This window comes from Tellurirhabdus bombi, assembly GCF_021484805.1.
Classification (GTDB): domain Bacteria; phylum Bacteroidota; class Bacteroidia; order Cytophagales; family Spirosomataceae; genus Tellurirhabdus; species Tellurirhabdus bombi.
This window is the reverse complement of record NZ_CP090557.1, coordinates 3,574,704-3,632,374: the sequence shown is the minus strand read 5'-3', so window position 1 is coordinate 3,632,374 and position 57,671 is coordinate 3,574,704. Positions and strand designations below refer to the sequence as shown.

The window sequence follows — 57,671 nt, the reverse complement described above, 5'->3', positions numbered from 1 at the left end:
CGCGGTTCTGCCAAGGAATATGCGCAAAATAACGGTCAAGCCAATCGAACTTATCGACAAAGGAATTACGAAACTCCATAGCTGCAGTGGTTACAAATAGGTCATACTTTTCAGCTAACTGCTGAGTGACTTCCTGAGCCTCTTCCATAACGGGAATGTCGGCAAAAAAGCCGGGTTCATACACATAATCACTCAGTTGGCGATAGACTTTTTCTTCCAGTAACTCATGGAATGACTCATCTCTAAATTGCTGAGGGAGCGCGCTGGGATCAAAGTCGCGGCAATAAATTGTGATAAACTGGCCGGTGGTGTCGGCCAGTACATCATCCATGTCGATAGCAATGCGAGGTTTCATGCGGTAATAAAGAAAAAGCCCCGTCGAAGGACAGGGCGTATGATTAAATTAGGCTTCGTTCGGGGTCAAATGCCTCGAGGTAATCCGAAACACGTTTGACAAACTGGCCACCCAGGGAGCCATCGACCACACGGTGGTCATAACTGTGGGAAATAAACATTTTCTGACGAATGCCGATCAGGTCGCCCTGGGGCGTTTCAATCACGGCAGGTTTCTTCTGAATGGCCCCAAAAGCCATGATGGCCACCTGGGGCTGAAGAATGATAGGCGTACCCATGATGTTGCCGAAAGTGCCGATATTTGAAATCGTGTACGTACCGTTAGCCAAGTCATCGGCAGTCAATTTGTTTTCCCGGGCGCGGCGGGTCAGATCACCAACCTTTTTTGCTAAACCAACCAGGTTATATTGATCAGCATCGTGAATGACAGGTACGATCAGATTGCCACTCGGTAAAGCAACAGCCATACCAACGTTGATGGACTTCTTGACGAGGATCTTATCGCCATCGACCGAAACGTTAATCATTGGAAAGTCGCGAATGGCTTTAACAACGGCCTCAATCAGAATCGGTGTGAACGTTATGTTTTCGCCGTACTGCTGCTGAAAAGACTTTTTCACCCGCTCACGCCATTGGGCAACAAGAGTCATATCGGTCTCGACAAACGAGGTGACGTGGGGAGCCACCCGCTTCGAGTCAACCATTCGTTCTGCAATCATCTTCCGCATGCGATCCATCTGAATGATATCCGGTGATGAAGTCTGGGCGGGCGTCTGTTGCTCTTTTACATCTGACTGGCGAGGAGCGGGAGCAGGGGTTTTGGGTACAACTTGTTCCTGTTTTTCAGGAACGGGTTGCGACTGCCGTTGCTCCACATAGGCTAGTAAATCATTTTTAGTCAGGCGGTTTTCGGCCCCGCTACCGGGGATTTTAGCCAATTCCTCCCCCGGAATTCCTTCGGTCTTGGCAATACTCAGAACCAGCGGCGAGTAGAAACGACCCGAAGCCGGGGTGGTTTCGGCATCCGTACGTATATCCGGGTTCCGCGATGAAAGCACCTCTATATCAGTCTCTAGTTTCGCCGCCGCGCTGGCTACGTCCTGCTCTACCGTTTCTCCGGCTGGGTCGGGCGTGGCCTCGGATGCAGACGCACTTTCTTCGGCACCTACTTCAATGCGGGCAATCGGAGCGCCGACAGCCACTACATCGCCATCCTTAACCAACAATTCTTTTAAAACTCCGGAATGCGAGGAAGGAACCTCCGTGTCTACCTTATCCGTAGCTACTTCCAGGATAGAGTCATCGGCCTCAATACGGTCTCCAGGTTTTTTAATCCACTGAATCACCGTACATTCCATAATACTTTCGCCCATTTTGGGCATCACCATATCAATCAGTCCCATAGTTTAAATCTCGTTCAAGAGGACCTGCCGAAGCAGATTTAATGCATGAACTGCTGTCATTTGAATATTTTGTTCACGATAAGGTCCTAGTTTCAGTAAACGGGTAACCGTCCGTTCCTCGGTTGAGCAGGCAATCCAGATGGTGCCAACTGGTTTGTCGGCTGTTCCGCCTGTAGGTCCGGCAATGCCACTGGTGGAAAGACTTACCTGAGTGCCCAAGACTTTCCGAACGCCTTCGGCCATTTCCTGAACGGTTTGTTCGCTAACGGCCCCGTATTGCTCCAGCGTAACCGGGCTCACTCCCAATTGATTTACTTTGACCACATTGCTGTAACTCACTACACTGCCCCAAAAATAGGCCGATGAGCCGGGAATGCGCGTAATTTGACTGGCTATAAAACCACCCGTGCAGCTCTCTGCCGTTGTCAACGTCCAGTTCTTTTCCTGAAGCAAGCGGCCTACTACCGTTTCCAGATCATCATCGTCAAAGCCATATACAAAGCGTTGAATGAGCGGTAACAAGCGTCTTTCTTGTTCGGCAACTTCTGCTTTCAACACATCCATATCCTGTCCAATGGCCGTTAGGCGCAAGCGAACCTGGCCAAATTTAGGTAGATAGGCCAGCCGGATATGCGAAGGAAGGGCATCTTCCCACTCCGCTATTGTCTCCGCCAGAAATGACTCACCAATGCCAACGGTCAAAATCATGCGGTGGAAAATGGGCAGCGAGTCGAAATGCTTCTGCAAGTTCGGGATAACCCGGTATTGCATGAGGTTTTTCATTTCAAAGGGCACACCGGGCAAAGACACATAAATGGTGTTGTTTTCGGAAAACCACATTCCGGGTGCCGTTCCCCAATCGTTAGGAAGATAGGTAGCGTTTAGAGGAAGCGCAGCCTGCTGGCGGTTAATTTCGGTAATGGCCCGTCCCCGCCGCGTAAAGAAATCCGTTACAAATTCCAGCGCTGTTGCATTGATTTCCAGGCTTGTATTGAAGAACCGGCACAGCATCTGTTTGGTTATATCATCTTTCGTTGGTCCCAGGCCACCCGTCAAAATGACAATGTCTGCCCGTTCGGTAGCTTCTTGTAAAATGGTTAGAATAGCGTCCTGGTTATCGCCAACAGAGGATTTTCGAATGGTTTTAATGCCGATTTTGTTCAATTCAGCACTAATCCACTGGGTGTTTGTATCGGTGATTTGTCCGTACAGAATCTCATCACCAATGGTTATTATTTCAGTCAGAATCGATCTCATAAAAATAAATAAGCCGTTTTTAGGTTTGTCGGCTTAACTTTTTCGTCCTATCGGCGTCTAATAAGTAACAACCGCCGAACTTTGGGCGTAGTTACAAACGGAGGACTCGGGTCAAAAGTACAGAAAAAAACGATTTTGCCCGTGCCACTCCATCACAGTTCATTTTACAACGATCTCTTCATGAAAAAAATCGGAATTATTTTTAGTTTTCTGATAAGCGTTAGCTTGACTGGGCATGCACAAACAGATTCTACCCAGCCTGAAAAGAAAAGCAAATTTGGTAGCTTTCTGGAAAAAGTAGCTCCTGTTGTTACCGGAGCCTTATCTAACGATGATATTGCCAGTGGCTTGAAAGAAGCATTACGAATCGGAATCAGCAAGGGTTCGGACCAAGCGTCGGAAAAGGACGGATATTTTAAAAATGCCGCCATCAAGTTGCTGATGCCGCCCGAAGCGCAAAAAGTGGAAGCTGCCTTGCGGAAAGTTGGACTCGGGAAACAGGTCGATCAATTTATCTTATCGTTGAATCGTTCGGCGGAAGATGCGGCTAAAAAAGCAAAACCCATCTTTTTGAATGCCCTGACTTCAATAACCATTCAGGATGCGGTTGGTATTTTGCGGGGCCAGGATGATGCCGCTACGCAATACCTGAAACGAACGACGACCAGCCAGTTAATGCAGGCATTTACCCCGGTAATTGATAGCACTTTGAAAAAAAATAACACAACCCGCTATTATTCAGACCTGGTCAATACGTACAATAAGTTGCCTCTGGTTACCAAAAAAGCAAATCCAGACCTGACAAATTACGCAGCGACTAAGGCGGTAGATGGATTGTTTACCTTGATTGCTAACGAAGAAAAGAATATCCGGGAAAATCCAGCTGCCCGCGTAAACGATCTGCTGCGTAAGGTATTTAGCAAGCAGTAAAAGAGAGAAAGTAAATTTCTCAGAAGTCGATTGCGGCATTTTTGTTAACTAGCGATGTCCCGCTTGTGAAAAAGCCGTAATTTAGGGCTTTAAAACCCCGCCGATGGGTTGGCGGGGTTTCTTCGTTTATTAAATTTTTGCAGCATGAAAAAGTCAGATATTCATTTTACCGTAGAGTTAGATAATCAGAATATCCCGGAAAAAATTTACTGGAACGCAACGGATAATCCAAACGAAGGGTTGAGCGATACCAAAGCCATTGCCGTAGCGATTTGGGATCATTACCACCGGAATACACTCCGTCTGAACCTGTGGACGAAAGACATGGAAGTGACCGACATGAAGCGGTTCTGCATTGAAGTAATTGGTAGTCTGGCTGATATGATGACCACGGCTACGGGCGATGAGCAGATGGCCAACGAAATCGACAACATTTGCCGGATTATGAGCAAGCGGGTAGAAGAAGAATACAAATCCCAGCAACAGCAACCAAACGGACACTAGTTTTTAGAGACGGTTAGCCTTTTTAGAATTACTGAATGAAGAAATTACTTGCAATTCTGGCTCTTAGCTGGCTAGTAGTGACCACAGCGTTTGCCCAGACGAAAGGCAAGGGCGGTGTACAGTTCAAACAAATTCCGGTAGCGGCCGCTCTTGATGCTGCTCGTAAAGCGAAGAAGCCTCTGTTTGTCGAAATATATTCGCCTACCTGCCACGTTTGCCAGGGTTTTGTACCTACGTTTGCCGAGAGCCGGGTTGGCAGGTATTACAACGAAAAATTTGTTTCGGCCAAGTTCGATGTAGCTTCCAAGGAGGTAGTCAATTTTCTAAGAAAGAAAAAGATCTTCGTGCCGTCACTGCCTTTGTTCCTGTATTTCAGTCCGCAGGGCGAGCTGATTCATATGGCCATCAGCAATAATTCGGCGGATGAAGTTATCCGGCACGGGCAGAATGCCATGTCGCCAAAGGGGCGGGCGGTTGCTTATCAGCAACGCTACGAAAGCGGCGACCGCTCGACAAACTTTTTGATTGACTACGCCATGTTTGCGCGGGTGACATCTGACACAGTTACGAATTTCCGGCTGATGAATGACTACGCCCGCCAGGTGCCGGCCAATACGTACGCCAATGAAACCAACTGGCTGGTGTTGCAAAAGCTGATGCTCGACGTTGATAATCCGCTGGCGCAATACTTTATTACTCACTTGGATCAGTACAAAAAGTATGGTGCGGATCGGGCGAAAGAAGTGGCCGAGAATATCATATTGTCGTCTTTGTACAGCAGCCGGGGCAATCAGTTTCCAGTCGCCAAGATCATCAAGATTCGCGAGCAACTCATCCAGATTGGAAATACTCCGCAACTGGCTTCCAATCGGACGTTGTTAATGGAAGTAAATGCGCATTTCCACGCCGGAGATGCCGCTAAAGCAGCCCAGCGAATGGATACTCACGCGGCGCAGTACAATTTTTCGGTGCCGGAATACTTGTATATTGTTCGTTTGTTTAACGCGAAAAGTCCCGATGCCAGTGATGGGCCAACGGTTGTGCGCTGGATTAACAAAGTCTTACCGCAGGCACAAAACTCGAAAGATCAGGCTGATTTGTATTTTGAGCTGGCGGAAGTTTACCGTCGTGGTGGCAAGAAAGGGGAAGGATTGAAAGCGGCGCAGAAATCGCTGGAGCTGGCTAAAGCAGCTAACCTGGATACGAAGCGGAATGCAGACCAGGTCGCTAAGTTAAGATAAACTAAAACGACAGTTCGGATGGTAATCGAAAGGCTTTATCGGGCCAGGCGATTGCCATCCGATTTTGTTTTTAAAAAAGAACTTTTCGGGAAAAGGGCGGTTGGTTTAGTAAAAAAGCGGCATTTTCGTCTCCCAACGCCACGGCTCGTTTTAAATCGTTTTCGGCTTGAGGAAGCTGCTGAAGTTGAATCCGGGCCAAAGCTCGCCAACGAAACGCATCTGGCGATTGCCCGCGCTGGTGCCACACGCCTTTATCAAATTCCCGGAAAGCATCCTGATTCATTTCCAGCTTATAGAAAGCAATGCCCTTATCCACATAAGCGTCAGCAATCGTATTGTCGAGACTGAGCGCATGGGTTAGGTCATAAATAGCCGAATAATAATTGGCGTGTTTCAGGTTGCATCTACCCCGATAAGCGTAGGCCACCGCTGATTTCGGATGCTGCACAACGGCCTGATCAAAATAAAGCAAAGCCTCCGAGAACTGATGCTTCTGAATAAGTTGAATTCCCTGATTAAAGCGTTGACGATCTTTATCGGTCTGCGTATCGTGATCAATAACGAAATAGCGAATAACCAGATAAGGAATGACTAATAGGAGCAATAACGCTACTTCCATTTTACAAAGTCAGTTACAGCAGATAACGAAATAATCAAAATTGGGTAGGTAAACCAGTTTTCACTGATTTTCCAAACCTGCCTGAATGGCTTTTGGCAAGCTTCTTTTGACAAGGTCGTACGAATGGTCAATCCAATCTTGTAACTCGGCTAGCCGAAAAGTACCGTTGATTAATACGGTATTCCAATGTTTTTTATTCATGTGATAACCCGGTCGTACAGCATCGTATTGCTCACGAAGTTCGACGGCTCGTTCTGGATCACATTTTAAATTAACAGATAGCGGATTATCATTTAGGCTGGTAAGGGCAAAAATCTTTCCCCCAACCTTGAAAACCAGCGTTTCATCGCCAAAAGGAAGCGATTCCGAAGCGCCTGGTTTACTCAAACAATACTCCCGAAGCGATTCAATGTTCATCGCATTATTGCTCTGACAATCATCACAGTAATACAAATTAGAAACATGATAATGGAAATTCGGTTGATTCCATGCATCATGCGGAGGTTTACGTTGGTTGGTGCGGCGGGATCAGGCTTGCGAAAAACGCGGAAAAAGTACTGAAATACTTCGCCAATCTTAAAATAGTCTACAAAACGAGCCATTATAAAATTACCGGATCGCCGGCGCGAGTTAAATAATGATTGAAATACTACTATATAACCTTATTGGGCTACTTCTTCGTTCAATACCGTTTCAGGTTCTAGCCAACGGCCATCTTCCCGAATAAGTTCGATCAACTCATCTACAGCCCGTCCAGCCGGAACCGATTTTTTGATAACCTGCTGGCCTCGATACAACGCAATTTTGTCTTTGCCAATGCCTACATAGCCGTAATCGGCATCCGCCATTTCTCCCGGACCGTTTACAATACACCCCATGATGCCAATTTTGACGCCTTTGAGGTGATCGGTCCGCTTGCGAATCGTGGCCGTTGTCTCCTGTAAATCAAACAAGGTGCGTCCGCAGGAAGGACAGGAAATGTATTCTGTTTTGGACATCCGGGTCCGGGCCGCCTGCAAAATGCCGAAAGCCAGGGAGTTGTAACGGCCAGCGGTTGCTAACTGTTCGTCATGGGCAAGCTCCGGTAACTGATCCGTAGATAACCAGACACCATCGCCCAAACCATCAATCAATAAGCCTCCCAAATCCGTCGCGGCGTAAAGTTGCAGCGAATCTCCCTGTGTATGCGGAAAGCTACGCAGCGAGACAACCGGGCAGGTAATCTGCTGATTGATCAACTCGACGTATAGACGACGCATATCAGCCAGGGCGTGCTCATTGTCCGTTGCGGCAATCAAAACTACCTGTTGCGTTTGCTTCAGTACCGTCGCTAGCTCTGGCGTCCAGTCGGATAGGGTCAGTTTAACAAAATTAAGGGTAGGGTGAAGCGCAGCCGTTTGCTGATGCGCAGCCAGAAAAGACGCGGGCGTCCATAACGGAAACTTATGAACCTGATCGGCTGCCGATTGCCAGAGGGCATAATCCTGAATTTCTTTCAACCCGTTGGGCAACATGAATGGGACTGGCCGGGAACCCGTATAGACATAATCGGCTCCCAGATCATTCATGCGCCATTTGTCGGGTACAGGCAGGTAAAAATGACCAATGGGACGCAATTGCTCGTGGTCAGCTACCGCAATTTGGGAATAATCAGCGATAACTCGGGGCACATTTAATCCACCAAAGTTGGCCACTTCGTGTGTTTTACGACGCGTATACTGAAAGGGATCAATTGGATAAGTTTCAACCGACGGGATTGGCTGAGATTTTTCGGCACGGTGGGTATAGCGTTGAATCAAGGCGCTGGCTACGGGTGCTTCGAATTCAGGGTCTTCAGTAAGGGAAACACGCACTGTATCGCCCAAGCCATCTTCCAGCAGCGTGCCTATGCCGACTGCCGATTTAATCCGACCGTCTTCGGCTTCGCCCGCTTCCGTAACGCCCAGGTGCAAGGGATACGGCTTTAAGCCTTCTTCGTTCAGCCGCTGGGCCAGTAAACGATAAGCTTCTACCATAACCTGCGTATTGCTGGATTTCATGGAAAGGACGATGTTGTAATAATTCTCGTCCTCACAGATACGCAAAAATTCCAGCGCCGATTCGACCATCCCGGCGGGTGTATCCCCGTAGCGACTCAAAATGCGATCCGACAAAGAACCGTGGTTGGTACCAATGCGCATGGCCGTACCGTATTCTTTACAAATCCGAATCAGGGGTAAAAACTTATCGCGAATGCGTTCCAGTTCCGCCGCGTAGGACGCATCGGTATAATCAATGTGTTCAAAGCGCTTGCGGTCGGCGTAGTTGCCGGGGTTGATCCGCACTTTTTCTACGATGCGGGCGGCCAGCTCAGCAGCATTGGGCGTAAAGTGAATATCGGCCACTAGAGGCGTTGTGTAGCCCCGCAGCCGTAATTCCTTCCGAATATTATCCAGGTTTTGCGCCTCTTTAACGCTGGGAGCGGTAATCCGAACGTATTCACAACCGGTTTCGATCATGCGAATGCACTGTTCCACAGAACCCAGTGTATCCATGGTATCCACTGTTGTCATTGACTGCACACGTATGGGGTAATCAGAGCCAAGTGGAACGTCGCCCACTTGGACGGTGATTGTTTTACGGCGTGAATACTCGGTCAATGAATTGCAGTACAGGAGTTGCTTGTTGATCGCGTCCGTGTGCGGTAAGAGGACTTGCATGGCTGCTTTGTTTCGTCGAAATCTTTCTGCAAAGGTAACGAAATAAACGGCCAAGACGTTTCAAAAAGGGGGTGAAGTTAGCCTCTACACTAACTTTAGCGCACCGGCATAGGCTCGGCCAGCGTTCCCGGATCGATGTTGACAATGTAGGCTTTCCCACCCACGCGTTCAATCGCCTCGGCAACCGTGGCCGCATGGCCGGGGGCATACGCAAACATGCAACCGCCACCGCCTGAGCCATTTATTTTAGCGCCCAACGCCCCAGCAGCTAGGGCTGCTTCTACCATGTTGTCGATTTTCGGAGTTGATACCTGAAGCTGGTCGCGAAGAACAGCCTGGTGCCGATTTAAGAGATTACCCAAACGAATGTGATCCAGATCAGCAGCCTCCAGCACCTGGCGCGCTTCGCGGAGAATATCCCGGTTTGACACGGTGGCCCTGATCAACATTTTTTCGTCCTCGGAGAGCATGGAGTCAAAGTCGTCAAGCTCAAAGGTGTCAGTAGTGGCTAATTCAAACGTGGGGTTGGCCTCCTGAAGCTTTTTAACCAATGCATTCACTTCATTACGAAGTCGGGACAAAATGGTTAAGGTGTCTTTGGGTTCACCGGAATCGCCCAAGACAAAGGAACCTAACTTAGGGTGTAGTTCTTCAATGTAAAGTTGCGGCTGCGATTCGAGGTAAATCACATTGCCGATTGCCGTTGTATAGTGATCCATCATACCGCCCGGCTCACCAAACTCAAGCACTTCGGCTTCGTAGGCCAGTTCACCCAGTCGGCGGCGGCTCAGAAGGCGGGGCCGGTCGCTGGTTTCGACCAGAAAATGCAACCAGGAAACAACCAGCGCCGAAGAGCTGGATGTTCCTGAGTTGAGTGGAATCGTACCGTGAACTTCACAGTCAACGCCGTGCGAGAACGTGAACCCATGTTTCATCAGCACGTTATAAGCACTGCGGAAATAATCGCGCTGGTGCGTGTAAGCCAGCGGTTCGCCCGTCAGGCTAAACTCCTCGCGGCTATTGATGTCGGGTAAGTTAATAATGACGTTGGCGTCCTTTCGCTGGCTTCCGGTGATGGTGACCCGACGGGATATGGCCGCCGCTATAACGGGTAAGCCTAGATAGTCCTGATGTTCGCCGAACAAGCAAATCCGGCCGGGGGTAGAAGCAGTTAAGGAATCCATACGTGAGTTAATTGGGTATTCGTGTTTAACTCAACCGTTACCAACTTGTTTTTTTATACCCGATAAAGGCGTAATAAAGAATATAAGCCAGAAGCGGTAACAAAAGCGCATAAGCTAACTGTGGACTAACGGTATCGGTTAAATAACCGTGCAGAAGCGGTAAAAGAGCACCTCCCGAAATCCCCATAATTAACAAAGCAGATCCGATTTTGGTAAACCGTCCCAGACGGTTGAGTGCCAGAGGCCAGAGGGCGGGCCAGATGGGAGCAATGGCAAAACCCAGTAAGGCAATGCATAAAACCGACGTAAAGCCACTGGTCACCAGAGAACCCACCGTCAAAAGAACGCCTAAGATCGTGCCAAAGCGTAAGGCGGTGTGTTGAGAGACGTAGCGGGGAATAAGCAAAATTCCCAGAATGTAGCCGCCTAACATTCCATACAGTGTATAAGTGGTGAAGTATTTCGCCTCGTCATTAGTAAAGCCGATGGCCGTACCGTAATTGATAATGGTGTCGCCCGAAATCACTTCTACGCCAACATAACAGAAGATAGCCAGTACACCCAGTACCAGATTTGGGAATTGTCCCACGCTGGTATGCGTAGTTGGCACAGTAGCTGCCGTCGGTTCATCGTCTTGTTCCTCCGAAACTTCGGGAAGGGTTGAAAAGCGAATCAGCAAGGCCAAAACAATGAGAACTCCGGTCATGATCAGGTAAGGAACGACCACTTTATCGAGGCTGCTGGTGCCTACAGATGAATCGGAGCCGGAGAGAAAGAGCGTTCCGAATATCAACTGGCTGCAAATCCCGGCCAGTTTGTTGGCTACCCCCATGAAGCTGATGCGTTGGGCGGCACTCTCGCGGGGACCAAGGATGGTTACGTAAGGGTTAGAAGCCGTTTGCAGCACGGTCAGGCCAATGCCGATCAGAAAAAGGCCCGCCAGAAAGAAAGGATACGAAACAGCCTTGGCAGCGGGTACGAAAATCAAGGTTCCGACAGCCATTACGAGTAGCCCCGCCGACATGCCGTTTTTAAAACCCGTCTTTTTCAAGACCTGAGACGATGGAATCGCCATCAGGGTGTAGGAAATAAAAAAAGCAAAGGCAACCAGGTTGGACGAAAAGGTGCTTAGCTGAAAAGCCTGCTTGAAAAACGCAATCAGAACGCTGTTTAGCCAGGTAACAAAACCGAAAATGAAAAATAAGGCACCAACAATCAGAAGTGGACCAAGATAGGAGCGGGTCTTGGGTTGAGAAGCAGTAGGCGTCATGGGCTTGGTTAAAGTAAACATCAAAAGGAACAATGAATATAAGGCTGTTCAACCAGACATGCACTCATTATTACTTTATCATTATTAAATTTTTTTAAAAACTATTGCATAACGCAAAGATAGCGTTGTTTTAGGGAATAAAGTTTTGAATTGTAGTTTGTTTACTTTCGAAGCTGGGTGTTTTTTTCAAATCCGGCGAATGTTCTTCCAAAATCTTCTTTTTTGCGGCTTACAAGGGCGTAGAGGCACAAATGAACCAAAATAAAGGGGGAGGTGTTAACCCTGCGTAACAGCAATTGCTTTCCTAAAAGCGCAGTGGCTAATCCCTACCGCTTGACGGCTCAAGCTGTGTTGCAGACAACCTTTCTGACGACAGTTGAGTTGGTAGTAATAAATCCCTGATAAGAAACCTTTGAGTTTCTGCGTAGAGCATGAGTACGAAAAAACAGGTGGCAGTGTTTCGAAAAGAACACTTTAACGCGGCGCATCGATTGCACAATCCCGAATGGACGGAGGAGGTAAATCAGCGCGTTTTTGGCAAGTGCAACAATCCGCACTACCACGGTCATAATTACGAACTGATCGTGCAGGTGACGGGCGAAGTTGACAGCAAGACAGGTTATGTATACGACATGAAGCTGCTGAGCGACCTCATCAAAGAGCAGGTCACGGATCGGTTTGATCATAGAAACTTAAACCTGGATACGGAAGAGTTCAAAAACATCAATCCAACTGCCGAGAATATCGCCATTGTTATCTACGACAAACTACGCCCGCACATTAACGAATCCCTTGATTTAAAAATTCGCTTATATGAAACCGAACGGAACTTCGTCGAATATCCCGCCTAACGAAAACCGGTATTATTCTGCACCGCTTAACGATGAGGCTCCCGTGGACGAATTAGGGGATGAACACATTGGTACTTCGCTGGAAACGCCTTTGCGGGAGGATGCTTTTTCGTTGTCGGATGGGCACAAAATTGAGTTGATTGAAGAGCATTTTCGCGAAATCATGAACATCCTTGGGCTTGACCTGACCGACGATAGTTTGCAGGGAACGCCTTTGCGGGTGGCGAAAATGTACGTACAGGAAACCTTTAAAGGGTTGAATCCGGCGAACAAGCCCAAGGCAACCTTGTTTGAAAACCGGTATAAGTACAACGAAATGCTGGTTGAGAAAGACATCACGGTGCACTCAACCTGCGAACACCACTTTGTCCCGATTGTTGGAAAGGCACACGTGGCGTATATGTCCAGCGGTAAAGTTATTGGTTTGTCAAAATTGAATCGGATCGTTCAATATTACTCGAAGCGTCCACAAGTACAGGAACGGCTGACGGTACAGATTGCCAACGAGTTAAGAGAGGTACTAAAAACAGAAGACGTAGCCGTTGTGATCGATGCGCGCCATTTGTGCGTGTCAACACGCGGAGTGAACGACATCGCCAGCTCAACCGTGACGGTCTATTACGGAGGTAAATTCAAGGAAGAAGCGACTCGTAGCGAGTTTTTAAAACATATTACGACGCCTTGCCCAACTTTATAGGTAGACAATAGATTATAGGTTAAAGGCTAGTTGAATTACTGGCTTATTCAACCTATAATCTATTGATTTTATGTCATCTTTCACCGGAAAAACAATCCTTATCGTTGGTGCCAGTTCGGGCATTGGACACGCATTGGCCCAGCTTTTACAGGAACAGGGGGCAACCTTGATAACGGCCGGGCGGCGGCAGCCGGAAGGCATCCAATCTACCCATATCGAATGGGATGTAACCCAACCTTTAGGAGACGCTTTTGCGCAACTCCCGGAAGAACTTCACGGGTTGGTTTATTGTCCTGGTACCATCAATCTAAAACCCTTTCAGCGTCTTCAACCAGATGACTACCAGGCTGATTTTCAGACCAATGTCATGGGCGCTATCGAAACAATAAAGGGGTCCTTCACCGCTTTGAAAAAGTCGAAGATGGCCAGCGTGGTGCTATTTAGTACTGTAGCGGCTAAAGTTGGCATTGGCTTGCATACGTCAGTTTCGGTAGCAAAATCAGCCGTAGAAGGGTTGGCCAAATCGTTAGCGGCAGAGTTTGCCACGTACGGCATTCGGGTTAATGCCATTGCACCTTCCCTGACGGATACGCCTTTGGCTGAAGAATTGCTGGAAGGCGACCGCCGGGAAGCGGCCAACAAACGGCACCCCCTCGGTCGGGTGGGGAAGCCAGAAGACATTGCTGCCATGGCCGCATTTATTTTGTCGGATCAGGCAAGCTGGATTACAGGGCAGGTAATTGGTGTGGACGGAGGAATGGGAAGTTTGAAATAATAGCGCGTTGCGTGAAGAGTTAGCGGCTTACTAACTCTTCACGTAAAAGCCTTAAACGGTTGCTCCGACGCGCTCAAGCAGCGCTTTGGTTTTGCGAATACCTTCGTAGGCATCCAAAGTAGAACCTTCGTATTCGATTCCGACGATCCCTTTGAAACCGCTGTCTTTGACAATTTTCATCATTCGGTTGTAGTCGATATCCGTGCTGTTCCCGGCGGCATCAAAGTCGTGGGCTTTGGCGCTAACGCCCTTGGCGTAAGGCATCATTTCGGTTACGCCCTGGTAACGGTCATATTCTTCCTGGCACTTGCCGCCCCATTCGCTGCCGTCGCTTCGTTTAATGCAGAAGTTACCGAAATCGGGTAAAGTGCCCACGTTTTTCATGCCTACTTGTTTCATGACATTCGCTAGCCACTGGCCATCCGACGAGTAACCTCCGTGATTTTCAACAATGATGTTGATGCCTACAGGTTTCGCAAATTCGCCGAGTTTGCTTAGCCCCTCCACGGCGGCTTTGGCGACTTCTTCCCGCGTTCCCCGGCCAAAAGAGTTTACCCGGATGGTTTTGCAACCCAGGTATTTAGCGCATTCTACCCATTTTTTGTGATTCTCAACGGCCTCATTGCGTTTTGCTGCGTCTGTTTCGGCCAAACCACCTTCGTTATCAATCATGATGAGGTGGTTGCGAACGCCATTGTCCTTACAGCGTTTGAGAAGCTCATTCAGGTAGGCCGTATCTTTGGCTTTATCCTGAAAGAATTGGTTGACGTATTCAACAATGTCAATTCCAAAATCTTTTTTTGCAACAACCGGAAAATCGAGATTGGTTAACTTCTTATTTCTCAGTTCTTTATTAAGCGACCACTCGGCTAAGGAAATCTCAAAGAACATTTTCTTAACCGGCGCATTTGCCAGACCAGGAAGGGCCACGGATGCCGCTGTAAGCGCACCAACATGTTTTAAAAAAGACCGACGACTATACATAGGTTTTAGGAAAGGAGATATCCTGTAAAACGATGATTATAGCCTAAAAATAATTTTTAACGGGAGAATTAACTAAACGAATCAAGTAGCAGCAAAGAAAAATGCAAAGTTTCCGCAAGCTGCTGACACTTTGATGCGGTCAAAGTCAACGGAAAAATTAAGAAGATACTAAGTGAAGGTAAAAGAAGTATAAAAACAAGTAGAATGACTTTGCAAGCAACTACCTGAATACTATTAAATGTATAGGCACCAATTAATAAATAGGTATTCAACTAAATTGAAAAACTACTTAGAAGCTGGCAATTGCTTTGTATTTACGCTTTGAAGCATCCTTTTTTTCTAATGCAAGGCCAGTTTCCGAGTCAGAAACAGTGGGTTGAGTATCCTTTGTTTCGTGCGTGGCCGGTGTTATTTGGGTTGCCGCTGAAGAAGTGCTGTTCGATAAATACGAAAAAGAGCCAACCAGCATAAGCAGATTAACGGGTAAAACAAGAAGCAAAAGGCGCGGTTGCTGCCTGAATTGTTTACGGCTTAGCATCAACCCTAGGATGATTGCATTCAAAAGTAAGCCTACGATATATAGAGAATTTGCCATGAATAGGTAGTACTTGTGTACTATTAATACGCTAATGTAGAAAGAAAGTTTTAAAACGCGCAGAAATAATTTCATAAAATATTTTATCGCCACAAAAGGTTATAATAATCCCGAGGAAATTCGTAAAAAAAGAGAGATTCGTGAAAAAAGGACGGCGAAAGTCTACCCATTAGGGAGCTTTAGGCTAGTGCGGTGTAAAGCTAAGTAAACTGATTCTTAGGGAATTTTACCTTTTTTGTAAGGAGCTACAGGAAAAGTCACCACCAGCTTCTGTTAGTACATTTCCAGCTCCATAATTTGAATGAATACCCAAAGCTACGGGATAGATGGCTTGGCTTAAATTCTGATGATCCTCGTATTTTTGCCCTTTATAGGAAAATCGGTTACTATTCTCTAAAAAATATGCTGAATCAAATCAGTATTAACGAGTATTCGAGTACGCCCAAATACTGGCAGATTTATAACTTTATTATTGAGGGAATTGAGCATAAAGACATTCTTCCTGGTGATAAGCTGCCATCAATCCACGAAGTTTCCGCCGAGTTGAACGTAGCGAAGCGTACTGTTGAAAAAGCGTACAGGCTGTTGAAGGACCAGGAAATTATCACGGCTACTCAAGGTAAAGGATACTACATCAACTATACGCAGTTAGGCCACAACCACAAGGTTCTGCTACTTTTTAATAAGTTAAGTGCGCACAAAAAAATAATTTACGACTCCTTTGTGGAGCATTTGGGGCCAGAGGTTCCCCTGGATTTTTTTGTATACAATAATGATTTTCGGCTTTTTAAGGATATTTTCTTGAAACATGCGCGTGGCTATACGCATTATGTAATCATTTCGCATTTCTTCGAGCGTGGCGATCAGGCTAATGAACTGATAAACAGTTTACCCAAGCACAAACTGGTTGTTCTGGACAAGTTTATTGACGGTCTGAAAGGAAACTACTCCGCGATCTACCAGAATTTTGAAAAGGATTTGATTACGGCACTGGCTGAAGCACTGCCGTTGCTTCGGAAGTATACGACCCTGAATATTCTTTTCCCCAACTATAGCTACCACCCGAAAGCAATCTTAAATGGCTTTTACAAGTTTTGCTACGAGCATAACTTTGATTATAAGGTAATTAGCGATATTCGGCAGGCTGCCATTCAGCCGGGAAATGTCTACATAAATTTGATTGAGGAGGATCTCGTCGCGCTCATCAAAAAAATTAAAGATACGTCTTATCTGGTCGGGCAGGAAGTGGGTATCCTGTCGTACAACGAAACTCCGCTGAAAGAACTTCTGCTGGATGGGATAACGGTAATGTCAACGGACTTTGCCGAAATGGGCCGAACCGCCGCGCAGTTGGTTTTGGGTAAAACCTGCCAGCACATTGAGAATCCATTTCACCTTATCATTCGAAAATCTTTGTAATGCCCTGACGATTAGTTTACTGTGCAATGGGTCCGTTTGAGGTATACTGCTTTAGTTGAATGCAATTTTCGGGTAAATCGTTCGTGTTCCAATGATGATGGATGGCCAGGGCGGCTCCCAGCGCGGTGGCCTGGGCAACCGAAGCCGCAAAAACTTCCGTTTCGGGAAATGCCTGGGCCAGGAGCGCCATGTAAATTGGATTTTTACTGAAGCCTCCGTCTACAAAAATGCGTTTAACGGGCGAATTTTCCAGAACAAGGTCCGTCGAAATTAGCTGCTGAGAAACCAGATCCAGCATAAGCTGGTGGTACGCTTCCTCATACGTTGCAAAAACGGTTAGATCGCGGTACCCAAACAAGGATTCCTGCAAAGGCGGCGCTTTCACCTTTTCGAAGTGATTGCCTGCATCGGGGCGCGACCGCCGGAGGTAATCAATAAGCGCGGGATCATAAGCTACTTGCTTGTAGTAATCCACTGGAACTTGGAAATGAGCAGCTAGCCGCTTCGCCTGCTGTTCGTGTTCATACCCCGCAAACAGCCGGGAAGCTTTTACAGGGCGGCCTTGATAATGAAGGTAACACAGGCAATCATACTGCAATTCCTCTGCCGTTAAGGGGCTGGTATTAAATGGGTTCAGGCTAATGGACCAGGTGCCCGTTGAAATGAGGACGAATGGCTCCTGGAACGAAATCAGGTATGGAATCAGGGCTGCCGAACTGTCGTGCATGCCCACGCCCACCTTCATCGGATGATCGAAGAAGGTGGCTTTTAACACCCGATCAGACGTAAAGATCGGGCCAAAGAGCTGGTCAAAGCCTTCGGCCCGAACCCAATCGTGATACTGATTTTTGGTATAATCCCACAACATGGTGTGGCAACCAATGCTGGTAACATCGGAGACAACCTGCCGCGTCACCAGGTAACTTAAATACTGGGGCAAGTGCAGAGAATACCAGATGCGCCGAAACAACTTGGGTTTGTCGTATTTCAGCCGGTAAAACATAAGTCCCGAATTCAAACTTCCCAGAGCTGGCGAAGCCGTTTCGAGCGCAATTTTCTCCTGTTCGCCGTATGTTTGATAAAACTGTTGCTGCAAGTGAGCGGGAAAAGGTTTCAGGTAATTATACAAAAAACCAATTGTCCGGCTTTCCTCGTCCAGGTGAATAAGGCTGGCCCCGTACGCCGAAAAATTCAGCGCCTGAACGGCAAATTGCGAAAGCTGCAACACCTCCTGTAGCGAGGAGGTTACCCAGCCGGCCAACTTAACGATGTCTTCGCAGGGATCACCATCGTCATCCGTGATTTCGGTAAACGACTCTGAGTTCTCCCAAACGATTTCATAGCTTTCGTTGAACAGAAACAGTTTTTTGTTGGTCTTGCCAACATCGAAAATGGCAATAACAGGAATTGCGCTCATTTTATAGACCAGTGGCAACCGTTTTCAGGCCGCGCTCGCTAATTAATTGCTGACGAATGTTAAGACTCCGGAACAGAGCCAGAGGTTGTAAAGCGCCACCTGCCCGCAAACGAGCTTCGGCCACCAGCGGACGTACATCGGTGCGGAAAGCCTCCTGAAGAATTTCCTGTGCCCGAACCACATCGTTGGCTTCGCGGGCTTCTTCCAGGGCTGCCCGGTCAACCAATAGCGCCTGTGCGTAAGCCAGTTGAATTGCTTCGACCGACTGCAACAAATCTTCCAGAGGATCTTTTACGTTGTGGCTAGCGTCGATCATCCAGCCTAAGCCGGTCGCGTGGTTCATGCCGCGTTCGTCCATTCCGTCCACTAATTCGTTGAAGATCAGGAATAACTGGTAAGGCTTAACACTGCCGGTCGTCAAGTCGTCATCGCCGTATTTTGAATCGTTGAAGTGAAAACCACCCAGTTTGCCCTCGTTCAGCAGAATGGCCACAATCTGCTCGATGTTGGCGTTCGGCAAATGGTGCCCCAGATCAACAAGCGTGTAGGCTTTGGGGCCTAACTTGCTGGCGTATAGATAGCTACTGCCCCAATCGCCAACCGTTGTCGAATAGAAGTTTGGCTCGAAGGCTTTGTATTCCACAAACATTTTCCAGTCGTCGGGCAAGGCGGCGTAAATCTCACCCAGACCGTCGAGCGTCCGGTTGAACGCTTTGCGGAAATTGAGCTGGCCGGGGAAACTTGAACCGTCGGAAAGCCAAACGGTTAGCGAGTCAGAACCTAAGGCAACACCGTGTTTGATAACCTCAATGTTGTGCTCAATGGCCTGGCGGCGAACACCCGCATCCGTGTGTTGCAGCGAACCAAATTTGTAGCTCAGCGGCGCGTCGGGCTGATCCTGGAAGGTATTCGAGTTAACCGCATCAAAGCGCAAACCATGCTGAGAAGCCAGCTGTTTGATCGCTTCGGGATCCTGCGGAATGTCCCAGGGAATGTGCAGAGAAATAGCGCCACTGGCGCGGTTCAAGGCGTGGAGTAAGCCAACGTCGGCAATTTTTTCTTCCAGCGAACGAGGTTCGCCACCACCCGGAAAACGCCCAAAACGCGTTCCGCCAGTTCCCAGCGCCCAGCTCGGAATAGCAATCTGAAAGTCGATTAATTTTTGAATAATCGTTTCGGCATTAGCCACGGAATCAGTCCAGGACGACAATTTCCGTTTATGAGCATCAAGCCCTTGCTGGTTGTGATCAGCCAGTTGATAATTTTCGAGTTGCATGGGAAGTAAAGGGTTTAAAGCGTACGGAATCAAGAACACATCCTGATTCCGTACGCTTCTGGCAAGATCAATACAATAATTAGCGAACAAAAGCCGTAGCTACACCACCGTCAACGTTGAGGACGTTACCCGTTGATTTTTTCAGCATACCGTTCACGAAAACCAGACAGGCGTTGGCAATGTCATCGGGCAGAATGGCCTCGTTTAGTAAAGTACGTTTGGCGTAGTAGGCGGGCAGTTCTTCCACCGTGATGCCGTAAGCCTTAGCCCGGCCTTCGGCCCAGCCGCCAGCCCAGATGTTCGAGTCGGCAATAACCGCGTCTGGATTGACCGTGTTGACCCGAATTTGGTCCTTACCCAGTTCCGCTGCGTTTAACCGGCTTAGGTGCAATTGGGCCGCTTTAGCCGAGCCATAACCGGCGTTGTTAGGACCAGAAACCAGCGCGTTTTTACTAACGATGTTCACGATATCGCCGCCAAAACCTTGTTTGCGCATTACGGCCACACTCGCCTGCGTCACCAGGAACTGGCCTTTTACCAGAATGTCGTACAGCTTATCCCAGTCCGCTAAGGTGTGATCTTCAATCGGTTTGGAAATACTGATACCGGCGTTGTTAACCACAATATCGACACCACCGAAAGCCAGACTCGCAGCGTCCATCGCAGCTAGAATGCTGTCAGCATCCGTTACGTTAAGAAGCGTTGTCGAAACGGCGTCCTTACCGAATTTCTTAATAAACTCTTCTTTAGCGCCCGCCAGACGTTCTTCATTAATGTCGTTCAGAACAACCACGGCACCTTCTTCGGCAAATTTCTTAGCAATCGCTTTGCCAATACCACCTGCGCTACCCGTTACCAGCGCAACCCGGCCAGAAAGGGCTTTTGGCTTCGGCATGCGCTGTAATTTCGCTTCTTCGAGCAGCCAGTATTCAATGTCAAAAGCTTCCTGACGGGGCAGAGACGTATATTCCGAAACCGCTTCAGCGCCTTTCATTACGTTTACGGCGTTGATATAATATTCAGACGCTAAACGAGCTGTTGTCTTGTCTTTTGAGAACGTGAACATACCCACGCCCGGATACAGAATAACAACCGGATTCGGGTCGCGCATCGCGGGGCTGTTCTCGTGTTTGCAGGTATTGTAGTATTCCGTATAAAGCTGACGGTAAGACTCAAAGGCAGGGGCTAATGTAGCTTTCACCGCCTCGGTATCCGATAGGTCGGCGTCCGGGGCTAGTTCCAGTACCAAAGGACTGATTTTAGTCCGCAGAAAGTGGTCCGGGCAGGAGGTTCCGAGCGGAGCCAGCTTTTCCAGATCATTGGAGTTGATAAATTCCAGCACGCGCTCATCGTCGGTGAAATGACCAACCATCGTGCGGTACGACGAGCAGAAACCCCGCAGGATAGGAGCCAAGCTGGCCGCCTGTTTCTGACGGTTTTCAAGTGGTTGGCTTTCCAGCTTCTGGCCGCCAAATACTGGACGATTTTTGCCGTAGTTCGCCTCCAGATACTCTGCGCATTTTTCAATGACTTCCAGCGTGTTCACGTAGCTTTCGTACGCCGTGTCACCCCAGGTGAACAGGCCGTGTGATCCTAGCATGATGCCCCGCAGTTTGACGCCCCGCGCGGCGGCTTCTTCGAGGCAGGCACGTAGCTGAAGGCCCAGATCGAAGCCGGGACGTTGCCAGCCTACCCAGCCAATTTCGCCATTGAACAGTTCTTCCGTAATGCGCTGGCCGTCTTTAGCCGCCGCAATCGCAATGGCCGCATCCGGGTGCAGGTGATCGATGTGCTTGAACGGCAAAAATCCATGCAGCGGCGTATCAATCGAAGGCGCTTTGGAAGATAGATCAAAAATGCAATGGTTGAATAATTCAACCATTGCATCTTCAAAATCAATACCCCGGTAGACGTTTTCCAGACTCCGTAGGCGATCTACGTAAAGAGCCGCGCAGCCCGATTTGGTTAGTGTACCGATGTCGCCCCCCGAACCTTTAATCCACATCACTTCGGTATCTTTACCAGTAAGTGGGTCTTTATCAGTGATTTTTACCGAAGTGTTACCTCCGCCGTAATTTGTCAAACGTAGGTCAGCACCCAGCAAATTAGAGCGATAAATAAAAAGGGCTACTTCGTCGCCAGCCAATTCGGCGGCTTTGGTTTCGTCCCACAAGTAGCTGACGTGCTTAAAGGTTTGAGCGGTGCTAAGCATCTATTTGTTCTGGTTTAAATGCACAAAAAACTTACTTCTGACTTGTTTTGAGTTGTCAATCAAAAATAGCAACCTCTATTACCTTAACTTACCTACACTTACCTACGCTCAGGTAGATTAAGTGAGTTCAAGACTTTCCTTTTCTGAAATGTTAGTGAATAGAGGTACAAATAAGGTGGCCAATCAGAATTTACAGGTCGTTAGAAAGGGAATGAGTAAATTGGATAATTGCAATAAAGTTTTTATTTAAAAAAAGGTAAATCTATGTTTGCGACTGCATCGCCAGCCAAACATAGTGTATTTTCTCATGATCGCCTCGCATACCGATGATCCTGTACTGTGGCAACTCCTGTGTGAGGGAGATCAGCGGGCCTTTGAGCAAATAATGAAGCGATACTACCGAGCCTTGTTTCGGTATGGCACACGCATTTGGCCAGATGAGGACATTGTCCGGGATTGTTTGCAGGAAATTTTTGCGGATATCTGGGTGCGGCGGGCGGCTCTGCGAAACGTGCAGTCCGTTAATTTTTATCTCATCAAAGCCGTCCGGAATCGCCTGCTCTACCAAAAACGCCAGCAGAAAACGGTTTCTTTTTCGACTGAGCTGACGAATGACCAACTGTTTGTCAGCGAATTCACGATTGAGAAATACCTCATCGCCGAAGAAGAAGCGCGGCAGCAGGCCGCGAAGCTAGAAACCATGCTGAATGCCCTGCCCCCCCGGCAGAAAGAAATTATCCACCTGCGGTTTTTTCAGAATTTGAGTCCCGACGAGATTGCAGATCTCATGTCTTTAAATCGGCAATCGGTCTATAACCTCCTGCACGAAACCTTGCGTAAGTTGCGCCATTTGTGGGGTTTAGTTTTTCTGCTTAGCTACTGGCTATTAGGTCGTTAAAGTGTTTCTTTCTCGAATCTTCAAAAAATAATCAAGATTTTTTTATAAATAATCAGTATATAAGGCTACTTGCTGCAACTCTTGGGTATAAGAGCAAAGCACATGAAGTCGTATCGAGATTATACACCCGAGGAATTGGCGCTGGATCAGTCGTTTCAGGCTTGGGTGAAAAGCGATTCTGAGAGCGAGCGGCATTTTTGGGAAACCTGGATTCGGAAAAATCCAGATCGGTTGGTGCTCACGCAGGAGGCGCGACGGTTGCTTCTTTTGTTGGATGAGAAGCCATTTATGGACCTACCGGACGAAGCGATCTTGCAGGATATCCGGGAAATCCAGGCCCGGGTTCAGCAGCACGAGGAAGAAGAGCCGGTGTTTACGCGTTCTAACCGGTGGGCGTGGTGGCGGGCAGCGGCTGTCTGGTTATTGCTTGGCTCAATAGCCTGGATGAGCTGGCAGTGGCGTAATCGGCAAAATACAGTAGTCGCAGCCAAGGAAGAAAAAGTACCCGTTTATACTGCCCAGGTATTTGACAATCAAACGACAAGCTCCAAAAAAATACAATTACCCGACAGCAGCTTTGTAACCCTAAAACCGGGCAGTCGCTTGGTGTATGACGTATCAGCCGCTGATGAACGGGTGGCCAATCTGACGGGAGAAGCCTTCTTTCAGGTTCGTCGGCAGCCAACGCGACCATTTCTGGTTTACGCGAAGGGGGTAGTAACCAAAGTATTAGGGACAAGCTTTACCATCAATACACGAACATCGGCGGTGCGCGTAGCCGTCAAGACTGGGAAAGTGTCAGTGTTTGCCGAAAAAGATTACAAGGAGAACAGCCAGAAAGACAGTCCTGTGGTAAAAGGCGTTATTCTGACGCCCAACCAACAAGTTGATTTTTCGCCGGTTGACGGGGTGTTTCAAAAAACCGTAGTGAAAAAACCCGAACTAATTGCCAAGGCGGTGAAAACGGAAAATTTTGAATTCAGAATGACGCCTGCCGTTGAAATCCTGCAACGTTTGGAGCGCGCCTACGGAATCGAGATTGTGTACGATAAAGAACTTCTGAAAGATTGCGCCCTGACCGCCTCGCTGGGGGATGAAACCATGCACGAGCAAATAAAACTCGTCTGTGAGGGAATCAATGCCAGTTATCAGGAGGTAGACGCCCGCATTATTATTAGTGCCAAAGGGTGTCAGTAAGACAATGCTAGTTTCTATAAAACCTATTCCTAACCCTTACCCTTAACCCGCAGATTGCCTATGTAATCCAACCGTTTTACTTCCCCTCTCAAAAACTGGATAACAAAAAAGTCAACCGTGCTGGACCCACGATTGACTCAAAAGTTACTCGGACAGTTAGCATTTGCCTAACTGTGGGGGATTGTTTTTGCCATTCGTTTGCTGTCAAATCACAAAAACATTCAAAGGTATGAAAAAAAAGTTACCTATACTCTTGACCATTATGAGGGTATCTTTATTTCAATTATGCATCGTTTTAATCGGCTCGACGCTGGCCTGGGCGCATCCGGTTCGGGGGCAGGAAGTCCTCAATAAGCGGGTTAGCATTACCCTGGTCGAAATGCCGTTCGACCAGGCGTTGGAACAACTGCGGAAGTCTACGGGCTATAAGTTTCTCTATAATTCGCGGGTATTTGACCCAGCGACAAAAATGACCATAAAAGCTAGGCAGGAACCGTTGTCGCTGGTGCTGGACAATCTGCTGAATCCGTTGGGAGTCGCGTATATGGTCAAGGGAAAGCAAATCATTCTGACCCGCCAGAACAATACCGGGGCGCTCAAGTTGCCGGAACCGGTCTACAGCCAACCCGCCGAACGCGTGTTAACGGGTAAAGTAAGCTCGGCGGAAGATAGCCAGCCACTGCCGGGCGTGAGCATCCTGATCAAAGGGACTTCTAAAGGAACGGCCACCGACAACGATGGTCGCTACAGCCTGAGCATTCCCGATCAGGGGGCCACACTGGTTTTTAGTTACGTCGGTTTTGAAAGCCAGGAAATTGAAGTAGGCAACCGGGCCAGCATCGACATTAGCTTGCGAAATGACAACAAAGCTTTGTCGGAGGTTGTGGTGGTTGGGTACGGAACGCAGCGTAAAAAAGACCTGACGGGAGCAGTCACGCGAATTGATCCGAAAGAGAACGCCACGAACCCTAATGTCAATCTGGTGCAGACCCTGCGCGGTTCGGTGGCGGGGGTGATGGTCACGGACAACGGTCGGCCCGGTTCGGATGGTACGATCCGCATCCGGGGCGCTTCGTCTATTTCGGGCAATAACAATCCGCTGATCGTACTGGACGGAATTATCTATACGGGCGGTTTATCGGATATTAACACCAATGATATTGAATCCATTGATATCCTGAAAGATGCCAGTTCGGCGGCCATTTATGGCTCGCGGGCAACCAATGGGGTTATCCTGATTACAACCAAAAGAGGCAGCAGTCCCAAGACTCGCCTTACGTATAACGGGTATTTCGGGATGTCCGATTTTGCCAACACACCCAAGCTGATGGGCCCCGAACGCTACCTGCAAATGAAAGAAGATGCGGCGGTGTATCTGGGAAGGCCCATGAACCTGACGCCCATTGAAGAAGCCAACCGCAACGCAGGTCGGACCATCGATCCCTGGGAAGCCATCAGCCAGCGGGCACCCATGACCAACCACGAACTGGGTATTTCGGGGCGAACAGAGAAAATAAACTACTATGTTTCAGGTTCGTATACCGATATGAAAGGCCGGATCTACGGCGATAATTTCAGTCGGTTATCGGCACGCGTCAATTTAGACATTGCGGTGACGGACTGGCTCAACATCGGAACCAACACTGGATATACGGTAAAAGATTACTCCGGCATTCCAGCAAACTGGGGCTCAGCGAGTTATCTGAGTCCATTCTCCTCTTTCTATTATGACGATGGGGAGTTGAGATATTTGCCGATGGACGATGGATTAGCGCCCAACCCGCTTTTCAGCTCCGTGCGAAACGATAATAAGAACCTGTCCAGTACCTTATTTAGCAACGTGTACGCGGATGTGGACCTGCCCATTTCGGGCTTGTCGTATCGGATGAACCTGGGTAACAACATTCGCAACAACGAAGAAGCTGGCTTTACACCTTCGTATAACCGGGATGGAACCGTAATTCGGGCTTCGGGAAATCAGTCAAATAGCAAACATCATTACTTGACGATGGAAAATATCGTTAAGTATAACCGCAGCTTTACCGAAAAACACAACTTCGACCTGACGCTACTATACAGTTTTGAAAAGACGAGAAACAATGGTTCTTCGCTCTCCAGCAACAACATTTTTAGCGACGCCCTTTCCTACAATGGCCTGAGTATCGGTGAAAATCCGACCATTGGAACCAGTGCCAATGAAGCACGAGCCAATTCAGTAATGGGCCGGATCGGGTACCGGCTGCTGGATAAGTACATGTTCAATTTTACCGTCCGGCGCGATGGTTATTCGGCATTCGGGGCGGGGCGGAAATACGGAAACTTCCCATCGGCAGGGGTTGGCTGGATAATTTCGGAAGAGAAATTCATGCGCAACATCCCCTGGCTCAACTCCCTGAAAATTCGATATTCTTGGGGTAAAAACGGTAACCGGGGTGTTAACCCCTACAGCTCATTGAGCAACATGAATCACACGACCAACCAATATGTCTTCGGCGATAACGGTAGCACCAGCGTGGGCATTTCGCCGGTCTCCATGGCGAATCCGCTGCTGGGCTGGGAAACCACCGTGGCGTCGGATCTGGGGATGGATTTCAGTCTTTTCAAAGACCGCATTTCTGGCTCGTTCGAATATTACGCAAAACAAACCTCAGACCTGCTGCTGAACATGCGTATTCCCAACATGACGGGATACGACACTTTTTTTACCAACATCGGCGCAACGACCAACAAAGGAATTGAGCTGACCTTAAATACGCAGAATTATTCGAAAGGCAGCTTTTCCTGGAACACCAGCTTCGTGTTTTCGCTAAACCGGAATAAAATCACTAAACTCTCCGGCGTGGATTTGGACGGCGACGGACGGGAGGACGATGATATTGCCAGCAAGTGGTTTATCGGCTATCCGCTGGGAACCAATTTCGATTATGTTTGGGATGGTATCTGGCAGGCAGGTGAGGATATTACCATCGATCCAAGTGCCAAACCGGGTTTTATTCGCTTCAAGGATGTAAGCGGTGATGGTAAAATAGGACCCGAAGATCGGCAGGTGCTGCACTCATCTCAACCAGATTTTACGAGCGGTTTAACCAATCGGCTTTCCTTCCGGGGACTCACATTTTCGTTTATGTTCAATGCTCGGGTGGGGGGCTATAGCTCCAACGGCTTCTTAAACCACGGCACAAACTTCTACGACCGCACGAACCTCATGGATTTGCCCTATTGGACGCCGGAGAACCCGTTGACGGATCGCCCGAGCATTGGCTATCCCAATCCCTTTTCCTGGGGCTTTTACCAGAGCCGCACGTTTGTTCGGCTACAAGACGTGAGTTTGGCTTATGATTTACCCAAAAAATACCTGACCCGGCTCAAAATCGACAACGTAAAACTGTACGTAAGCGGTAAAAACCTGCATACCTGGACGAAATGGCAGGGCTGGGATCCCGAGCACGGATCGGGTGGGCGCAGTTCTGGTGATGGCCCATTATTAAAATCGTGGACCGTTGGGTTGAATGTGGCACTTTAAACACATTGGTAACTATGAAACAAAGAATCAACTATATCGCAAGTGTACTCTTAACCGTGTTTTTGGTTACAGCCTGTCGGGAGGACTTTCTGGACGAAAAGCCACTAGACCGGTTCAGTCCCGAAAATTTATTGACCAACAAAGCGGGTTTCGAAGCGGTGCTGACGGCTTTGCATAAGTCGGCGCGGGAGGAACGAACACTAGACCGCCCCGATCAGATGGGCGCAGGTACGGATATTGGCATTAGCGGAGTAGCCGATGGGCGGTTTTTCAATAACTACAAGGAAATTCTGCCAACCGACCAGATTATTGTGCATTACTGGGATTGGGCGTATACCGATATGCTGAAAAATGCCAATCTCGTTATTGCGCGGGCCGAAAACCCCGGAGTTAGCTGGACCGAAGCGGAAAAGAACGCCATTGTTGCCGAAGCGAAATTCTTCCGGGCTTTTACCTATAACACGCTGGTCAATTTATACGGTCCGGTTCCGCTGGTAAAGGAAGAATTCTCGGCCCCGAAATTTGATTTTGGTCGGGCTCCCCGTTTGGAAATTCTGCAATTTGTGCGCGAAGACCTGGAGTTTGCGGCGCAATGGCTACCGGTTGTTGAGAACAACGCCGCTAAGGATGGCCGGATTTTTAAAGCGGCGGCTAACCATCTGCTGGCCGAAGTCTACATCAGTCTAGGGCTGGAAACAAAGGAGTCCAGTTGGTTCGATAAATCCATCGAAGCGGCTAGCCAGGTGATTGAGGGCAAAGCGGGCAGTTATAAATTGATGACCCAGCGATTCGGTAACACGGCCCGCCCCGGTGACGTTTTTTCGGATCTTTTCTGGACCAACCAGCAGAATCGGGCTTCGGGCAATCAGGAGACCATCTGGGTCGTGCAATACGAGGATTTGACCGTTGGTGGGGGAACAGGCCTGAACCATGATCTGCGTTGGTGGGGTCCGCAGTTCGAGAATATTCGCTCGCCAGATGGAAAACGGATGCTGGTTATTGATAGCCTGGGCCGAAGCCAGGGCGGAAACCGGCCCCTGAATTATTTCTTCGTTGATATCTGGAAAGACGATTGGAAGGACATGCGGAACTCTTCGTATAATATTCGGCGTGACTGGTATTACAACGACCCCAGCTCAACCTTCTTCAAGAAAAAAGTCAAGATCGTGAAGGTCAATAATGTGGCCTACATCGCCAAAGAAGACGGGACGGCTACGACGTACTCCGTCGATACGTTGCGCTGGTTCTACCCGATGATCCGCAAGATTGAAGGCGAAATGCCCCAGGGCGCTTTGAACGGAAGAACCAAAAATGATCAGATTCGGATGCGGCTGGCTGAGACCTACCTCTTGCGAGCCGAGGCGTATGTGCACAAAGGAATGCCTGACAAAGCCGCTGCTGATATTAATGTAGTGAGAGCCAGAGCCAAGGCAAAGCTGGTCGAAGCAGCCAGGGTAAATCTGGACTACATTCTGGACGAGCGTGCCCGGGAGTTGATTGTGGAGGAACCACGCCGCCGAACGCTGGTGCGCCTGGGCTTGCTTTATAAACGGGCTACGCAATATAACTTCAAGGCAAAAGCGACGATGGAGCCTTATCACGAACTTTGGCCCATACCGCAAAAAGCCATTGATGCTAATCGCGAAGTAAAACTAACCCAAAACCCTGGTTATCCGGGCGCATAGCCAACCAAAACGCTCAAATTCCTGAAACCATGAACAGACGAGATTTTTTGAACATAAGCTTGCCGGCTACCGGAGCCATTCTGGTAGCGCCCGGATTTATCAATAAGCAGACCTATCTGGAAATGAACCAGCAGTTTGCCGGGAAAAGCCGATTTGATGAATACGATATGGTGATCAACGGAGCCGGACTTTCTGGCTATTTTGCGGCGGTGCACGCGGCGAAGCAGGGCAAGAAAGTGCTGCTCGTGGAGAAGCGAAGCAGTCCGGGTTACGAACTGTTTGCGAAACAGAAATTGTGGTTGGGAACCGACGGGTTAGCCTCGTTCCGCCCTGATTTACAGGCGCTCTTTCTGCCAACGGAAGAAAAGCCGGAGCTGCAACACAAAGGCGGCACCGGACCGGGCGAAAGCCAGTTTGGCGACGAACTGCTCCTGTTTTCAGGAAGCGTGCGAAAAGCCATGCTCCAAAGCCTGTTGACCAATAAAGTACACGTGTTGTTGATGACCGACGTCTGCGGAATTCTTTCGGACAGTGAGAACGTCCAGGGCGTGTTGCTGGCCAGCAAACATGGCTTACAAACGGTTAAATGTCGGAGTTTTATCGATGCGTCGGATCAGGTACTATTTAGTCGGGGCGTGCTGGGCAAACCCTATAAGGTTAAAAAAGCGGGTTTTGTGCTGGAACTGCTGAAAGTAAGCAATCCAAAAAAGAAGTCCGTTAAAGCACCCGAGTCGTTGGGCATTGCGGGAGATCTTGCCTTTCATCCGGGCAAGCGCTCAGGAGACCAGCTATTTATCGCGTATGAATTTCCTGTAACCAGCCAGAAACCAGACGAAATTGAGCACCAGGCAAGGCTGATCGCGGGCAAATTAGGCGAAAACATTGCGCAGCTCGACGAATCGCTGAAGAAAGCCAACATCAACCAGTTTGCGCTGGAAACCTCCTTGGTTCTTGAAGACGAAAAGCTGCCAACGCCAGTCCTGAAAGGCCACTATTTGATGGCTAACGCGCCGACAGAGCTGACTTGTCAGACAATTATGAAGCTGGAGGCGGATGCAAAAGCCCTGGTGAATAAGGTAAAATTGGCGAATACCAGCTCCCAAACAAAGACGCTTTTCACCATCGGATCAACGATTCCGTTTAGCAGCTTGCGGTTCTCAGAGCTTGACGAACCCGGGTTTTCGGTGCCTATGAAGGAGTGTAAGTTCGATTATGAACGGCTGGTCAAGAATAAGGAACAATGCCAGGTGATTGTGGCCGGGGGCGGCACGGCCGGGGCGTTGGCCGCTTTGGGCTCGGCGGAAAAGGGCGCTAATACCATCGTGGTTGATTATTTTAATGATCTCGGCGGAACAAAAACCATGGGGGGCGTTATGGGCTACTACCACGGGGTTAAGGAACACAAATTCTTTAAGAAGCAAAACGACGAGGCGGAGCGTATTGCGTTTGAAACCAATATGTCCAAAAAGACGGGGCGCAAACTTTATCACCTCAAAACGTTACTCGATGCGGAGGGGCGCTTCCTGGCGGGAGCCATGATGTGCGGCGCGTTGGTGAAAAACAACCAGGTAAACGGCATCCTGATTTGTCGGCACGGGAAGCTCGAAGCCATCGAAGGCGCGATAACGGTTGATGGAACGGGGGATGGCGATATCGCCTACTTTGCCGGAGCTGCGTACCAAATCGGCAATTCCCGGACGGGCGAAACGCAGAATTACAGCCAATGGGATGTGGCGGGTTCGGGGAAATTGCCTTCGGCAACAAATCGGGATTACGACATCCTGGACAATACGAAAATTTCGGAACTGCAACGGGGTTTGTTCTTGTCGCATTACGAAGCCCATCATTACGATTTTCACCCGTTCTTGACCGTTCGGGAATCGCGCCGGGTCGAAGGAATGCACGTACTTGATTTGATCGATGTGGTCGAAAATCGGCATTTTGAGGATGTTTTGGCCCTGGCCAGCAGCGATTTCGATCCGCATACCATTGGGAGTTCGGAGTTTTCAAAATGCGGTTTTTTACTGCCGCACTCCAATGACATAACCGTCGAAATTCCGTATCGCTGTATTGTCCCAAAAAAACTGGATGGGTTGTTGCTTTCGGGCCGGGGTTTCAGTCAGACGCATAATGCGCTGCAATTTACCCGCATGACCGCCGACCTAATTGTGCTTGGGTACCTAACCGGCCAGATTGCCGCCGATCTGGCCTGGAAAAAGCAGCAGCCCAGGCAGTACGATGTGTCGCGATTACAGAAAGAGTGGGCCGCATTGGGCTATCTGCCCACTGATTATGCCCGGCCGAAAAGTGTTCGTATTCAGGATAACAAGGCGGAGGCGCAAAGAAGGGTGGCGCAATTAGCCAAGGGACAACCGGAGTATCTTTATGAATGCGCACGACTGCCGAAAGAAATTGCTGTCCCAATTCTGGCAGAGACTTTTGCAAAAACCGCAGAGCCCAAAGGCAAGCTGCTGGTAGCGAAAGCATTGGCCTGGTTTGGAAAGCAGGAAGGCAACAATTTAATTGAAGACGAACTGAACGACCTGTTCGCGCAGGAGTCGGAGAACGGCTATCCGGGAGGCTATGTCGATGAATATGATTCCATACGGGGTCGGAAAAAGAACATGCTGGAAGGGTTGTTCTGGCGAATCAATCAGAACATTGGTCTTTTGGCAATGGCCGGAAATCCGCAGTGTACGGATACCATCAAACACATTCTCCAAAATACGGCGGCTGGCGGCGGAATTGTTGAGCGAACCAGCGAGTATTACAACGGCCGGATTGATTTGAAAACGGTTCCTTTTTATAACCGAATTCTGAATCTTTGCTTCTATGCCGAACGCAACCCCGATCCGACACTCATTGCAGGCTTTGAAAAACTGCTGACGGATAAGAACATCAAAGGTTTTCAGACGGAGCAATACGATCAGGTGCGGTGGCGGGTATACGGCGGAAGTCTGGAGATGGCCATTGCATCGGCTATGGCTCGATGCGGCTCCAAAACCGGTTACGAACTACTGACGAACTATTTGAACGATATCCACTTTCATTTCAAGCAGTTTGCCGCTTCGGAGCTTAAAAGCCTGACAAATGCCAATTACGGCTATAAATCGGAGGATTGGAAAAAGCACACAGCCAAATTAACCTTTCCGCAGCCGGTCAAAAGCTTCAGAAAAGAAGTTGAAGTATAAATTGTTATAAAATAGATCCGGTTAATGGTATGGCACTCCATTCTTTGCTCTTGAAAGTTGGCCTTTGTGGGATGCTTTTCATGCATACCGACCCTGTTTTTTACCAAAGTGACGCATTAAAAGGATTAATGCTAAAGCCATTAACCGGAGACTATTTTATTCAGGATGACACCAATGAGCGGGTGCCCGTTACCGCGCTGGTAGACGCCAATGGCATCTTGTACTGGCAGCGGAAGATCAAAACGCCGGTCTGTTTAACGGGTGAATGCAAGCTGGTAGACGTAGGAATTTACTGGCATTGTTCGGGGGATTTTCTAGGTGTTGAAGTTTACGGTGAACACCTAACTAAAACCGACCATAGTGTCTTTTCGGCGGCTGATTACGAAAAGCTAACTACCATTCTCAGCAATGACTGGTCTAGTTTGCGGGAATACGAATTCTCGGACCTAATTGATGAGCCGGATTCGTCGAAAGTGGATGGCGTATCGGGGGCCACTAAAAAAGAGATTGCTTCCGAAGCCGTTGAGGATGCGGTCTATACGACTTATACCCTTTGGCATTTGATTCATCAAGGCGAGAAAGAGCAATTGGCACTGCTCACAGTAAACCGACTGAACCAGAGCGATTTACTTGAAAACCTGCTAAAGAGTAATCAAAAGCGGTACGATTATTTTCTGTTGGATGTAAGTCGTTTGGGTAAGTTGAACAAGCCAGAGAAACTCTATCCCTTGCTGCTCAAAGGTCTAACGGCAAACGATGATCCCACGATTAAGGATTTGGCTATGAAGGCTTTACCAACTGCAAACCTGAATGATGCAATGCTTCAAGCAGAATTGGCCAAAATTTATACGAGCGTGGCTATTGACGAAAAACTGGAAATTCTCCAGGCTTTAAAACCGGTGAGTCAGGTAGGAACGGCCTTATATGACGCTTTGGCCAAGGACCTGAACACCGACAACGAATGGTTTTTAGCAAAGTTATTGACGGTGTTGAGCCACAGCAGCAACCAATCCGATAAGGTTAGGCAGAAAGCCCAAATGCTAGTAAATAACGAAAATACGGCCCTGAAAAAAGCAGCGTTGGAATTGCTAAATGGTAAAAAGTAAGCTTAGCTAGAGCGCTCGTTAATGTATGGCATCAGTTGCGGGGCAATGAGTAGCCACCGCCTGCGGCTAATTGTCAATTCTTTTCCACTGTGTAAAATCACTAATCCTAAAGCATTCTGGGTAGAGGGCGGTTCAATTCGGCTAATAAAAGCGGGATTGACCAGGGCATTTTTGTGAATACGAATAAAGGAAGGGAAAGTCGTTTCGTAGAATTTTAATGTTCTGGCAGTCAAGTGTTTTTGGCCATTCCGGTAATGTAACCAGGTATAATTAGCTTCACTGGTTAAATGAGTCAGTATCATTTTCTATATGTTGAGTAACGTTCAGTAGAATAAATAAAATAACAAAAAACTGGAATTGAAAGAAATGTAGGTAGATGACTATCAGAATGTTGCGAATCGGGCAATTCTAGTAGGTGAGTGGATTCAGGGCAGTTAAGACTTAACGCAACAGGCTGAATTTAACAGCAAAGTTTAAGTCCTATAGGTTTGTTATTATATATTTGACGTCTACGCATTTCCCTTGTCAAGACCAGATACAGATAAATATGATTAGATCACTAACCTCCAGGAAACAAACTGCTAAAAAATCAAAAGGCTTACTGAAAATCAGCCTGAACAAGGTAATTGCTGTTGTGGGAATAGTGGGGTTGGTAGTCGATATAGGAATTCTGATCAGGAAGTTTAGGCGCTAGTGCTTCTGGAAAGTAAACGCCTGGCATTATTAGTAACTACCTTGAATATTCGAACGGAAGCCGCTAAACGTTGCTTATGGGAGTAACTGGAAGAGGTCAATGATAATCTTTAAATAGCCAACCAAGGCGTTTAAGTTACTGCACTGATCCTTTTCTCTACAGTTTGTACAAGCCCAGTAAGCCCTGCGCACGTTATTTCAAGCGCAAGGGCTTATTGGGCTTATTTTTAAATAGATAGCCTATGCAGAAAGTCGTGTAAATTTCCTCATGCAGGCATAACAGCGATAAGAACGCGTCTCCACAAAGAATAGCACATGCTTCGTAAGGAAAGAGCGGTTCACCCGATCCATGAAAATGTCCTTTTTGCAATAGGGACAGACTTTTTTACCCGTAAACCGGTGAGGGAGGGGCAATACGTTTAGGCTTCTGACGAGTAGTGAGAACGGCATAATAGTTATCGTGAGTACGGTGGCGCACTTCAAAGTTAGTGAAAATACTTACTATACAAGCTATTTATTAATTTTTATTGTCTGATAAATAAGTAAAAAACTAACTATTTTTGCTTTGTCATCCGTTAAAAGGATTGGTTCGACAATGTAGCGATACAGTCTTTGGGTTAGCTTGCATGTAGGTTAGATATTGGTCCATGTCGGCTTTGTCGCAAAACTCAACCCTCTGGTGTATCTGGTCTGTAGTGTAACGAATGCAAGTATAACAGCATTTATCAATCTCCCCGTTTTCGCAAGAAAAGAGTAGAACTAAACTAAGAATATACAAAAGGCGTTTCATTTTGTTCAGTTATTTGGCTAGACAAAACTAAGTAGTAGCGTTTTGCTGAACAGGATCATAAGCACCGAAACGCTTCTCTTGCACGATGACTCGTCAAAATAGCCCAGTGAAGTGACATAGACTAAAATACGAGCAGCATCAAGATTAATAAATTCAAACATAATTACTTGATAGGTAGTACTTTATAATGTAAATAAATAAGGAGTATTTCCTGGTAAACACCAGCTGCGACGGTCAAAAAAAGCTATAAAGAGTTATTAGAGGGGTTATACAAATGGATAAAAAGCAGGAAAAGGAAGTTATGAATTGGGAGAAAAATCTAAATAATAGTTTTTAAAAGGGTGTAACTTCAAAGAAACGGGAACGTCTAAAGGTAAATTATTAATTGTAAATAAAGCCCGAAAGGCTCACACCAATGGAAACGACTAAAAAATACTTTGAGAGTTTGTTTAAGTGTTATATGAAAGTTTTTATGAAAGAAATTTCGCTGATGACGGCGGCAGAACCGGTAAATTAAGTAGAGCTTATCGGCAAGGAAATGTATTACCAAGTACATTTCCTTTTGCATGAATAACCATTTTTTTTGACCTTAAACTTATTGTTACCGTGAAAGTTAGTCTGTAATTTTTTTGTCTATTAATTAAAAGGTACCCATTTGCAAAAGGACGAAAGGCAAGAGTGCATTTCTAAAAAGGGAATAGTAGTCAACGTTATCTAGGCATGGGTAGACAAATAATGAATCGCGATGCCTACGATTAGCGCATCGGCCCAAAAAAGAAAAACATGGGCAAGGGCATAAAATTGCTGCCGTGACCCTGGCGTTTCTTTTTGGGATAAGACAAGAATATAACCGCCAACGAAAAGTTTGATCACCAGGATCAACGCAAGTAAGATAATCATCAAGGTGGTCGAACGTGGAGCTACTTGGCCGTCACCTTAGGGAGCGGGAAAGGAACTCAGGTGAAAGGAATGCTAATAAAGTTACTATAAATCATTGAAAACCAAGGCGTAGAAAACTGAGTAGGTGATTATTTGTAAACAGCCGAGCGGTAAAACTGGGATAGCTGTTAATATATTTAAGGATTAATATGCAAAGTTAATCCTATTAATGCTGATTTCGTTCGGATAGCCAGTTTGTCACAATCGAAAATGGCCAGAAAAGAGCGGTTACAATTGCTTTACTCCAGTTGGGTTTACCCGGTGCTTGTAATTCCTTAGCGCAGTACCATGCCAGCACAACGAACGATATAAGCCAGGCCAGTTGCATAAATTTTTCAATTAACGTTCACTTTAAAGTAATACAGAAAAACTAGGTAGTCAACCAGGAAAGCGAAAAGCTATCCAGTGGTAATTCATAATCAGCCGTTTGCAATAGCTTTCCTAGATTCAGTACTAAGAAGCCATTAAAACAAAAGCCCCGCCAGAAGCGGAGCCTGTTTAGTCCTTCCTTTATACCATAGATTTACAGCGATTGCACTGCATCTTAACAAGTAGTAATTGAATAGTTAACAAGTTGATGAGGCTACGGGGCATCATCATGTAGAGTAAATACTTGATCTACCGGCGTAGCTACAATAGAACCCCTCAAATAGCAAGGTAACTCGTGCGAATGCAAAGATTAATAAGAAGAACCGCAAGTATACACAAAGCTACTCAGAGAGCTCATTGGTAACAAAGCGTCGATGGGGATACTCGTCGGTTAGTCTGGTTAGCAAGCTTTCCGCTTCTTCTTCCGTAAAATACTCACTTTCCTGGGCAAGAGAAATAGATGGGGCGCCGTTTCGTTCCCGGTAGTTCCTAAGATCAATGGGTCCTTCATCCGATAGCCAGAATACTTTATATTGTTTCATGGGCTTTGTGGCGCTTAGATAAAGGATTAACCCGAAACAGCCGGTTTAGTTATGCGCTCGGACTTATTCTGAAACATTAACCTGTTTGTAGGTATGTTTCTTTAAGGCGGTGGAGGCGCTGCCAGCCTGCTGGCGTTGTGGTGATTTTAACCCGGAGTAGGTGTAAGTTATTGGAGGTAGGGCGGATGACCTTAAAAGCAAAGTCACTGGAGAGTTTTTCCTGCTGATCAAGCAAGTCTAAAAATTCAGGTGATAACACTTCCTCTCGGCTAGAGTAATCGTTCTTTTCCATGTATTACTAAGTAAAAAAAGCAGCCTAGCTACACTGATATCCTGCGCTTTGGAAGATTAGGGGTAAAAAAAGCGCCCTAATGTCGTATATAGGGGATAGGTAGACTAGCAGCCCGCAAAATAAAGCCTAAAATGATTACTTTGCCTTATTTGTTTTGAGCAAACGGTAAAAATGCTTTCATATTGGAAGAAAAAAATTGCATTAAGGCACCAGCGAAGAATGTTAGGGCTGGTGCCAGATTGACCTTAGGTATCGCTAGAGATGCTGAAACCACTGGAACCTTTGTAAATGAATGTTCCAGAACAGATCAATCACGGAAAGAGCTTTACTGCAAAGCATTCTGGGCGGCAAATGCCTGCACTTTTTCGTACTCGTCAGGGCTAACAGTATATTTTAGGCTGCCCCGCGGCCTGAGCAATACCTCAAATGTATAGACATCAGCCTCTTCGTGCCCGCCTTCAAAGCAGATATGCCGAATTTCAGCCGGATCTAGAGTGACTTCTGATAAGTGCAATGTATTTCCTGTTGTCATAGGCTTAGGGGTATTTTAAATAACGAGTTGCAATTTTGGTTGTATCTTATTATCTACGTTTGCGAGGACATCATTAACCGCATTAGGCTGATTTTCCAGTGCAGACTTTTGGCTGCTAGTAAGACAAAACAAAAAGTGATAAAGCGTTTCATGGCCTGATTTTAGTTGACTATATAGACCAATTTTAAACGAAAAAGTTACACGGAGAAACGAACGAGCTTATTGAAACAATCAAAGCTGCGGAAGTTTTGGCCTAGCCAATGGGTTCGTGTCTGGCTGGAATAAACCTATTCTTTTTTGGAAGTATTTAGGGCAATTTTCTTTAAAATAAAATTTACGCCAACAGCCTCGAATAACCAAAGTCCCCAGTTGAAAAGCACACTTAATAAGTTCTCCATGTCTTCTTTTCTTTTTATCAAATATAATAAAAAGTCAATTCCGGCAAGCTGCTTAAACAGAAAATTAACACCACGGTATCTTTACTTTATGGGTTTTATCAGTTAGAATACTACCAGCACTTTTCCTATGAAGGGGAACTGTGGTTATTTTTGAAAGGTGAAACATAATCAATTGCGAAAAATACTCAGCAATATGGCTAAACTATCCTGGACGTTTTATCCCAAGCACCAGCAGGCGGTAACTTTGGAAGTAATTTATGTGCCAGCGCTGGATTCGCACCGGCTGGCTCACGGTGGGTATCTGGACGTGGACCGTAACTATGCCTATGTGGATTGGGTAACGTACAAACGCTTTGATGACGCCTCCCTCGAGGGGCGAAAGGATGCTTTTCAAAAGTTGATGCCTCTAAGTAAGGAGGGCGTAGAGCTAGGCAGTGAGGTTATCCAATTTAATGATAAACAATCCGATTCTACACCGCTCAATTAACCCGTTCCCTGAGGGAATGGTATTGAAGCGGGTCTTGCTTCATCTGCTGAAATGCCGTGTAGATCATGGTGCCAATCAGGCTACAGAATACGAAGCCCAGGGCAAACCCGGATGTGAAGGCCAGGAGGGGATAAGTTTTGATGAGTTCTGTCAACATGTAGGTTGGACGAATGACTACTTAAGAAGTCACCTAAAATTAATCAGAATTTTGTCTGAAAAATAACGCCGACTTGTTTTTCAGGAAAGTTAATTGCCAACTATGCCCACTAAAAAGGAACGGGAAATCATCTTTAATAAATTTGGGGGGCGTTGCGCCTATTGTGGCTGTGAGTTGGTCAAAGGCTGGCATGTCGATGAACTGGAACCTTGCCGGCGCAATCTTAAGTACGACCGGCGTAAGCGAAGATGGGTACCTGATGGGACTTACAAACACCCCGAACGGCTTCATATAGATAATCAGATGCCAGCCTGTGCCAGTTGCAATATCAATAAACACAGTTTAAGCCTGGAAGAGTTTAGGAAGTTGGTTGGCGGCTTTATTAAGTCACTCAACCTGTATTCAACTCAATATAAAATTGCTAAGCGGTACGGATTTATTCAGGAAATTGAAAAGCCGGTTGTCTTCTATTTTGAACAGGAGTTTACCAAATAAACACAAAGCGAAAAATTGGAAATTAATTGAAAAAACAGAAGCCCTGCCAAAAGCAAGGCCTGTTTGCTGTTTTTATCTAACCTGAATTTAGCGCCAGGAGAACTTGATTTACATCCTAATCTCTAAACGGATCAACTACAGCAAAAGGCATTGAAACTAAGCAGGGGATGAGGGTACGGCACCTCTTGCCTAATGAGTCAGGGATTTGTTTCAGGATGACGAAAAGTCCTTACGAAGTGAACCCCTAGACAGAAAATGAAACCCGGAAATTTCTTGTTAAAATTGAACTCAATTCTTCTATAAACACAGTATTTGAACCCGAACGGTAAAGATTAAACGTTTCTCTTTGTTGGAAGCGTCCGACGGTGGCTGGCTCATAGAAGCTACGTTAACGTTAAGTTGGCTGGCGCTTAGCAAGAGAAGGGAGTCTTAAGCTAAATCATTCGCTAAATCATTCTTGGCTTTAAGCCGTACGTATTTATTTATCTTAGGCTTAGAGCAAACGCCTTGGTTCTGGGCCATGTCTTTCCTAGAAAGGAGCATTAAATAATTGCTTCAATTGCCGCCCAAAGACACTCCAACGGCGGCGGCTGATGGGTAGTTCTGTACCGCTACGCAAAAGTACGGCACCCGCTAAATTTTCTGGAAAAACCAGCACCTGGGTGATAAAGGCCGGATTGACTACAAAGCGCTTATGGATACGAATAAAGCCGGGGAATGCTGGCTCCAGAACTTTAATCGTTTGAGCAATGAGGTGTTTATGCCCACTAGCATAGCAGACCCAGGTGTAATTACCATCGCCTTCTAGATGGGAAATAACTTCTGTATTCATAACTCTGGTAAATCCTGCTTGGGAGTAAATCAAGATGCTTGCATTAGGAATGTGATACTAATAAACGAACAATAAAAGATGCTGTCGGAACCAGCTATTAACAAGGAGAAGAGTAAGGAGTAAATAATTAGACTATAATATTAAAAATAAATAGACAAATAGATGCTCCTTTTGCCAAGGAAAAACCAATAGAAAGGCCCAATACTGATTAAGCTCCGCTATTATTGAGCGAACGGTGAAAAGAGTCTATTGAGATAAATGATCCCCTATTAGCAAGCCTTATTTATCTAGCGCTATTCTATGGCTCATTAGTATAAAGAGGGTAAAGCGAGCTAAGGCTCACCGGGTGGAAGAAAGCAGCTTGTTGCCTTGTACAACTACTTTTTGCCAATTGTCAAGGGGCAGGGGAAAGATTCATTAGCCGGTAGTGTATTGTCTATTCCGATAGAATCCTTAGCTGAGTCTGTATAACTCAATAAAACGTCTAAATTTCTGTAAATTAATACTTTAGCGTTCCACGTGAACCCTTTTATCAATTATTGACTACTGCGAGATCATAATCCTGTTAGTCAGAAAGTTATGCCTTAATTTCTCATCGCAAAGCCAAAGTTTCGGTTGGTTGTGGAATAGATTGAGGCTACCCCATAAGGAGCACGCATTTTTAAGATATTGGGCGATCATCCGAAGATCTATAATTCTACATCTTTTATAGTAAACGTTATCAGTTTATCCGATGTAGGACAATAAAGTTGCACCATATGCTCCTTGCATTTTTGGTCATACCATTGATTAACAACCAAAAAACCATCAGGACTGTAAGGCGTTACATTAGATTTAGGGAGCGCGAAACGCCCGATGTAATTACGATCACTAGCTTTCATTCGAGTTATTTTCAGGGTGTACATTTGTCTGTCAATTAATTCAAGTTACACTGAAATAAGGATCTGTCCAAATACGTATATATCTGTATAATAAGTGATTGCATAAATTGCTTGCGTACTTTTACTTAGTAATTAACTGCCTGTTTTGCCAATGAGTGTATGATAACTGTATAAGTATTGAAAAGTCATAAAGATTTGATAATCAATGATTTGTGTTTAAGTCGTTACTGTAGAGATAAAAAATTTCAGAAAAACGGGTTGTAATTTCAACTACTGTACGGTTTTGTCGAAAAAAGAGAAAATTAGTTTACAAATAAATTCCCGGAGCTTATTCTGGCTACTAGTTTAAAAAGGCAGAGGCACGGGCAATTTATAAATTTGGCTTATCGAATAAAGTGACTAGGTAGGATATCAAATTTAGTGTAGTCAATAAAAGATTGTTGAGAGCTAGTTAGTTACTCTAAAAGCGCACTAGGTGACTACAAGAGGGGTATAATTGTCATGGATATGAACGATGCGTATATACCTTAAATGATAAAAATTATATTTCAAGAACTGAAATACCTGATCGTTCGCCATTTCTACTGTTCGTTAATCTTGCCATTCAAGAAGCATTATTTACGTAATCAGTTGAATTACCAGAATAACTTTTGTCACTTTACCCTGAATGAATACTATATGGATTCATTACCGTTTTAAGAATAGCAAAGCAGCCACCTAGACAGATATTTTCATGAGCAAAACGCTCTGCTTTTTCTTTTTCTTCGTGCTGGTACTTGGTCACTCCTTTGTAGTCCAGGGACAGTACCAGGTTGTTGGCACAGCGCAAAAATCTACCCAGCCTGGAAAGTATATATTGACCGAAGCCAGACAAAATCAAGCCGGGGCTGTCTGGCACCAGCAACAGGTAGATCTTAAGGAGTCATTTACCTGGAGGTTTCTCTTAAATCTGGGTAGCAATCCTCGTGGGGCAGACGGAATTGCGTTTCTCTTACAGAATAAGGGACTGAAAGCCCTTGGTAGTAGTGGAGGGGTGCTCGGTTATAGCGGGATTACGCCGTCCTTAGGGATTGAATTTGATTCACATACCAACGGGAACTTCCTGGATCCTCCTTATCACCATGTTGCTATTCAAAAAAATGGGAATGTTGATCATGCTTCGCCGCTCAATTTAGCGGGTCCAATAGCTGCTTTTACCGGAGATCGCGTGCTGTCTGATGGCTTGGATCACTGGATTAAAATTGAGTGGAACGCAAGTGAAAAGAAATTTGCTTTGTCTATTGATTGTGAGTTGAAAGTTACCTTAACTATTGACTTGGTTAAAGAGATCTTTGGCGGCAATTCTAGTGTCTGGTGGGGAGTCACCGCTGGAACAGGAGGGGGCAATAACCGCCAGACTGTCTCTTTTACGGATCCGCCGCCACTCGGCAATCGATCCCTCGTCTCGGGTTGTGCCCAGGAAACAATTCAGCTCTCAGCCCCAGTCTCCATTGATAATCAGTATAGCTGGCAGCCGGCCAAGCAACTCAGTGACCCTACCAGCAAGTCACCCACCGTGAAACTTATCAATAGCCAACAGTTCACGGTTGCCTATCGGAACGAATGCGATTTACCGGTCAGGGATACGGTGCTTGTCGAGGTTAAGCCCTTACCCAATATCGATCAATCGATAACCACCGTTTGTCTGCTGGATAAGCAAGCTAATTTGGATGTTAGCACCAGCGACACTGCTTGGACTTATCTATGGCCCCATTCGGGCGAAAAAACATCGGCTGTTACCGTGTATCAAACCGGTAACTACGAAGCCAAAGTGACGACCGGAGAAGGCTGTACACAAAGCCAATTCTTTTCCGTAAGAGATACCTGTGGGTTAGCGGCCGTTTATTTGCCAGATGCCTTTACTCCCAATGGCGATGGCATAAATGATGCTTTCGAGGTGAAGAGTTTACCGGACACGCGTATTGACCTGACCATTTATAACAGTTGGGGAGAAGTAGTTTTTCAGTCCAGTAATATTGAGAATCGTTGGGATGGGACGTACCAGGGCAAAGCCTGTCCAGCGGATCAGTATTCGTATGTGCTGAAATATCATCGTGGCCGTAGCGAAGGGGAAGCCAATCAGCGTAAACAAGGTACAATAACTCTTATTAGGTAAGCGGTTTACAAATAGAAAACAGAAGCCCCGCCAGTAGCGAGGCCTGTTTGTTGGACTTCCACAAATTAATCCGGTGCCTGTGTAATCTTTGCTTCTATAACACCGGGAAATAGACAGAGTATAAATGTGCACTCGGCCGATGAGGGTACGGCACCTTAGAGAAGTGAGATTAAGATTACTATTTGGTGATCAAAAAAATCGCCTGCAAGCTGAATTTGTAGCCGAGATTTTGATTTCAGCTAATAGCTTTCTCAGTTAAACTCACATAGGGAAAATCTTTAATGCCCGCTTCCCGCACTTTTTCCTGTAGCATCAGGGCCGCTACGGCTTCGTTAATTTCATCCTGGGGATAGCTGCGGTTGCAGAGATCATCCAGATCGTAGAGGGCCGGGTGGTGCATTTTTAGCTCCGCAAAGACAAATTCAATGGCTGTCATGAGAAGAGGAAAACATTAAGTTTTAGGAATAGGCTTATTTCTAAAGGAGTCAGTAGAAGGTACGGTGAGTAGCGGGAAATAAACCAAAAGCTTAAAATGGTCCTGTAGTGTAATCAAAAAACGCCTGTAAGTGGTTAATTTACAGGCGTTTATGGCTAAGTACTTGTGTCTCCAGCAGAGCTGCCAACCCCTGCTACATGAAGGTGGTTACTCCCAACTTTCCCATGCAGGGCGACAGCCGGTTTATTGCCAACCTGAAAGACCGGGTCCGGGCTACGGTGCACATCGATTACTCCATCACCTGAACTTCATCACGCTCACCTTTGATCTGGATGAACAGACCCGGCAGGCCATTGACGTCTTCACGGCCATGAAGATCTATGACAGCAAGGGCCTCTCGGATGTGGGTCGTCAAATCATGGTGAGCCGGGCGGGGGCCACCATGATTACCATTGAAAACAAGTCCACACCCCTACAGGAGGAGTCAAAGTAATAAACCAGGCCACCTGCTGACAGTGAAATCGACAGGTGGCAAACTTAACTCCTACGTGAGTGTTCATTTAAGGATAAGCCTATCTTCTCCCAACAAAAACAGAGTACCACAAACAGCGGTAGCAGTAATAGAAACGCAGGGGTAGCCAGGCAAACAGACTTGAGGACTCCCCCCTTGATTCAAAGCGATACCGCTCCCCGCAACGGGGGCAGACCCGACGGGTAGTGGGTCGAAACAGAAAATAGAGCGCCACCAGGGCCATAAAGCCCAGGATGACCGGAAGGTTAAATAGCAATGACATTTGAGTAGAGAACAGCTGTAACGCTTGCTATATACGCAATTTCAGGTAAATGAGACTTACTGAAGCTTACTTTTTATTAACCGCGCTAAAACGACCCAGTTCAAAAAGCCATGACAGGTAAGTCGGTGGGATAAGCAATTTCCGTTTAATTGACACGGATGGGAAATGGCCCATGACTGAAAAGAAATATCAGACAAAAATAGTATTTGATTTAAGTAATTAAATACGCAAATTAAGTACTATTTTTGTCTGATAAATCAGTAGTTTATAGCGCTCTATTGTCGAGGAAATGATAGCAAAAGTGGTTGCGAAGGGGATTTGCGGTTTATTTCCTGCCGAGAAATGGTTTAAAGCTATTTTTATATTTACAAAATATTACGCTCATTTCCGGGGCTTACCCGATTCTAAATACAAAAAAAGCTCCCTTTTGAACAAGGCGGCTTTGATAGAAGCCTTTATGGGTGTGCCTGCTTTTAGCAGCAAGATCGTGCCACTGCCAATTCAGGCAAACTGCCTTGAGTTCCTTAAAAAACCGAGAACTAATGGGTTGGTGCTGTGTACAGCTCACGTTCCTTTGGGATTTGCCTGGGCCGGGTATCTAATCGATCAGGGTCTACTACCCGATGCCGTAATTGCACTTCATGTGCCCCCTGATGGTTACTGGCCTGTCTTTGGTAAAAAGGAACGGCTCTTGGTGCTTCCTTCCAGGCCTGATGTATTATTGAAAGCAAAAAGTATCTTACAAAGAGGCGGTACCGTAGTCGTTTTGGTCGACCATGAATTCGGCGTTTATTCGCCGAACATGTTTCGTCTGGCAAAGAAACTTAATTCGGATATCATTTATTCATTTGCCGGACTTCAGGCCGATGGTACCATTGGCGTTCAATTTTTTGAAGCTCCTGGCGCTTGTTCAGAGGAAGAGGATGAAGTAAACCTAAGAATAAACGCCTTTCATAGTCACGTAATGAATCTGGTTGGTCCTAGCCTAACCGATGAGGCGGCTAAGCGAATAGAAACAGTTAAACTGGGTCAAAAATCCTTTGCCTCGGTAGAAGCCTAGCCGTTGATTGATGTATTACCAGCCAAGACCATCCATGAAACTCAATAAGCCTATCCAGATTGCTTTCTCCAATCGACTAGAGTAGCCGATTGGAGAAATGTCGCGCCATTACACTTCGAACTGCACGGCTACGGCCGTATTTGAAGCGGCCGTATGAACTGGGCAGGAAATACATACGGGACAAATTCTAATAATGATTGTCGATATCCAGGAGATTAGCTGAAAATTATGTCGACTACATCTTCCCAAACATTACTTGTTTCATATATCTGTTTATTTCTAAGCTTCCAAAAGAATTTTCAATGTGACGTGTAAGTATGATCACAAAAAGCGCTATTCTAGCATAGAAATTAATAGTCATATGCAATCAGATACTTTACCCAAGAGTCGAGATCAACTTATAGCCTCTCAGCAGATTAGATACACAAATATTGAGCTTATTCGGATTGTGGCCGCATTTGGCGTAATCCTTATACACACTCATAACAATACGGCTGCTTCAGCCTTGTTAGCGAATCTTTTCTTACTTTTTTGCGTACCCTTTTTCTTTATAGTATCGCTGGTATTTTCAGTTCCCAAACCTGGGAAGAGCGTTTCCGTGAAAGCATTCCTGATCAAAAGCTGGTGGAGAATTGGACTCCCCTTTCTGGTATGGTCGTCAATCTATGCGGGCTTAATCTTTGTAAGACATCTTTTGCGGGGTGAGCCGTATGAGATTGATCCTGTCGGTTTGTTTTTTTACGGACAGAGCGCCGAACATTTGTATTACCTCCCCCAGCTAATAACCATGCAGGCTCTGATACTAGGCTCCTTTTTACTGATTACTAAGAAACAAACCCAGGCAGGGTTCCTACTTCTAGGGGCCGTCGCTTATTTAGTACTTGGGAATTGGCGAAACTATTTTGGCGTAACCCCAACGGCAACGATTGCCGTATATCTGGCCGCTGCTTACTTAATAGCTTCTAAAATCAAACAGAAGAATATCGGTCTGTTGTTAGGGGGACTTGCTCTGATCGCACTTGCTATATCACAGCTATGGATTGATTATCCAGTGGTGATACATCCCTTGATTTCTCCTCTGGGTGGTATTGGTTTATTGCTGGTTGCTTTGCAACTCGCTGATGTTTCCTCATCAGGTTGGCTGATCACGCTCAGTTCTACTACCTACGGAGTTTATCTATCCCATGTAGCGTTTTTAGAAGCTCTGGAATTTATCGTCGAAAGAGCGCATATCAAGCTTTTCTATGATTTGAAAACCCAGTTAATGGTCGCCATTTTCGTCTTTGTGGTTAGTGTTTTATTTGTACTGGTAGTAAGAAGAATAAAACTGGCAAAGTTATTATTGCTTGGGGAACAGTAGAAACGCTTGTATTGCGACCTGTTTCATTTACTCAATACCTTCGTTTAAAAGTTATTCAGGCCATTAAATACCCTCATCATTTCAAGGGAGTAAAATGATCTAGAAAACGGCCTCGAAACTTTACGGCAGTCTTAAATGCCGAACCTAATGAGCAAAAAGAAAGAAGTAAAGCCCGTAACGGAGGAGGAACTAGCGGAACAGGTTCGCCAAATTAACGAAGTGTTTCCGCCTGATGAACCTCAATCTCCAAGCGACATAGCTCAGTCTTAGAATGCCGACAAGCCCGAACCGGTTGTAATTCAACTGCCACTAGGAACGCGCTTCGATTTTTCCCTGTCAAAAGGGCTGAACTGTATTCGCTTTGAAGAGCTTCGCTAGCTGTTTTATAACCATCTTTCGATTCTCTTCCGTGCTAAACATCTCTCCGTGAGTAAAAGGTAATTCAGTGATTGAGACAGAATCACAAAACCATTCCCAGTTCATGGGGGTACTGTGGTCGGTTGTTCGAAACAGTTCGGCTTGACCAGTTAAGTATTTTTGCCGAATTGATCCGGTGAAAACATCGTACGCATTCGTATCGGTCTGAATAAAGTTATGCGGGGTCTTCCAATATCGATTGGCCCAAGTGGGGAAAAGACTGCGTGCGAGTTTTTTATAAATTTTGTTAACTCCCTTGTCCATAAACAAACGTAGTTTCTCTTTAAAACTAAGTTTTGCTAGTGCCTGGAGTGGAACGCCAAATCGGAGTGAGGCATGAAAATCAATAAGAACCAACCTGCCCTTTAAGGAATCTTGGAGCGTTAATTGACGGGCTACCTCGTGGGCCGCGAAGCTTCCCGAGCAGCAACCAAGTAACAGATCGGGTTCAGGGAACTGCGAAATCTGATTCATGACCGAATGCATAAGTAAATCAAAGCTTTCTGGCTCAGCAGTGACTTTACTCAAATCGGGATAGGTGATCAGGTGAATCTCTGCAATTTGTTGCAAATCGCGTACTAACTTTATGGCATCGCCTAGGCCTATCAAAGCCGGGAAAAAATAAATAACGGGCCGAATTATAGCGGATTGGGACTTACCAACAAAATCTGCTTGTTTCAGCAAAAGTTCTTCAAGCCACAGGGGCTTCATGTCACCATGAATCCATTCGGCCGGAATCTGAACGCCTAGCTTTTCTTCCAGTTTAATCATAAAAGCAACCGCTTCCAGAGAAGACCCACCCCCGCTTCGCCAGCTAGTATTCTGGTTGTATGCTTCCTGTAAACCAGCGCCGGGAGCACACCAGGCGTTTCGTACGACGGTTTTGATCCAATGTGCTTTAGTCGGTGGGGGGCCGTCTGTCCGAATCCTTTCAGAACCTATTGTCAAGGTTTTTACGTGTTGGTCGTCGAGGCGTTGGAGGGTCGCTACATCTATTTTAAAATTAGCCAGCAAAGGTATCTCCTCAATTTGTTCCCAGTGGGCGGGAACCATATAAGAAGGGAGTCGATCAAGGCAATACTTCCTGACTGCTTCTGGCTCAAACTCACCGGTAGTGACCACGTAGGCCACCAAGACTTGCTCGGATGCTACCGATCGGCCAATAACCACTACATCACTGACTAAGGGAACCTGCCGGATAGTGGCTTCCACGGCGGCCAGTTCGATCCGGTGCCCGGCTACTTTGATTTGTCGATCTTTTCGGCCGATGTACTCCAGTAAGCCGTCGGAACCCACGCGCCCTAAATCGCCGGTACGAAATTGGCGGCCGTTTTTAGTAATTGTAAATGCCTGCTGAGTCAGTTGACTATTTTGCCAATAACCCAAAGCGATATAGGCGCTCTCAACGACAATTTCGCCTGTCTCGCCTGGAAGTGTTAAGGAACCGTCTGCTGATTCAAGATGCATGTTTCGGTCTGGAACAGCGTAGCCGACTGGCACCGTTTCACCAGTCAAACGGGTGTTGTGATTAATGAACCATTGTCGGTAGATGGTGGCATTTTCTGTGGATCCAATGCCAATGTAGAGAAAAGAGGATGGCAAGAAATGGCCTTTGTAGCGTTCCACATCCTGAATTGTGATGCGATCGCCCGCCATGTACACCAATCGAACGGAGGGAAATTGCTGCTGGCCAGCAGCTTGTAGGAACGTCCTAAAAATAGAAGGAACTGAGTGATAAATGGTGAGCTGATGTTCCTTAATAAAGGAAGCTAGTGAGGCCAGACCGTGCTTGCGTAAATCTCTGATGTAAAGGGTGGCCCCCGTCAATAGCGTTCCAAAGATATCTCTGATTGCGCCCCCAACGGTGGGTGAGTAAAGCAACGAATGGCGGTCGTCTGAAGACAGATGGATGGAATCAATGTACTGACTCACATCGTGAATTAGATTACGCTGATTCTGAAAGACACCTTTAGGGGTTCCCGTGGTACCAGAGGTATAAATGATGTATGCTAAGCTATCTGGCTGAGCCGTTGGTTGGAAGAAAGAGGCTGCGTCTGGCTGGGGTAGCTTGTCTAAATAGAGGACAGTTATGTCCAGAGTTTTTAGCTCTGATTTAAACCGCGAAATAGAAACAATGTCACTAATTTGGGCCTGCTTCATAATGGCCAAGTTTCGCTCAAAAGGTGCCGAAATGTCCAACGCAACGTAAGGCCTACCCACGGCAAGAGCAGCAAGCATGACAGCAATAAATTTCCGGTCGTTTTGCAGCCAAATGCCGATCGGCTCTTGGTGTTTATCCGCTGACTGACCCAACACTTGGGCAACCTGGCAGGCATACTGGTGCAATTCCGAATAGGTATAGCTAGCCGCGTCATCTTGAATGGCTAGTTTATCAGCGCTTTTACGGACCTGTTCCGTAAATAGCCTGAATAAGGGTAGGCTAAGGCAAGTTGCCGGTAAGGGTGTATAGGGGATCTGTTTGGGGCCTAAATAATCTAGGGCAAGTGCGGGCATCAGTGAGCGAATAAAGATAAGGATTGAATCCAGAGATCGGTTTGTTGATCGGAAAAATCAAAGGGTAACACGCAACTACAGGTCAATAAAGGGTCTGAGTTAGCTGCGCGGTGCTTAAAATGGCTATCTAACAAGTGACAGGCTTCTTGAAGCGATTGAACCGAGACTAGATCCTGGGCTGAAATTCCGGCGATGACAGGTAGTTGAGCTTGTTTCCGCAAATCCGATGGGGTAGGATTCGTGGGATGAGTCGCGTAGTGAATCCTGGTATGCGGTAGGGGTAGAGACAAACCCCAGTAAATGTGTTCACCGTGCAGATGAACCAGTGTGTCCTCAAAAAGTGTAGCTGAGTAACGTAAACAATCTGCGTCGTGATAAGCGGCTTGTGGTTGATAATCCGTACGGGGGAAAACATGCTCCTGAGTATGTTGCATGACATAGAACAGGCGTTTGACTCCGGTAGCCGCGAATTGACTCATTATATAGTGGGTGTTCTGAGTAATCTGCTTCAAACCTTTTTCGACTTCATCAGGATAAAGCTTGAGATGCTTCCGAAATAAATCAATACCCGCTAATTGAATAGCCTGTGAAAGCGGACTAAATACGGTGGCACATACGTCCACATGAGGAAACGCTTGACAGACCATTTGACTGGCAATTAGTTGCTGCTGGAGCATCTCGGGTTGATAGGATTGACAAAATGCAGCTAGATTTATCCAATCTTTATAATGAGTTACCAAAGGTTTTACAATTGCTCTTCGTCCCAGATAATCTCCCTGATACTCATCAAGTGCTCCGTAACAAACAGCCATCCAAGGCCCTGGAGACATTAGTTTGATAAAATCGAATCCAAATCGCTGTTGGTATAGGATAGTGGCTTGCCCTAATAAGTATCCATTTTGATCAATGTTTGGATGATGTTTCCAGAAGCATATTCGCATAGTAACGACATTTCCTGCAAAGATGATAAATATCGTTTGCCACAGAAAGCGTTGACTGATAAAATAGGTAATCGGTAGGTGCAGAAGGGACAAGCAGGGGTGGTCTTACCCACTTATTATTAATACCCAGTCACCCGCTTTTATGAAACGAATCTTACCTCAGAAGCCGCCTGCTAGTTATAGCTGTCGCTAGAAACGGTCAGACCAAAATTAGCCAAGCTGGGCAAAGCCGTTGATGGCATCAATAAGCAGTACGGACGGGATAAGGTACGTTTGGCGGCTCAAGGCTATGACAGAACCTGGCCCATGAAGCAAAAGTGGCTGAGCCGGTGTTACACTACCCGGTGGTCGGATATTCTAGTGGCGTCTTAATTTAGAACTTTCCCTGATTTGTGAAACTCCAAAAACTCACGACCCGGCACCTGTAGGAGCTGGGTTTGCCTTGTTCCCTTGTTAGGGTAACGTCATAATTTACTCCTTCATCCGGATTGTCCGGCCCATTCATCGAAGCCAGCAGGCTAGCCCCGCCGCTGAGGTGCGAGAACATTTTAAGGGGGTAGAGTTCAGTGACCTCCAACGTAAGTACCTGGTAGGCTTTTCCCACATCGGTACTGCAGGGTTTGCTAGTTCGACCGTACTCAACCGGGTAAACAAGAACCTAGGAGATCTCGCTATCGGGGAAGCGTTTCTGCGCTGGGTAAAAATCACGGTTAAACAGGAAAGTAAGCCCGTATAAGTTATTGAGCTAGGGCTGGTAACCCGCTGGAATTTGGAGGTAAAACTTTACTTTAGCCGCTGAAGATTATTTAACTACATGAAAATGAAAAGTCCGGCTGCCTCGCAATCGGGCTTTTTTGTTTAAGTAACCAGTTTGATGAAAACTGTAACAATCATAAGAATTTGTAAGCTTAAAGAAAGAACATGATTACGCGGTCAAGCTTCTCACATACAAGTGGATATATTTGAACGCTTCCGCATAAAAATATCAACGTTTATGAAAATCTTAGCCGTTATTTTTAATATTCTTACTCTTTCCCGAAGGTTTACTACTAAAAAGTCATGCCCATATTGCGGCGAACAGTTCTCGGTAGACCGTATCCCCCGGAATTCTTTGATAAAGAATGCTTTATTCTTTGTCCCAAATCGATTGTACCGTTGTAATGCCTGCCGGAAGGCGTATATCAAAATTGGTGAGAAATAATATGATCTGTAGCGTAGCCTTTTACAAAGTTTATAGGGCGTAACAGAATGATTGAAATAAGTAACAATTGTCTGATAAATTCTTTGTTAACCAGAATTCATACTGAGTTTGTTTACTAAGCAAAAGATTAAATACCGACTGCGATGTAGTCGGTATTTTTTGTAGATGGAGGCTTTTATCACATAGTTGTATTTAGACAATAGTGCTAATAATCAAGGGATTTGTTCTTATTTAATAGACAAAAATATAAGAATTATCATAGGTTTAATAGGACTTATTAGATGAAAGAATTATAATATTACTTTTTCTAAATACTTGTTCGAAATACTTAGTGATTTTTTCTTATAATTGCTTGCTTGATGCTGTATACTACAGCTAAAGTCTAATCAAAAACTCACTATCTATTATGAAAAATTATTACTTGCCTTCTGTGCTGAAGGCTAGCGGTCTGTTGATCTGCTTTGTTTGCTTGAGCACTCTGGCCATCGCAGGTCCCCCGCCTGCCGAAAGTGCACCAATAGACGGTGGCTTAAGTGTCCTGCTTGCGGCTGGCGCGGCGGCAGGAGTTCGGAAAGCGTATCAGAAAATAAAGAAAGCTAACCAATTGAAATAAGGACGCTTCGCTCTGAGATGAATTCAGTAAGGTCCTTGTTTGGCTGATTAGCTAAGCGCTTGATTGGGTAAATAAGGACCCTTTCCCTAAAAGTATATGCAGAACAATCTATCTAAATCGTTAGATATCCCTTATCTAATTAAGTTTTTTGTTACGTTTATAGCCTTGTATTATTTTAATATTTTTTATAACGGACTGGTAGACCCCAAGAATAGTTATAGCGCATTCCTGGATAACTTCCTCAACTATATTGAGTGGCTGAAAATGTCCATTCTATACACCGCTAGCTTGATTACCCACTTGTTTGGAGTTGATTCCTATGTAATCCCGCCACAATTGATAAAAACACCCGCAGGAGCTACTGTAATTATATCTTATGAGTGCCTGGGCTTAGGCGTCTTAAGCTTTTGGGTGGCTTTCGTGATTGCCAACAGCAACCCCTGGAGACGAAAGCTCTACTGGTGTTTGGGGGGGATTCTCTTAATTTGGCTTATTAACTGTTTTCGGATTGGGTTGCTGCTAACTGCGCTGGAAAAAAGATGGCCCCTAAATAATTACATCGATCATCACGACCTGTTTACGATAGCGGCTTACGGAGTCATTTTCCTGCTGATATACCTCTATAGTGAGGAGAAAGAAGAGAAAACGTATGAGTTGAGTGATTTGCCTGCTGCTTGAAGTGATAAGCAGCGGGTTTTTATTTTACGTTTGCGCCGCGAACCAGCTGGATATACGGCATTTTGTTAATCGTCAATCCTTTGATAATACCTCCTTTTATCAGGACCCGGATTGCCTCGCTCAATTCGCTTTCAGTATAGCTCTTGTCATAGAGTTCATCTTTGTCCAGTGGGGCAGGTTGCTTCGCCTTCAGTTCCCGGATAGAGATTGATTTTGCCGTTCGTGTACTATAGTATTTACTCACAAGTCCTCGGCAAAGCAAGACGTCAACTAACGGCTTTCTCAGTTAAGCTGACGTAAGGAAAGTTCTCAATGCCCGCTTCCCGCACTTTTTCCTGTAGCATCAGGGCCGCTACGGCTTCGTTAATTTCATCCTGGGGGTAGCTGCGGTTGCAGAGATCATCCAGATCGTAGAGGGCCGGGTGGTGCATTTTTAGCTCCGCAAAGACAAATTCAATGGCTGTCATGAGAAGAGGAAAACATTAAGTTTTAGGAATAGGCTTATTTCTAAAGGAGTCAGTAGAAGGTACGGTGAGTAGCGGGAAATAAACCAAAAGCTTAAAATGGTCCTGTAGTGTAATCAAAAAACGCCTGTAAGTGGTTAATTTACAGGCGTTTATGGTCAAGTACTTGTGTCCACGGAAGGATTCGAATTCCCTAAGCCGCCTGATTGAACAACTTCATAGCGCAAAATTAGCCCATTTTGCCCGTTTTTCCAACCCGACACTAGGCCACTACCTACTGCCACGGCCTCCTCGGTGCCACAAATGCTGCCACAAGCCCATTCGGGGGTAGAGCCGTAAAGCCAGGCTGTTGATACGTTATTCATTATGAAATTGTTGGATATAAAAGATTAGTCAATATCAGGACAAACGTATTAAAACAAAAGAAGATTATTCAGTTAAACTACTCCTGGCGTAGGTGCCCAAAGCAGGGGCGGAGTATGATCAGGGCTAAAGTATCAACCAGGTCCGAGCTAGCATTGATGTTTTGTGTAAGTGGTACTTTTTTCGATTCTGTGAATGGTCACGGCAGAGGCCTACCTGGGTAGCTTTGAGGATGAGCAGACGCAGAAGTACCTGGATTCGCTGTTGTAAATCTTTTGAAGAACAACCAGAAGTGACTTTTAAAGGCCACTTCTCGTGATTGCGGTTTACTTACGCCAGCTTCCACCAACCCTCCCTACTCATGTTTAGTGTTTAGTCATCCTTAAAGTTAGTTTAACTATTTTAAGGCTTAAGATTATAAACTTTTTATGCTATTAAATCTAGCTATTTGTTCGTTTGGGATTGCAATCTTATTTCCGTCTCTAAATGGCGATTGATCTGCGACTAATATATATCCTCGCTTAGAAAAAACGCCTAAATAAGGTTGTTTAGAAATAAAATTATAAACGGTATAATCCTTAGGAAAGAGTGATTCCGATTCAATGTTTAACTTTCTCCCGTAAGCGCTCCACTCAAAGAAAACAATCGGCCTATGAAAAAGAATAGTATTTTTTAGTCCTCTAAGTGCTTGTGATTCAAAGCCTTCAATGTCCATCTTGATATAATCTATTTTAGGGAGATTATATGATTTTAGGTATTCATCGCCTACTCTAATTGGTAAATATATCGTAGATGAATTATTAACAGCTTCACCACTAAAAGAACCAACGCCAGTATTAGAATTTGACGGTACAGAGTAGGGTAAGGTCTCATTAGTCTCCCCTAATCCTATTTCGTGAACTTTAATATTATTAATTGAGTTAATTTTTATCTTATCATAAATTTTAGAAAAGACCTCTGGGAAAGGCTCAAAAGCATGTACCTCTTTGGCTAAAGTTGAAGCAAAAAGAGAATGATGGCCAATATTAGCCCCTATATCTAATACTATAGGATCGGCTACTCCAGTCAGTGCATCGCGCATCAAACTTAATTCTTCCCCTTCATAGGATCCATAATAATATGTACTCCAATCTATATAGACAGAAAGATCACCAGTATAGGTTTGACCAAAGAAGGGTACACTAAATAATTCTTTGGGTCGTGTATCAATATTATCGAAGGTTCGAATTATTCGATCACGTATACCAAAACGGATCCATTTTTGATGGCCAAGTATGCGAAGTAGGGATTTAAGAGGCATAAGAATGTGTTAAGGATTTGTTTAGGAAATTTATTGGGATTTAAGTAATCTGGGATTTAACTTGATTTCTTAAAGCCCATCAAGTTTCCCACTGGGAATACACAGTTTTGATTTTCATCGTTTTAGGATTTTGGCTCTAAAGAGCGTGTTCCCCTTCATCAATCGACCCCGCAAAAGGTGAGTCAAAATTCTCATTTATTTTTTGGCCAGAGTTCCGCCGCGCCATCGCCGATCGCAAACGCCTTCAGCCGCGTGCCGATCAGCAGGTGACCCCGCAGCAGCCGGACAAAACCGTCGCTGTGCAACTCCTCGACTAAATCACAGACCAGGTCGTTATCCATGCCGGACACCTTGGCCAGCCGCTTGTCACTGATTCCTTTTACGCCCGCTGCGGCGATCAGGGAGAGGAGGCGGGCTTTGTCGGAGATGTAAAGCATGGCTCGTATCAGTATAAAACCACATGGATTTCATGGGTAGTCTTGTTTTTCTTTAAGAACAAGGCGGTAGTCTGCTGCAACTTTCCGTTCGCCTCTTTGGTGTAGATTCGTTTGGGGTAAATATGGACCCCTTGGCGATCAATATGCGTGATCTCCACAAAGGGCAGCTTATAATCTTTGGGTACAACGCCTTTGATCTCGTACGAGCCGTCCTGGGCGGAGGTTGCCTCGGCGATAGGCAAGATGAAAGTCGGAAAGGTGTCCCTTTTTTTAATCATCAGTTCGAAATGAACCCCTGAGAGCGGGGCCCCCAGCGAATCAACCACCGTTCCATAAACACGCACAGGCTGATCTTCCCTTTTGCTACAGGAGACAAAAAGTAATAAAGCAAACAGCGCACTATACTTGATAGCGGTAAGCATATAGTTGGTTTGGGGCATCCAGTGAAACAGATCAATTTTGCCGGTCCGATCGGACCTTCTTTTTGAGGCCAACCAGCCTTTGGGTTTCATCCGCCTGGGCTGGTTAGACCTACCTACTTCCTTTATTGGCATTTTTCAAATATGGCCTCATTCTTATAATGAGTCCGGTATAACACCATACGCGTTGGCGTTAATGATCTGATCAGATAGAAGTTGTCTTGTGCCTCCTTGGGGATACCCCAATAAATATCAAGCGTATCGTTCTTAACCGCGTATGGTAAAGTCATAAATGAATTTACAGGCTCACAACTGGTTGATGGTACCAACGTTTCAGACCACATTTTCTCGTCTAAAGTCCAGCGCAAATAAGGTTGACCATTGGGTATGGTTGTCCAGTTGCCAAGCAGATAGGCTGGATTAAAAAGGGGCTGAATCGCCTCTTCTTTCTCCTTTTTACAGCTAAGTAGTAGGATAAGGAACACTCCTATTGTTGGCAATAGGAGTGTGTATCGTTTTTGCATGGGTTATTAAAGAGGATTTGTTCGCAAGTAAGCTCGAATAAATACAGGTACCTGGTTAGTTAAGCGGAACTAAACCAGTGATTTCTCCCTGCTTTACAACGAACAGCGCGTTCAAAATTGGAGGATTACCATACGAATCGTCTTCCCAGGCATGATTGTGTAAAGCCACAAACGTTTGCAGCAATTCATCATCGGCATCTTTTGAGGTGACCATCATGCAACGTCGTCTTGGGATAGAAACAATAAGCTCGTCCGACTTCAATAGCTCATGAGCTTTCAGCATATGGCTTTTGCACAGAATCTTTTCGCTACTAAAATCTCCGCCTGATGCATTAGAAAATAATCAATCGCCTCAGGTATAGGCATCTCGGCGTGAAAAAGGGGCTTGGGTTTGGGCTTGGGATCAACGACGGCACCGGACCGTAATTGGGTATTGAGTTCTTCGCAAAGTTTTTTAGCCGCCGAGAGGCGGGCCTTGACCGTGGAGCCAGTTACTTCAATGCGCTTGCGAATGAGCTTTTCTTTTTCTTCACTCCAGACGTAGCCAACCACAAACCAGCGCTTGGTTAAGTCGCCACCTGAATCAGCCAGACGAAATTCACGAAATTGCTTTTCAGGCTCCATGAGCTCAGAATGCTTTGCTTTTTGCCACACAGCTGCCACAAAAAAAGCAGCTAAATAAAAAAAGGGTTCAAATGCGCTGATTTGACCCTTTTTCATTGTGTCCACGGAGGGATTCGAACCCTCACACCTAGTGGCACCACCCCCTCAAGATGGCGTGTCTACCAATTCCACCACATGGACGACTTAGCTCGTAAGAGCTAATTTTGTGGGTGCAAAACTATAGAGTTTTGTCGAAAAAACAAATCAAAAGCAAAATTCAGGCGGTATGCTCCGTAGTTTCGAAAAAAAGCATCATTTGCTCGATGGCCTGTTTGATATTAGCGCGCACCTCGAGAATCGAAGCTTCCATCATATAACAAGGGGCTGTAATGATTCGATTTTCTGAATCAACACATATTTCCCGCACGGTTTTCATGATAGTTTCCTGACCTAATGAACGAACCCCGGCCGAAATGGCGGCAATATCATAGGGTGAGCTTTCCTGATCGGTTCCCACGGTTAGCTGGGCGGAAATAGAGCTCCCTTCCAGCGCTTTCGCGAGGGTGGTGGGGCTCATACAAAGACCTACAATTGGTTTTCTCTGCTGAATCAAATCCAGAATTAACCGCTTGATTGGTTCCAGAATAGCGCCCTGTGGACCTTCAGAAGCCCATTTCGTAAGGTTTTTAGCCGTCCCA

The 57,671-nt window shown here is 46.1% G+C and carries 54 protein-coding genes and 1 tRNA gene (2 of these 55 cut by a window edge); 22 read left to right on the top strand and 33 right to left on the bottom strand.

Translation table 11 applies throughout. The features are described 5' to 3' along the window. The 3 genes in view from L0Y31_RS15465 to L0Y31_RS15455 are tightly spaced (at most 43 nt apart) and all read right to left on the bottom strand, a layout consistent with a single transcriptional unit that may run on beyond the window. Positions 1-355 carry the 5' portion of a 5' nucleotidase, NT5C type gene (locus L0Y31_RS15465; RefSeq protein WP_234733980.1) on the bottom strand. The gene continues 173 nt to the left of window position 1, outside the view, so 355 of the gene's 528 nt are visible here — the first part of the coding sequence; it begins with the start codon at positions 353-355; its stop codon lies off the left edge, out of view. A 43-nt stretch (positions 356-398) separates the two neighbouring features. After that, positions 399-1,757, bottom strand: a complete 1,359-nt coding sequence (locus L0Y31_RS15460; RefSeq protein WP_234733979.1) for a dihydrolipoamide acetyltransferase family protein — start codon at positions 1,755-1,757, stop codon at positions 399-401. 3 nt (positions 1,758-1,760) lie between these two features. After that, entirely contained in the window at positions 1,761-3,014 is a 1,254-nt protein-coding gene (locus tag L0Y31_RS15455) for a competence/damage-inducible protein A (RefSeq protein WP_234733978.1), read from the bottom strand. Between the two features lie 180 nt (positions 3,015-3,194). Here L0Y31_RS15455 and L0Y31_RS15450 point away from each other — a divergent pair, with 180 nt between their 5' ends. From L0Y31_RS15450 to L0Y31_RS15440, 3 genes are all read left to right on the top strand, one after another. Next, on the top strand, positions 3,195-3,944 hold the full coding sequence (locus L0Y31_RS15450) for a DUF4197 domain-containing protein (RefSeq protein WP_234733977.1): 750 nt from the start codon (positions 3,195-3,197) through the stop codon (positions 3,942-3,944). Between the two features lie 144 nt (positions 3,945-4,088). Further along, positions 4,089-4,448, top strand: a complete 360-nt coding sequence (gene gldC / locus L0Y31_RS15445; protein WP_234733976.1) for a gliding motility protein GldC — start codon at positions 4,089-4,091, stop codon at positions 4,446-4,448. A gap of 35 nt (positions 4,449-4,483) precedes the next feature. Next, on the top strand, positions 4,484-5,689 hold the full coding sequence (locus tag L0Y31_RS15440; RefSeq protein WP_234733975.1) for a thioredoxin family protein: 1,206 nt from the start codon (positions 4,484-4,486) through the stop codon (positions 5,687-5,689). Positions 5,690-5,759: 70 nt separating this feature from the next. Here the strand turns inward: L0Y31_RS15440 and L0Y31_RS15435 are convergent, their stop codons facing one another. From L0Y31_RS15435 to L0Y31_RS15410, 6 genes are all read right to left on the bottom strand, one after another. Then, complete coding sequence (locus tag L0Y31_RS15435) at positions 5,760-6,308, bottom strand: tetratricopeptide repeat protein (protein WP_234733974.1); 549 nt, start codon at positions 6,306-6,308, stop codon at positions 5,760-5,762. Positions 6,309-6,368: 60 nt separating this feature from the next. Beyond that, positions 6,369-6,725, bottom strand: coding sequence for an MmcQ/YjbR family DNA-binding protein (locus L0Y31_RS15430; RefSeq protein ID WP_234733973.1), 357 nt, complete (start codon positions 6,723-6,725; stop codon positions 6,369-6,371). After that, a complete protein-coding gene (locus L0Y31_RS15425; RefSeq protein WP_234733972.1) occupies positions 6,722-6,910 on the bottom strand; it encodes a DUF6728 family protein in 189 nt (62 codons plus the stop codon). Before L0Y31_RS15425 ends, L0Y31_RS15430 begins: the two co-directional genes overlap by 4 nt. Positions 6,911-6,970: 60 nt before the next feature. Further along, positions 6,971-9,007, bottom strand: coding sequence for a (E)-4-hydroxy-3-methylbut-2-enyl-diphosphate synthase (ispG, locus tag L0Y31_RS15420; RefSeq protein WP_234733971.1), 2,037 nt, complete (start codon positions 9,005-9,007; stop codon positions 6,971-6,973). 95 nt (positions 9,008-9,102) lie between these two features. After that, on the bottom strand, positions 9,103-10,191 hold the full coding sequence (locus tag L0Y31_RS15415; protein WP_234733969.1) for a mevalonate kinase family protein: 1,089 nt from the start codon (positions 10,189-10,191) through the stop codon (positions 9,103-9,105). 37 nt (positions 10,192-10,228) lie between these two features. Further along, on the bottom strand, positions 10,229-11,461 hold the full coding sequence (locus tag L0Y31_RS15410) for a sugar MFS transporter (RefSeq protein WP_234733968.1): 1,233 nt from the start codon (positions 11,459-11,461) through the stop codon (positions 10,229-10,231). A gap of 431 nt (positions 11,462-11,892) precedes the next feature. Here L0Y31_RS15410 and L0Y31_RS15405 point away from each other — a divergent pair, with 431 nt between their 5' ends. From L0Y31_RS15405 to L0Y31_RS15395, 3 genes are all read left to right on the top strand, one after another. Next, positions 11,893-12,312 (top strand): 6-pyruvoyl trahydropterin synthase family protein, encoded by a 420-nt coding sequence (locus L0Y31_RS15405; RefSeq protein WP_234733967.1) that lies wholly within the window; start codon positions 11,893-11,895, stop codon positions 12,310-12,312. Continuing rightward, positions 12,275-13,009: a GTP cyclohydrolase I FolE gene (folE, locus tag L0Y31_RS15400; protein ID WP_234733966.1), complete on the top strand. Its 735-nt coding sequence runs from the start codon at positions 12,275-12,277 to the stop codon at positions 13,007-13,009. Before L0Y31_RS15405 ends, folE begins: the two co-directional genes overlap by 38 nt. A 70-nt stretch (positions 13,010-13,079) precedes the next feature. Then, positions 13,080-13,784, top strand: a complete 705-nt coding sequence (locus L0Y31_RS15395; protein ID WP_234733965.1) for an SDR family NAD(P)-dependent oxidoreductase — start codon at positions 13,080-13,082, stop codon at positions 13,782-13,784. A gap of 51 nt (positions 13,785-13,835) precedes the next feature. On the opposite strand, the gene L0Y31_RS15390 is transcribed toward L0Y31_RS15395, so the two are convergent. Then, positions 13,836-14,768: a TIM barrel protein gene (locus tag L0Y31_RS15390; RefSeq protein ID WP_234733964.1), complete on the bottom strand. Its 933-nt coding sequence runs from the start codon at positions 14,766-14,768 to the stop codon at positions 13,836-13,838. A 289-nt stretch (positions 14,769-15,057) separates the two neighbouring features. Then, positions 15,058-15,438, bottom strand: a complete 381-nt coding sequence (locus tag L0Y31_RS15385; RefSeq protein WP_234733963.1) for a hypothetical protein — start codon at positions 15,436-15,438, stop codon at positions 15,058-15,060. 327 nt (positions 15,439-15,765) lie between these two features. Between L0Y31_RS15385 and L0Y31_RS15380 the strand changes: the two genes are divergently transcribed. After that, the gene (locus tag L0Y31_RS15380) at positions 15,766-16,782 is read left to right on the top strand and encodes a GntR family transcriptional regulator (RefSeq protein ID WP_234733962.1); all 1,017 of its coding nucleotides are present in this window, start codon (positions 15,766-15,768) and stop codon (positions 16,780-16,782) included. A gap of 16 nt (positions 16,783-16,798) precedes the next feature. Here the strand turns inward: L0Y31_RS15380 and L0Y31_RS15375 are convergent, their stop codons facing one another. The 3 genes from L0Y31_RS15375 to L0Y31_RS15365 all read right to left on the bottom strand — a co-directional run bounded on the left by L0Y31_RS15375 (position 16,799) and on the right by L0Y31_RS15365 (position 21,687). Next, entirely contained in the window at positions 16,799-18,199 is a 1,401-nt protein-coding gene (locus tag L0Y31_RS15375) for an FGGY-family carbohydrate kinase (protein WP_234733961.1), read from the bottom strand. Between the two features lies 1 nt (position 18,200). Further along, positions 18,201-19,475 carry a sugar isomerase gene (locus L0Y31_RS15370; protein WP_234733960.1) on the bottom strand — a complete coding sequence of 425 codons (1,275 nt, stop codon included), beginning with the start codon at positions 19,473-19,475 and terminating at the stop codon, positions 18,201-18,203. Positions 19,476-19,554: 79 nt separating this feature from the next. Beyond that, positions 19,555-21,687: a bifunctional aldolase/short-chain dehydrogenase gene (locus L0Y31_RS15365; RefSeq protein WP_234733959.1), complete on the bottom strand. Its 2,133-nt coding sequence runs from the start codon at positions 21,685-21,687 to the stop codon at positions 19,555-19,557. A 307-nt stretch (positions 21,688-21,994) separates the two neighbouring features. Between L0Y31_RS15365 and L0Y31_RS15360 the strand changes: the two genes are divergently transcribed. The 6 genes from L0Y31_RS15360 (at position 21,995) to L0Y31_RS15335 (ending at position 33,287) form a co-directional block, all read left to right on the top strand. Continuing rightward, the gene (locus tag L0Y31_RS15360) at positions 21,995-22,585 is read left to right on the top strand and encodes an RNA polymerase sigma factor (RefSeq protein WP_255772857.1); all 591 of its coding nucleotides are present in this window, start codon (positions 21,995-21,997) and stop codon (positions 22,583-22,585) included. 102 nt (positions 22,586-22,687) lie between these two features. Then, the gene (locus L0Y31_RS15355; RefSeq protein ID WP_234733957.1) at positions 22,688-23,782 is read left to right on the top strand and encodes a FecR family protein; all 1,095 of its coding nucleotides are present in this window, start codon (positions 22,688-22,690) and stop codon (positions 23,780-23,782) included. 262 nt (positions 23,783-24,044) lie between these two features. Beyond that, positions 24,045-27,305, top strand: a complete 3,261-nt coding sequence (locus tag L0Y31_RS15350; protein ID WP_234733956.1) for a TonB-dependent receptor — start codon at positions 24,045-24,047, stop codon at positions 27,303-27,305. Positions 27,306-27,319: 14 nt separating this feature from the next. After that, positions 27,320-28,990 (top strand): RagB/SusD family nutrient uptake outer membrane protein, encoded by a 1,671-nt coding sequence (locus tag L0Y31_RS15345; protein ID WP_234733955.1) that lies wholly within the window; start codon positions 27,320-27,322, stop codon positions 28,988-28,990. Positions 28,991-29,019: 29 nt separating this feature from the next. Continuing rightward, the gene (locus L0Y31_RS15340; protein ID WP_234733954.1) at positions 29,020-32,181 is read left to right on the top strand and encodes an FAD-dependent oxidoreductase; all 3,162 of its coding nucleotides are present in this window, start codon (positions 29,020-29,022) and stop codon (positions 32,179-32,181) included. Between the two features lie 29 nt (positions 32,182-32,210). Beyond that, positions 32,211-33,287: an FMN-binding protein gene (locus L0Y31_RS15335; RefSeq protein WP_234733953.1), complete on the top strand. Its 1,077-nt coding sequence runs from the start codon at positions 32,211-32,213 to the stop codon at positions 33,285-33,287. A 2-nt stretch (positions 33,288-33,289) separates the two neighbouring features. Here the strand turns inward: L0Y31_RS15335 and L0Y31_RS21065 are convergent, their stop codons facing one another. The 4 genes from L0Y31_RS21065 to L0Y31_RS15320 form a co-directional block, all read right to left on the bottom strand. Next, a complete protein-coding gene (locus L0Y31_RS21065) occupies positions 33,290-33,589 on the bottom strand; it encodes a LytR/AlgR family response regulator transcription factor (protein WP_407084038.1) in 300 nt (99 codons plus the stop codon). 2,830 nt (positions 33,590-36,419) lie between these two features. Then, positions 36,420-36,620 (bottom strand): hypothetical protein, encoded by a 201-nt coding sequence (locus tag L0Y31_RS15330; RefSeq protein ID WP_234733952.1) that lies wholly within the window; start codon positions 36,618-36,620, stop codon positions 36,420-36,422. A 76-nt stretch (positions 36,621-36,696) separates the two neighbouring features. Continuing rightward, positions 36,697-36,912: a hypothetical protein gene (locus L0Y31_RS15325; protein ID WP_234733951.1), complete on the bottom strand. Its 216-nt coding sequence runs from the start codon at positions 36,910-36,912 to the stop codon at positions 36,697-36,699. A gap of 325 nt (positions 36,913-37,237) precedes the next feature. After that, the gene (locus L0Y31_RS15320) at positions 37,238-37,444 is read right to left on the bottom strand and encodes a hypothetical protein (protein ID WP_234733950.1); all 207 of its coding nucleotides are present in this window, start codon (positions 37,442-37,444) and stop codon (positions 37,238-37,240) included. A 591-nt stretch (positions 37,445-38,035) separates the two neighbouring features. Here L0Y31_RS15320 and L0Y31_RS15315 point away from each other — a divergent pair. After that, positions 38,036-38,329 (top strand): hypothetical protein, encoded by a 294-nt coding sequence (locus L0Y31_RS15315; protein WP_234733948.1) that lies wholly within the window; start codon positions 38,036-38,038, stop codon positions 38,327-38,329. On the opposite strand, the gene L0Y31_RS15310 is transcribed toward L0Y31_RS15315, so the two are convergent. Beyond that, positions 38,322-38,486 carry a hypothetical protein gene (locus tag L0Y31_RS15310; protein ID WP_234733947.1) on the bottom strand — a complete coding sequence of 55 codons (165 nt, stop codon included), beginning with the start codon at positions 38,484-38,486 and terminating at the stop codon, positions 38,322-38,324. The two genes, L0Y31_RS15315 and L0Y31_RS15310, sit on opposite strands and share 8 nt — an antisense overlap. 102 nt (positions 38,487-38,588) lie before the next feature. Between L0Y31_RS15310 and L0Y31_RS15305 the strand changes: the two genes are divergently transcribed. Continuing rightward, complete coding sequence (locus tag L0Y31_RS15305; RefSeq protein ID WP_234733946.1) at positions 38,589-38,981, top strand: hypothetical protein; 393 nt, start codon at positions 38,589-38,591, stop codon at positions 38,979-38,981. 529 nt (positions 38,982-39,510) lie between these two features. Here the strand turns inward: L0Y31_RS15305 and L0Y31_RS15300 are convergent. Further along, positions 39,511-39,813: a LytR/AlgR family response regulator transcription factor gene (locus tag L0Y31_RS15300; RefSeq protein WP_234733945.1), complete on the bottom strand. Its 303-nt coding sequence runs from the start codon at positions 39,811-39,813 to the stop codon at positions 39,511-39,513. Positions 39,814-41,427: 1,614 nt separating this feature from the next. Between L0Y31_RS15300 and L0Y31_RS15295 the strand changes: the two genes are divergently transcribed. Next, complete coding sequence (locus L0Y31_RS15295) at positions 41,428-42,849, top strand: lectin-like domain-containing protein (RefSeq protein WP_234733944.1); 1,422 nt, start codon at positions 41,428-41,430, stop codon at positions 42,847-42,849. Between the two features lie 235 nt (positions 42,850-43,084). Here the strand turns inward: L0Y31_RS15295 and L0Y31_RS15290 are convergent, their stop codons facing one another. Then, a complete protein-coding gene (locus L0Y31_RS15290; protein ID WP_234733943.1) occupies positions 43,085-43,285 on the bottom strand; it encodes a hypothetical protein in 201 nt (66 codons plus the stop codon). A 370-nt stretch (positions 43,286-43,655) separates the two neighbouring features. On the opposite strand from L0Y31_RS15290, the gene L0Y31_RS21015 reads away from it, so the two are divergent. The 3 genes from L0Y31_RS21015 to L0Y31_RS15280 all read left to right on the top strand — a co-directional run bounded on the left by L0Y31_RS21015 (position 43,656) and on the right by L0Y31_RS15280 (position 46,499). After that, complete coding sequence (locus L0Y31_RS21015; RefSeq protein WP_255772856.1) at positions 43,656-43,778, top strand: hypothetical protein; 123 nt, start codon at positions 43,656-43,658, stop codon at positions 43,776-43,778. Between the two features lie 590 nt (positions 43,779-44,368). After that, positions 44,369-45,139, top strand: a complete 771-nt coding sequence (locus L0Y31_RS15285; RefSeq protein ID WP_234733942.1) for a hypothetical protein — start codon at positions 44,369-44,371, stop codon at positions 45,137-45,139. A 361-nt stretch (positions 45,140-45,500) separates the two neighbouring features. Further along, on the top strand, positions 45,501-46,499 hold the full coding sequence (locus L0Y31_RS15280) for an acyltransferase family protein (protein ID WP_234733941.1): 999 nt from the start codon (positions 45,501-45,503) through the stop codon (positions 46,497-46,499). 336 nt (positions 46,500-46,835) lie between these two features. Here L0Y31_RS15280 and L0Y31_RS15275 read toward each other — a convergent pair whose 3' ends face one another. After that, positions 46,836-49,430, bottom strand: a complete 2,595-nt coding sequence (locus L0Y31_RS15275; protein ID WP_234733940.1) for an amino acid adenylation domain-containing protein — start codon at positions 49,428-49,430, stop codon at positions 46,836-46,838. Continuing rightward, positions 49,430-50,464: a uroporphyrinogen decarboxylase/cobalamine-independent methonine synthase family protein gene (locus L0Y31_RS15270; RefSeq protein ID WP_234733939.1), complete on the bottom strand. Its 1,035-nt coding sequence runs from the start codon at positions 50,462-50,464 to the stop codon at positions 49,430-49,432. Before L0Y31_RS15270 ends, L0Y31_RS15275 begins: the two co-directional genes overlap by 1 nt. Positions 50,465-50,554: 90 nt before the next feature. Between L0Y31_RS15270 and L0Y31_RS15265 the strand changes: the two genes are divergently transcribed. The 3 genes from L0Y31_RS15265 (at position 50,555) to L0Y31_RS15255 (ending at position 52,863) form a co-directional block, all read left to right on the top strand. Continuing rightward, positions 50,555-50,743, top strand: a complete 189-nt coding sequence (locus tag L0Y31_RS15265; protein ID WP_310587145.1) for a DUF4113 domain-containing protein — start codon at positions 50,555-50,557, stop codon at positions 50,741-50,743. Positions 50,744-51,978: 1,235 nt separating this feature from the next. Further along, a complete protein-coding gene (locus L0Y31_RS15260) occupies positions 51,979-52,185 on the top strand; it encodes a PID-CTERM protein-sorting domain-containing protein (RefSeq protein ID WP_234733938.1) in 207 nt (68 codons plus the stop codon). Between the two features lie 96 nt (positions 52,186-52,281). After that, positions 52,282-52,863, top strand: coding sequence for an exosortase/archaeosortase family protein (locus L0Y31_RS15255; protein ID WP_234733937.1), 582 nt, complete (start codon positions 52,282-52,284; stop codon positions 52,861-52,863). 19 nt (positions 52,864-52,882) lie between these two features. Here the strand turns inward: L0Y31_RS15255 and L0Y31_RS15250 are convergent, their stop codons facing one another. The 10 genes from L0Y31_RS15250 to elbB all read right to left on the bottom strand — a co-directional run. Then, positions 52,883-53,107 carry a hypothetical protein gene (locus L0Y31_RS15250; RefSeq protein WP_234733936.1) on the bottom strand — a complete coding sequence of 75 codons (225 nt, stop codon included), beginning with the start codon at positions 53,105-53,107 and terminating at the stop codon, positions 52,883-52,885. A 22-nt stretch (positions 53,108-53,129) separates the two neighbouring features. After that, a complete protein-coding gene (locus L0Y31_RS15245; protein WP_234733935.1) occupies positions 53,130-53,330 on the bottom strand; it encodes a hypothetical protein in 201 nt (66 codons plus the stop codon). Positions 53,331-54,105: 775 nt separating this feature from the next. Beyond that, positions 54,106-54,990 carry an FkbM family methyltransferase gene (locus L0Y31_RS15240; RefSeq protein ID WP_234733934.1) on the bottom strand — a complete coding sequence of 295 codons (885 nt, stop codon included), beginning with the start codon at positions 54,988-54,990 and terminating at the stop codon, positions 54,106-54,108. A gap of 191 nt (positions 54,991-55,181) precedes the next feature. Continuing rightward, a complete protein-coding gene (locus L0Y31_RS15235; RefSeq protein ID WP_234733933.1) occupies positions 55,182-55,427 on the bottom strand; it encodes a hypothetical protein in 246 nt (81 codons plus the stop codon). An 8-nt stretch (positions 55,428-55,435) separates the two neighbouring features. Further along, a complete protein-coding gene (locus L0Y31_RS15230) occupies positions 55,436-55,939 on the bottom strand; it encodes a carboxypeptidase-like regulatory domain-containing protein (RefSeq protein ID WP_234733932.1) in 504 nt (167 codons plus the stop codon). 32 nt (positions 55,940-55,971) lie between these two features. After that, a complete protein-coding gene (locus tag L0Y31_RS15225) occupies positions 55,972-56,370 on the bottom strand; it encodes a hypothetical protein (protein ID WP_234733931.1) in 399 nt (132 codons plus the stop codon). 55 nt (positions 56,371-56,425) lie between these two features. Beyond that, on the bottom strand, positions 56,426-56,587 hold the full coding sequence (locus tag L0Y31_RS15220) for a hypothetical protein (RefSeq protein ID WP_234733930.1): 162 nt from the start codon (positions 56,585-56,587) through the stop codon (positions 56,426-56,428). 59 nt (positions 56,588-56,646) lie between these two features. Next, positions 56,647-56,994, bottom strand: coding sequence for a hypothetical protein (locus L0Y31_RS15215; protein ID WP_234733929.1), 348 nt, complete (start codon positions 56,992-56,994; stop codon positions 56,647-56,649). A gap of 98 nt (positions 56,995-57,092) precedes the next feature. Further along, positions 57,093-57,174 (bottom strand) — tRNA-Leu (locus L0Y31_RS15210). Between the two features lie 76 nt (positions 57,175-57,250). Further along, a protein-coding gene (gene elbB / locus L0Y31_RS15205; RefSeq protein ID WP_234733928.1) for an isoprenoid biosynthesis glyoxalase ElbB crosses the window boundary here: on the bottom strand, positions 57,251-57,671 show its 3' portion. The gene runs 281 nt beyond the window's last position; only the last 421 of its 702 coding nucleotides appear in the window; its start codon lies off the right edge, out of view; the stop codon is at positions 57,251-57,253.

Excerpts from the sequence above, each read along its gene's own strand:
- L0Y31_RS15460 (WP_234733979.1), bottom strand. The coding sequence starts at position 1,757 with ATGGGACTGATTGATATGGTGATGCCCAAAATGGGCGAAAGTATTATG.
- L0Y31_RS15455 (WP_234733978.1), bottom strand. The coding sequence starts at position 3,014 with ATGAGATCGATTCTGACTGAAATAATAACCATTGGTGATGAGATTCTG.
- L0Y31_RS15450 (WP_234733977.1), top strand. The coding sequence starts at position 3,195 with ATGAAAAAAATCGGAATTATTTTTAGTTTTCTGATAAGCGTTAGCTTG.
- gldC (WP_234733976.1), top strand. The coding sequence starts at position 4,089 with ATGAAAAAGTCAGATATTCATTTTACCGTAGAGTTAGATAATCAGAAT.
- L0Y31_RS15440 (WP_234733975.1), top strand. The coding sequence starts at position 4,484 with ATGAAGAAATTACTTGCAATTCTGGCTCTTAGCTGGCTAGTAGTGACC.
- L0Y31_RS15435 (WP_234733974.1), bottom strand. The coding sequence starts at position 6,308 with ATGGAAGTAGCGTTATTGCTCCTATTAGTCATTCCTTATCTGGTTATT.
- L0Y31_RS15430 (WP_234733973.1), bottom strand. The coding sequence starts at position 6,725 with ATGAACATTGAATCGCTTCGGGAGTATTGTTTGAGTAAACCAGGCGCT.
- L0Y31_RS15425 (WP_234733972.1), bottom strand. The coding sequence starts at position 6,910 with ATGGCTCGTTTTGTAGACTATTTTAAGATTGGCGAAGTATTTCAGTAC.
- ispG (WP_234733971.1), bottom strand. The coding sequence starts at position 9,007 with ATGCAAGTCCTCTTACCGCACACGGACGCGATCAACAAGCAACTCCTG.
- L0Y31_RS15415 (WP_234733969.1), bottom strand. The coding sequence starts at position 10,191 with ATGGATTCCTTAACTGCTTCTACCCCCGGCCGGATTTGCTTGTTCGGC.
- L0Y31_RS15410 (WP_234733968.1), bottom strand. The coding sequence starts at position 11,461 with ATGACGCCTACTGCTTCTCAACCCAAGACCCGCTCCTATCTTGGTCCA.
- L0Y31_RS15405 (WP_234733967.1), top strand. The coding sequence starts at position 11,893 with ATGAGTACGAAAAAACAGGTGGCAGTGTTTCGAAAAGAACACTTTAAC.
- folE (WP_234733966.1), top strand. The coding sequence starts at position 12,275 with ATGAAACCGAACGGAACTTCGTCGAATATCCCGCCTAACGAAAACCGG.
- L0Y31_RS15395 (WP_234733965.1), top strand. The coding sequence starts at position 13,080 with ATGTCATCTTTCACCGGAAAAACAATCCTTATCGTTGGTGCCAGTTCG.
- L0Y31_RS15390 (WP_234733964.1), bottom strand. The coding sequence starts at position 14,768 with ATGTATAGTCGTCGGTCTTTTTTAAAACATGTTGGTGCGCTTACAGCG.
- L0Y31_RS15385 (WP_234733963.1), bottom strand. The coding sequence starts at position 15,438 with ATGAAATTATTTCTGCGCGTTTTAAAACTTTCTTTCTACATTAGCGTA.
- L0Y31_RS15380 (WP_234733962.1), top strand. The coding sequence starts at position 15,766 with ATGCTGAATCAAATCAGTATTAACGAGTATTCGAGTACGCCCAAATAC.
- L0Y31_RS15375 (WP_234733961.1), bottom strand. The coding sequence starts at position 18,199 with ATGAGCGCAATTCCTGTTATTGCCATTTTCGATGTTGGCAAGACCAAC.
- L0Y31_RS15370 (WP_234733960.1), bottom strand. The coding sequence starts at position 19,475 with ATGCAACTCGAAAATTATCAACTGGCTGATCACAACCAGCAAGGGCTT.
- L0Y31_RS15365 (WP_234733959.1), bottom strand. The coding sequence starts at position 21,687 with ATGCTTAGCACCGCTCAAACCTTTAAGCACGTCAGCTACTTGTGGGAC.
- L0Y31_RS15360 (WP_255772857.1), top strand. The coding sequence starts at position 21,995 with ATGATCGCCTCGCATACCGATGATCCTGTACTGTGGCAACTCCTGTGT.
- L0Y31_RS15355 (WP_234733957.1), top strand. The coding sequence starts at position 22,688 with ATGAAGTCGTATCGAGATTATACACCCGAGGAATTGGCGCTGGATCAG.
- L0Y31_RS15350 (WP_234733956.1), top strand. The coding sequence starts at position 24,045 with ATGAGGGTATCTTTATTTCAATTATGCATCGTTTTAATCGGCTCGACG.
- L0Y31_RS15345 (WP_234733955.1), top strand. The coding sequence starts at position 27,320 with ATGAAACAAAGAATCAACTATATCGCAAGTGTACTCTTAACCGTGTTT.
- L0Y31_RS15340 (WP_234733954.1), top strand. The coding sequence starts at position 29,020 with ATGAACAGACGAGATTTTTTGAACATAAGCTTGCCGGCTACCGGAGCC.
- L0Y31_RS15335 (WP_234733953.1), top strand. The coding sequence starts at position 32,211 with ATGGCACTCCATTCTTTGCTCTTGAAAGTTGGCCTTTGTGGGATGCTT.
- L0Y31_RS21065 (WP_407084038.1), bottom strand. The coding sequence starts at position 33,589 with ATGATACTGACTCATTTAACCAGTGAAGCTAATTATACCTGGTTACAT.
- L0Y31_RS15330 (WP_234733952.1), bottom strand. The coding sequence starts at position 36,620 with ATGAAACAATATAAAGTATTCTGGCTATCGGATGAAGGACCCATTGAT.
- L0Y31_RS15325 (WP_234733951.1), bottom strand. The coding sequence starts at position 36,912 with ATGGAAAAGAACGATTACTCTAGCCGAGAGGAAGTGTTATCACCTGAA.
- L0Y31_RS15320 (WP_234733950.1), bottom strand. The coding sequence starts at position 37,444 with ATGACAACAGGAAATACATTGCACTTATCAGAAGTCACTCTAGATCCG.
- L0Y31_RS15315 (WP_234733948.1), top strand. The coding sequence starts at position 38,036 with ATGGCTAAACTATCCTGGACGTTTTATCCCAAGCACCAGCAGGCGGTA.
- L0Y31_RS15310 (WP_234733947.1), bottom strand. The coding sequence starts at position 38,486 with ATGTTGACAGAACTCATCAAAACTTATCCCCTCCTGGCCTTCACATCC.
- L0Y31_RS15305 (WP_234733946.1), top strand. The coding sequence starts at position 38,589 with ATGCCCACTAAAAAGGAACGGGAAATCATCTTTAATAAATTTGGGGGG.
- L0Y31_RS15300 (WP_234733945.1), bottom strand. The coding sequence starts at position 39,813 with ATGAATACAGAAGTTATTTCCCATCTAGAAGGCGATGGTAATTACACC.
- L0Y31_RS15295 (WP_234733944.1), top strand. The coding sequence starts at position 41,428 with ATGAGCAAAACGCTCTGCTTTTTCTTTTTCTTCGTGCTGGTACTTGGT.
- L0Y31_RS15290 (WP_234733943.1), bottom strand. The coding sequence starts at position 43,285 with ATGACAGCCATTGAATTTGTCTTTGCGGAGCTAAAAATGCACCACCCG.
- L0Y31_RS21015 (WP_255772856.1), top strand. The coding sequence starts at position 43,656 with ATGAAGATCTATGACAGCAAGGGCCTCTCGGATGTGGGTCGTCAAATC.
- L0Y31_RS15285 (WP_234733942.1), top strand. The coding sequence starts at position 44,369 with ATGATAGCAAAAGTGGTTGCGAAGGGGATTTGCGGTTTATTTCCTGCC.
- L0Y31_RS15280 (WP_234733941.1), top strand. The coding sequence starts at position 45,501 with ATGCAATCAGATACTTTACCCAAGAGTCGAGATCAACTTATAGCCTCT.
- L0Y31_RS15275 (WP_234733940.1), bottom strand. The coding sequence starts at position 49,430 with ATGCCCGCACTTGCCCTAGATTATTTAGGCCCCAAACAGATCCCCTAT.
- L0Y31_RS15260 (WP_234733938.1), top strand. The coding sequence starts at position 51,979 with ATGAAAAATTATTACTTGCCTTCTGTGCTGAAGGCTAGCGGTCTGTTG.
- L0Y31_RS15255 (WP_234733937.1), top strand. The coding sequence starts at position 52,282 with ATGCAGAACAATCTATCTAAATCGTTAGATATCCCTTATCTAATTAAG.
- L0Y31_RS15245 (WP_234733935.1), bottom strand. The coding sequence starts at position 53,330 with ATGACAGCCATTGAATTTGTCTTTGCGGAGCTAAAAATGCACCACCCG.
- L0Y31_RS15240 (WP_234733934.1), bottom strand. The coding sequence starts at position 54,990 with ATGCCTCTTAAATCCCTACTTCGCATACTTGGCCATCAAAAATGGATC.
- L0Y31_RS15235 (WP_234733933.1), bottom strand. The coding sequence starts at position 55,427 with ATGCTTTACATCTCCGACAAAGCCCGCCTCCTCTCCCTGATCGCCGCA.
- L0Y31_RS15230 (WP_234733932.1), bottom strand. The coding sequence starts at position 55,939 with ATGAAACCCAAAGGCTGGTTGGCCTCAAAAAGAAGGTCCGATCGGACC.
- L0Y31_RS15225 (WP_234733931.1), bottom strand. The coding sequence starts at position 56,370 with ATGCAAAAACGATACACACTCCTATTGCCAACAATAGGAGTGTTCCTT.
- L0Y31_RS15220 (WP_234733930.1), bottom strand. The coding sequence starts at position 56,587 with ATGATGGTCACCTCAAAAGATGCCGATGATGAATTGCTGCAAACGTTT.
- L0Y31_RS15215 (WP_234733929.1), bottom strand. The coding sequence starts at position 56,994 with ATGGAGCCTGAAAAGCAATTTCGTGAATTTCGTCTGGCTGATTCAGGT.